This is a genomic window from Streptomyces sp. NPDC058864 (assembly GCF_042742985.1).
Lineage (GTDB): Bacteria > Actinomycetota > Actinomycetes > Streptomycetales > Streptomycetaceae > Actinacidiphila.
Window position 1 is genome coordinate 176,065 of the sequence record NZ_JBHYMQ010000005.1, and the last position, 56,145, is coordinate 232,209.

The following is a 56,145-nucleotide window of genomic DNA, read 5'->3' on the forward strand; positions in this document are numbered from 1 at the left end:
AGAGGGCTGAGGGCGGCGACCGGCATGCCCGCGGCGACGAGCTGCCCGGCGACGCCGGTGGAGTAGCGGGGGCGCCCGGCGTCGTCGAGGCTGGCGCAGCCCAGCACGTGGCAGCCGGCCCCGACGAGGGCGCGCACCTCGGCCAGGAGGCCGCCGAGCGGATACCCCTCCTCGAAGTCGCTGACGACCACGACGAGGGTGCGCGAGGGCACGGTCACCAGTTCACGGGCGTGCCGCAGCCCGGCGGCGATGTGGGTGCCGCCACCGACGCTCACCTCCAGGAGGAGGGAGAGCGGGTCCGCCACGTGGTCGGTGAGGTCGATGACCTCGGTGGAGAACGCCAGGAAGTGGGTGGAGAGGGTGGGCACCCCGGCCAGGACGGAGGCGGTGAGCGCGGCCCAGATCGTGGAGGCCTCCATGGACCCCGACACGTCGGTCACCAGGATCAGCCGCCAGTCGGCGGCGCGTCGGGCCCGGGCGCGGAACACCGGCCGCTCCGGGATCACCTGGACGGTCCCGTCGGGACCGCGGCGCGCGGTGGCCAGGTTGGCGCGCAGCGTACGGGCCAGGTCCAGGCCGCCGCCGGGGCGCCGGCTGGGCCGCGGGAGGACGGTGCCGTGCAGCGCGGGACGCAGCCGCGTGGCGAGCCGGCGGGTGAGGGCCTCGACCAGGCGCCGTACGAGCGGGCGCAGTGCGGCCAGCCGGGCCTCCGGCAGCCCGCCCGCGTGCCGCAGGACGGTGCGCAGAAGGTCGACGGAAGGGCGCACGCTGTCGGGGTCGAGTTCGGCGACCGCGTCCTTGCGGCCGGATGCGGCGGCGGCCGCCAGCACCTCCTCGCGGATGCCGGGACCGAACAGCGCTGCCAGTTCCTCGGACCATTCGCGCACCCCGGGGTAGGGCGCCTCGCGGCCACCGCGGTCGCCGCCGGCCGTGCCGTGCCCGCCGAGGTCGCCGCGGCTGCCCTCGCCCCGGCCGTTGCCGTACAGCTCGTCCAGTGCGGTGGCCAGGGCGGCGGCCGACGGCGGCAACCGGTCGCCGCGACGGCCCAGTACGAGGCGCCACCGGTCGGCGGGCGCGAGGGTGCGGGCCGCCACGGCGGGGGCCCCGCCCGGTCCACCGGAGACGGTGGCGGGCCGCCGCGTGCCCGGCGACGCCGCTTCGGCGGCCCGCTCGGGCGCGGTACCCGAGGCACTGCCGACGGACGTGGCCGGCCCCGCGTGCGTACCCTCGCCGCGAACGGCCGCAACGGCCGCATTGGAAGTGGTGGTCCCGTCCGGTACGCCCGGCGCCGCCGGGTCACCGGCCCCGGCCCGGAAAGCCGTCGCCGCCGGGCCGGTCGGGCCCGCAACACCGTTGGGCGTCGCGCCTGCGGTCCCGCCCTCGCGGGTGGCCGCGTCCGCGGCCGGGCCCGCGACTCCATCAACCACTGCACCCGCGCGTCCGCTCTCGCGGACGACCGCCTGGGCGGCCCGTGAGGGTGCCCCCACCGTGCGGGGCGAGCGCAGGCCGAGTCGGTCCAGGGCCGCGCGGGCGGCGAGGTCGGCGCGGGTCCAGGTGGCGAGCGCGACGGGGTCGACGCCCGCGGTGTCGGCGATGCCGTCGGCGTCCAGGCGTTCCTCGACGGCGGCCAGCAGACGGTCGCGGGCGGCCGGGCTGAGGGTGTCGAAACCGCCGCGCAGGGCCGGGAGCCGGGACAGGAATGCCTGGTCGGGCAGGTCGCGGACGCGGTCGAGCAGGGGTTCCAGCGCGGGGACGGCCGCCTCCAGCAGCGGGCCGGCCGCGGTCAGCAGTCCGGTCAGCCGGGCGGTGAGGGCCGCGCGGGAGTCGGGGTCGCCCGCCGCGTCGACCCAGGAGGCGACGCGGGCGCCGAGGGTCTCGGCCGCCTCGTGGCCGAGGAGGACGCGGACGGCGCCCGCCGCGCCGCGCATCAGCGGGGAGCCGTCCGCGGCGAGCCGCGCGAGGGCGTCGGTGAGCCGTACCCCGCCCAGGAGGTCGGCGCGGTGGGCGAGTTCGAGCAGCGCGTGCGCGTCGGCGGGGTCCTCGGATCCGGTGAGGCCGTCCACTTGGCGGACCGCCGCCGCGGTCAGCAGGCCGGCGACGGCGGTGGCGCGGGCGGCGCGGGCCCCGTCGGCGCCGAGCCCGGCGATGTGCCCGGCCCGGACGCGGTCCAGCAGGGCGAGTCCCGCGAGGAGTTCGGGAAGGGTGCCGGAGGCGGGGAGCACGTCGCCGGTCTCGGCGAGGCGTTCCCCGGCGAGTGCGGGCAGCCCGCACTCCGCGGCCCGGGCCAGTCCGGCGAGGGTCTGCGCCGCGGTGGGGCCGCCTTCGTCCGTCTCCTGGCGGCGGCGTTCGCGCAGCACGCCCTCTGCGGCCTGGGCGGCTGTGACGCCGCGGATCCCGGCGGCGGTGAGCATGGCCGCGGTGGCGGGTGTCCAGCGGACCTCCCAGCGGGTGGTGAGGCCCTCGGTGCCGGCCGCTGCCGTGACGTCCTTGGGCTCGGCGTACGGCACTGCGCACACCGTCAGTCTGCGCAGCAGGAGTTCGCGTCGGCGGTCGAGGTCGGAGCGGAGCGGATCCAGGCGCAGGTCCCGGGTCTCGGTCGGGGCGGCGGCGTCCGGGCCGGGGACGGGCAGGCCCAGCGCGGCCAGTTCCGCCTCGACGGCGGGGGCGAGTCCGCTGCGCGGCGCGCCGGGCGCGGGGCGGCCGCCGCGGGTGCCGACCAGCACGCGTTCCATGGCCCGCGCCACGGCCCGTCCGCGCCCGTACGGCTCCCCCTGGGTCAGCACCGTCTGCACCGCTTCGACGAGCTCTCCCCGGCCGGCCGCCGGCAGCCCTCGGAGCCGGGCGAGGTCACCGGCGAGCCGGCTGATCTCGCGCGCGTCGGCGGGGCCCGACGGGTGGCCTTGGGCGCGCAGTTCGGCGCAGATGCGGACGGCGGCGCGGGTGAGCACCTCGTCGAGGGCGGCGGGGTCGCCGGCCGCCTCCAGCACCAGGTGCTGCCACTCGGGGTCGCGGATGCCCGCCGGATAGCCGGAGCGCTCGTCCAGCAGCGGGTACGCGTAGGGGATCAGGGAGGTCGTCCAGGGCGCGCCGCCCTCAGGTGCGGGCGGTGTGTCCGGGCCTTCGCCGGGGGCGGTGCCCTCCGGCCACAGGCCGGCCGGGACCAGGGCCGGCGCGTGGAAGGCGCCGACGACGACCGCGGCGCGGCGGCCGTCCGCGGTGGCCTCGGCGATGCGGGCCCGCATCCAGCGCTCCCGGCGCAGGTCGAGCCCGGGGACGCCGGCGCCCCCGGCGGCGTCCTGGCGCAGCGCCCAGCCCGTCAGGAGGGCGGCGCGGCGCAGGGCTTCGGGCGGTGAGCCCGGGGCGGTGGCCTCGACGAGGCGGTCCCACAGGTCGTCTCCGGGGCGGCCGGTGACGCGGGCGCGCAGCGCGGCGTGGAGTCCGGGCCCGGAGTCCGCCGCCGTGGCCGTGGTGCGTCCGGTGTGCCAGGCACGGTCGGCGAGCGGCAGGTCGCAGGCGACGACGGGGACGCCGCTCCGTGCGGCCCAGCGGACGGCGGCGAGTTCGGGCGAGAAGTCGGCGAAGGGGTAGAAGGCGGGGCCGCCGCTCCCGTCGCCGGGTGCGGCGGCGAGGGCGACGGGGGCCCGGGTGTCCTCGTGGGCGAGCCAGGGCAGCCACTCCTGCATCTCGCCGGGGAGTTCGACGAGCAGCACGTCGGGCTCGGCCCCGTCGAGCAGGGCGGGCAGCGCGCCCGCCAGCGACGGGGCGTGGTGCCGTACGCCGACGAGGTAGGGCGCCGACGGGTCGGTGAGGACCTCGGCGGCCTCGTCCGGGGTGAGGGACACGGCTCAGCCTTCCAGGACGGCGCGCAGTTCCCACAGGGTGCGCCAGGTCGGGGAGCCGTGCTCGGCGCGGCGCCGTACGGGGCCGTCCCAGTAGCCGAGCAGGCGGGCGGCGTCGGCCGGGTCGTCCTTGCGCACGACGCCGAGGAGGTGGCCGGGCAGCAGTCCGAGCACGTCCCGGTCGCCGGGGAAGTACGCGGCGGCCAGGGCGAGCGCGCCGGCGACCGCGACGGCCTCCGCGGTGCTCATCACCGTGGAGGGACGCTCGACCTCCCAGCCCTCGGCGGAGCGGCCCTCGCGCAGGTCGCGGAAGGCGGTGACGAGGGCCTCCAGGACGGCGTCGTCGACCTGGTACGGGGCGCCGGCCCGTTCGACGGCGGCGCGGGACTGGCTGCGCACGAGCGCCGTCTCGGCGTCGAGGTCGCCGATCGGGCCGACGGTCTCGAAGTTGAAGCGCCTCTTGAGGGCGGCGGACATCTCGGAGACGCCCTTGTCGCGGAGGTTGGCGGTGGCGATCAGGTTGAAGCCGGGCGCGGCATGCGCCAGGGCGTCGTCGCCGCCCGCGAGTTCGGGGACGGCGATGCGCCGTTCGGAGAGCAGGGAGACCAGGGAGTCCTGCACTTCGGGCAGGCAGCGGGTCACCTCCTCGACACGGGCGATGGCGCCGCGGGTCATGGCGGTGAGCACGGGTGAGGGGACGAGTGCCTGCCGGCTCGGTCCCTGGGCGAGCAGCAGGGCGTAGTTCCAGCCGTACTTGAGCTGGTCCTCGGTGGTACCCGCGGTGCCCTGGACGACGAGCCCGCTGGTGCCGCAGATCGCTGCCGACAGCAGTTCGGAGAGCATCGACTTGGCGGTGCCGGGCTCGCCGACGAGGAGCAGGCCGCGTTCCCCGGCGAGGGTGACGACGCACCGCTCCACCAGGGCGCGGTCGCCGACGAACTTGCCCTCGACGACGAGACGGCGCGGCACGCCCTCGGGGACCTCGGCGTCGTCGGGCAGGCGCAGGGCCTGTCCGTCGCTGCCCATCACGAAGGTGACGACGGCGCGCGGGGTGAGCCGCCAGGCGGGCGGTCGCGGGCCGGCGTCGTGGGCGGCGAGGAAGGCGAGTTCGGTGGCGTACCGGTCCTCGGGCGGGGTGATCTGCCGCGCGGCGGGGGCGGGGGCGGTGGTGGTCATCGGCGGCGGCCCTTCCGGGTGGCACGGGTGGTGAGTTCTTCGAAGGCGGGGGAGTCGCCGCTGCGGACGCGTTCCCAGGCGCGGGCGAACAGCTCGGGCACGGGCAGCAGCGGCACGACCCGGGCGTGGCCGCGCACGGGGTAGAGGCCTTCCTTCCAGGTCTCCAAGGGGAGGGCGGGGGCCTTGAGGTCGCGCCAGCCGCAGGGCAGGAAGAGGGTGCGGCCGGCCCGGGGGCGCTTGGCCTCGACGACGAGGCCGGTGGCGGCCAGTTCGGCGCGGGCCTTCTTCATGCGGGTGGGCTTCCAGCCCGTCCAGCGGGCGCAGTTGCGGTCCGTGGGGTCGGGCAGGGCGAGCAGCTGGAGGTAGAGGGCGGCGGCGTCCTCGCCCAGGCCGTGTTCCTCGGCGACCTCGGTGACGAGGGCGGGCACGCAGACCGTGGGGTCCTGGGCGTGGCCGGCGGGTGCTGCGGCTTCGCCGCCCGCCGCGAGGGCGCGGGCGAGTTCGCCGCCGAGCACGGCACGCAGCGCCTGGACGCCGCCGCCGCTGTGGACGCCGACGAGCCCCTCGACGAGGCCGAGGACGGGGTCATCGGCCCCGGTCAGCCCGGCCGGGCGGACGAGCACCGTCTCGGTGTCGCTGTACCAGGGGCGGAGCACGAGCGCCTCTCCCACGTGGGTCAGGCCGTGGGCGCCGGCGCCGCCCGCGGCGGGCAGCCCGTACGCCTTGCGGATCTGGGCGGCGGTGGGGCCGCCCTTCTCCGTCCAGGCGATGTCGAGGTCGACCAGCAGACCCGGGTCGGCGATCCTCCGTCGCAGCGCCTCCAGACCCCCGGGGAGGGCGGCGCGCAGCGGATGCCCGTACGGCAGCCCGTAGGCGAGTCCGGCGAGCGCGGCGACGGAGCTGGTGATGTCGTGCCGTCCGGGGATGGCGGAGGGGTCGGCGGGGACGAGGTCGCCGTCCTTGTCGGGGCGCTGCACCGTGGTGCGGCTCAGCCAGGGCGTCAGCGCGGGGTTGAGCACGGCCTCGGCGGACGCGGGGGCCACCCCGGCGAGTTCGGCGGCGATGTCCTCGGGCAGGCGCACGAAGGAGCCGAGGCGTTGGCCCCAGAGGCGGCCCGCGGCGGCCGTGTCGGGGCCATGGGTCCACAGGTCGGCGGGCTCGTCGGGGAGCAGGGACCCGATGAGCGCGGCGCGGTCGTCGTGGGCGACCGACTCCAGCAAGCCGTCGCCGAAGTCCTTCTGGCGTGGCTTGAGTTCCATGAGGGCCAGCGCCTCGGCGGCCGGCTCCTCCGGGCGCCCGGCCAGGAGGAGGGTCGCCTGGACGGGGCCCAGGCCGCCGCGGGTGGCCGCGACGAGCGCGGCGGGGGCGTCGGCATGCCAGGGCGCGGGGCCCTTGTCGCGGATGAGGCGGGTGACGGCGGCGAGCCGCTCGGCCGGGAAGACCGGGGAGCGGTCCGTCTCGTCCTCCAGGGTGAAGTGGGCGACGGCGCCGAACGCCCCGGTGGGGTCGTGGTCGAGGGCGAGCCAGTGCACGCGGTCGCGATCGCTGTCGATGTTCTGGCAGCCGAGGATCACGACGGTGCGTCCGTCCTTGCGCAGGACCTGGCCGGCGCGCTGCTCCTTCCCGTGCTTCTCACCGAGCGCGATCTCGCGGAGGCCGCTCCCGGGCACCGCCAGCGGGCCCTCGGTGATCGCTTCGAAGAGCAGCAGGAGCGCCTCGCGTGCGGCCGTTGCGAGGGCGGGCGACGCGGCCCGGAAGGCGAGCGGCCGCAGTACGGACAGGACGGACGGCCACACCATGCCGATGCCGGGGACGGTGTGCGTGTCGCTGTGCCATCCGCCGCCCGCGGCACCCAGTGCGGCCGACTCCGGCAGCGGCTTGCCGTCGGCCTCCTTGCCGGACAGGACGTGGTTGACCGCCCGGATCTGCTGCAGCGCGCTCCACTGGGGGGTGCCGCTCCACCAGTGGCCGCGCTGAGCGGCGATGCCGTCCAGGGCGGAGCGCAGGGTGCCGTCGTCGCCGTGCAGGGGCTTGTGGTCGGCGAACATGTCCTCTGCGCGCCGCAGTGCCTGCCGCGGCTTGTCGGCGGACGGGTCGACGAAGGAGGCGACGGACCCGGCGTGCCGCAGCGTGCCCCTGACGAGGGCGGTGACGCCGATGAGCAGCCGCTCGTCGGTGAGGGCCGGCAGGGCGGCGGCGACGGCGGTCCGCGCGACGGCCTCCGCGGACGGGCCCGTGTACTTCTCGGTGCGGCTGACCTCGGCCTGGTGTTCCGCCAGGGCGTGGGCGGTGACGCGCATCAGCTCGGCGGCCTGCTCGTCGGTGAGGGCGCGCAGCACCGCCGAGGCGCCCTCGTCACGGGGGCGCAGGGCGTGCCAGTACGCGAGCGGCGGCACGTAGCGGGTGCCGGCGGCGAACTCGCCGCCCTGCTCGGTGAGCGCCACACCGCCCAGTTCGTCGTCGCAGGTGACGTCGCCCGCCGCGTACAGCGACACCGTCTGTCCGGCGAGGGTGGCCACGGGCTCGGCCCCGCCGGGCAGCCGCAGAGCACCCAGGGGAACGCGGTGGGTCCACTTCGGCTGTCCGGAGCGGAACGTCACGGTGCGGCCGTCGGGCGTGCCGGCGACGGCACGGGACTCGCCGCCCTCGCCCTCGACGCGGACCCACCGCCCCAGGACGGTGCCGTCGGTACCGAAGGGGCTCTGTTCGAGCCCGGGTTGCAGCGGCAGGACCTCGCAGTGCTCCTGCCGGAGCCGCGTGCCGTCGAGGATGCCGGAGCGGAGGAAGGCGGGCAGTGAGGCACGGCCGTGGGTGCCGGTGGCCGGGTCGTACTCCAACCACACGTCCTGACCGCCCTGCTTGCCCTGGCGCCAGAGCGCGGTGCCGTCGCCGAGGACGGGGCGGCCGGGCGGCAGCACGGTGTCACCGGCGTGCAGGGTGCGGCCGCCGGTGGCGCGTCCGCCGCCGGGCAGCGGGATCGACGGGGCGGCGACGTGGCCGTGCCACCAGTACGGGAGCTCTTCACCGCCGAGGGTGAACACCTCGGAGGGCCGTGCGGACCAGTAGCCGAGCTGCTTGTCGTCCTGCCGCCACATGACGAGCAGTTCGCCGTCGGCCCAGCGGTAGTGCGGGCGGCTCCAGCGGTCGAGTTCGACGGGGATGCGCAGGTCGTGGTCGAGCAGCACCTTGTCGGGCCCGACGACGACGACCTTGTCCCCGCGGCTGAGGATCAGTGCGGGCCAGGCCTCGGCGGCGGCCAGGTCGTGGCCCTTCTTCTTGGTGACCGCGGCGTCGAGCAGGCGCAGGCCCTCGTCGAGGGCGGGCCAGCCCAGTTCGTCGAGGATGCCCTCGCGGAGGGTGCGTCCGAGCAGCGGCGCGAGTTCGTGCCCGGCGACGCGGGCCACGGCCTGCGGGTTGACCTCGGCCGCGACGGAGCGGAAGGGACGCAGCCTGCGGATGGCGGTGCGGGCGGCGGGCAGGCCGGCGGCACGGGTGAACTGCCCGGCGGCCTCGTCCAGCCATGCGCGCAGGACCTCGCCGAGCACACGGTGCGCGGCCAGGGGCGCCAGCACGCCGGACAGTCCGTGGTCCTCGCCGAGGCTGCCGACGGCCTTGTACAGCAGGCGGCGCAGGCGCGGGTCGGCGCCGGTGGCGACGAGGTCGCGGCGGGCGGGGTCGGCGGTCTCCAGCCAGCGGCGCAGCGGCAGGTGGACGGTGACGTCCTCGGCGGGAACGGTCAGCGGCACTCTCTCGGCGGCGCACAGGTCGAGCAGGTCGAGTTCGGCGCCGTGGTGCCAGCGGCCCGTGAAGAGGTCGACGGGCCTGCCGTCGGCCCGCAGCCGGGGCGCCATGCGGGTGACGAGGTCGAGGGTGGCCGCGGAGCGTTCGGGGGCGCCGGAGCCGTGCTTGCGGTGGCTCGCCCAGCGGCTGAGCCAGTCCGCCGCGTCGACGGCCCGCGAAGCCTCCCCCGCCTCGCCGGTGAGCAGGGTGTCGGCGCCGGCCTCGACGAGCAGGGCGAGCCAGAACTCGTCGCCTTCGGCGTCGCGCCCGAGCCCGGCCGGCATGATCTCCAGGAGCCTTGCCCGGACGGCCGGTTCGCGCTCGGAGAGGACGACGAGGGTGGCGCGGTAGGCGGTCCAGAAGGAGGCCGGCGCGCGGACGACGGCGGGCGAGGCGACGAGGTCGGCGACGAGGGCGCACTCCTCGGTGACCCGGTTCAGGCCGGCCGCCTTGATCAGGCTCCTGGCGTCCTGCGGCAGGGAGGCGTACGGGGGCATCCCGGCGGCACAGCGTTCCACGGTCAGCTGACGGAACTGCCGCCAGGCCTCGGCCGGGTCCAGGCGCCGCGCCAGGTCCTTGACGTGCTCCTTGAGGGCCTTGACGGTGAGCGCGCCGGCGAAGGCGAACTCCAGGAAGACGGCGCGCTGCCGGTCCTCGTCGACGGCGAGGCCGTGGACGCGCTCGGCGGCGCGGGCCTTGCCGAAGAAGGCGGCGGCGTACGTGGTGTTCTCGTGCTGGAGGAAGACGCGGGCGGCCTGCTCGTGGAAGGTGGGCAGGAAGTGCGGTACGGCGCGGCCCAGGCGTTCGGCGAGCGCGTCGAAGCCGTCCTTGGCGGCGCCGGCACGGGACTTGGCCATCCGGGCGAGCCGTTCGACGTCCTTGACGAGGGCGAGCGCGTGGTGGCCGTTGGCCGGGTCGTTGACCAGGGCCCAGGCGGGGAACCCGAGGGTCTCCCGGCGGACCTGGCCGACCTCGGGGGCCTCGTCCTCACGGGTCAGGCCGAGGAAGTCCAGGGCGAGGTCCTCGGCCTCGCCGAGGGTGCCGGGCACGAGCCGGACGACGCGCCGGTCGTCCAGCACGGGGTGGGTGTAGGTGCGGACGGTGAGCGTGTCGGCGTCCTCGCGGGCCGTGGTGCCGGGCGGCAGGACGGCGCCGGCGTCGAGCAGCGCGGCCGTGGTGGTGGGGTCGTACGTGGTCATGCCGCCTGCTCCTCGTCCTCGATGTCGCGTCCCGCGTAGAGCGCGGCCGCCATGCGCATACCCTCCGACCAGGCCACGGGACCGACCTGCCCGAGCGTCAGGGCCTTCCCCGCGGTGTCGGTCCAGGACAGGGGCCCGGTCTCGGTCTCGCTCCAGCCGTCGTAGTCGCCGATCCAGATGCGTGCCTCGACGGCGCGGCCGTCCTCCAGCACGGGGCAGACGGAGTGCCCGCCGCGCACGCGGTAGCCGAGGGAGGTGGCGCGGCCGTGCAGGAAGCGCAGTTCCTTGAAGGTGCCGCCCGCGTACTCCTCGACGAGCGTGCCTTCGGGGTCGAGTCCGGCGGGTCGCTGCCACACCTCGCGGAAGAGCTGCTGCGCCTTCTGCTCCACCCCCAGTTCGACGGCGAACTCCCGCAGGTCCTCCAGGTCGTCGAGGAGGACGGGGTGCGGGATGCGGACCATGTCCGGGGCGATGCGCACGGTGTCGCCGTCGAGGTCGACCAGGCCGAGGCCGCGCCCGGTGTCGGCGTCCCGCAGAAAACCGGCGGCCTGTCCGTCCTCCCCGGTGACGACGAGGTCGCGCAGGGCCGCCCGCCAGGCGGGGTCGGGCCACACCCGGCCGATCACGGCGAGGGGCACGGGCAGCGAACGCACCATCCAGCGCTCGACGTCGGCCAGGCACTGGCGTTCGTGCCGTTCCAGCCACTCGGTGAGCTGCCGAAGCCCCGTGACCGCCGGGTCGTCCGCCAGCTTGGCGGGCACCGACTTCAGCCGGCGGCCCGCCGCGTTGCGGCACACGACCTTCCCTTCGTCGAGGGCGACTTCGTAGTCGCCCACCGAGACCCACCCCATGCGTGCCTCCCTGCAACGCCGTGATCAAGTGACCGGAACACTAGGCGAGGCCACTGACAACGCCCCCGTCACCCTGTTGACGACGCGACCGGCCGGAACCGGAACGCCCGGATGCGGGGGCCTGACGGGCCGCCGCCGGGGACGGGCCTACACTCCGCACCGTGAGGACCGTGACTGCTGCCGTCGTGAGGGACCTGGCGCCGACGGGCGTCCTGCGGGCGTCGATCAACCTGGGCAACCCGGTGCTGGCGCAGGGCACCGAACGGTCGCCCGGCGGTGTCACCGTCGACATCGCACGCGAGGTGGGCGCCCGGCTGGAAGTGCCGGTGGAGCTGGTGTGCTTCGACGCGGCGCGCAAGTCGTTCGAGGCCATGGCGTCGGGCCGGGCCGACATCTGCTTCCTGGCCGTCGAGCCCGCCCGCGAGGCGGAGGTGGCCTTCACCGCGCCGTACGTGCTCATCGAGGGCGTGTTCGCCGTGCCCCGCGACTCGGGCCTCAGCACGCCGGACGAGGTGGACCGCGCGGGTGTCAGGATCGGTGTGAAGCGCGGCTCCGCCTACGACCTCTACCTGTCGCGCACGCTGCGTCACGCGGCCGTCGTCCGCGGGGACGAGGGCGTGGACGTCTTCCGCGCGGAGGGCCTGGAGGTCGCGGCCGGGATCGGGCAGCCGATGGCCGAGTACGTCGCACGGCACCCCGGTCTCCGGCTCGTCGAGGGCGCGTTCATGCAGATCCGGCAGGCCGTGGGCACGACGGTGACCAGGCAGCCGGAGTCCGTCGCCTTCCTCCGGGAGGTCGTCGAGGAGCTGAAGGCGGACGGATTCGTCGCCCGGGCCCTGCACCGGGCCGGGCAGTCGCAGTCGCTCGCCGCCCCGCCCGCCTGACCGCCCCCTTCGCCGCCCCGCCCGCCTGACCGCCCCCTTCGGCGCCACCCGTCCCGTACGTCACCGAAAGCCCCGCGCGGCAGGGGAGTTGACGATTCACCACCCCTGCACGCGCTTGGCGATCTCCGGTTGCGGGGATCTCCATAAGAGCACACAAAAGGGGATGTGACGGGGGGATGTGCCATGGGGACGGTCTTCGCCGCGCCAACGGCCGCCGGGGACGGCGGCCCGTGGCCTCAGGGGTTCTGGGAGCAGTCCGGGGGCACCGCGGTGTGGGTGCTGGGAATCTTCGCGGTCGCCGTGTTCATCGGCCTGGTACGGCTGGGTTCGGGGCTCCTGCGGCGCCATCGCGGCAACCGGCTGCTGCCCGTGGTGGTGTGCGAGGACCGCGGTCTGCTCGGCGGCCACGGCAACGGCCACCGCGGCAACGGCGGCGGGCCGGGCGGCCCCGACCACGAGTCGGCGGCCACCGCCGAGCTGGCCGCGTACATCACGGAGCACATGGCCGCGGACGCGCTCGGCCCGAACGTCCTCACCCCCGGCAGCGGGACGACGATCGGGCCCGACCCGGCGCCCGAGACCGCCTCCTCCCCGCACGGCTGGGTGGACGTGATGAAGCGGCTCGCGTTCTTCCGTCCCCGGGCGTACCACGTGATGCTGCACCGCCTGTCGACGGGTGACCAGCCGGCCCGTTTCTCGGTGCGGATCCTGTACATGCCCAAGAACACGGTGGTGGCGGCGACGATCATGGAGGGCCGCGCGCCGGGGGCGGGCGCCACCGACCGGGACAGGCGGGACGCCGACCGGGAGCTGTACGAGCGCATCGCCTGCTACTGCACCGTCAAGATCCTCGCCGACCCCCGCTCGCAGGACCGCATCCCCCGCTGGGAGAGCTGGGGCGACGACCCCGACGCGTACCGTCTCTACCGCATGGGCACCAAGGCGCAGGAGGACGCGCTGGCCGCCAACAAGCGCCGGGACGTCGGCGCCGAACGGGCCGGGCACGAACGGGCCCTGAGGCACTTCGAGGAGGCGGCGGCGCTGGTGCCGGGGAACCTCACGGTCCGGCTGCACCAGGCGGGAGTCCTTGAGCTGATGGGCCAGTTCCCCGGGGTCGCCGACCCCGGGGACTACATCCGGCAGGCCGTCGAGATCTACACGTACTGCGTCCAGCTGTGGCCCGAGCACATCGAGACGGCCTACCGGCTCTCCATCGCCCGCGCCGAGGAGAGCCGCTACCCGGCGCAGCAGGCGGAGCGGGCGAGCCGCCGCGAGCCCGGTTCGCGGGAGCACCTGGAGCTGCTGCTCGGGCGTCTGTCACGGCGTGCCATCGTGCGGCGGTACGCCCGCACCCTGCTCCCCGGCCGCCGCAACCTCGGGGAGCGCCGTTACTGGCGGCAGTGGTGGGCCATGGAGCGGCCCCGTCCGTCCCTGCGCACCCGCCGCCGTTCCTTCCGCGGGGCGGTGCGGATCGCCAGCGCCGCCGAGGTGCTGCGCGCGAACGACTCGCCCCGTCCCGAGGAACTGCGCACGGCGTTCCGGAACGTGGCGAGGGAGGTCACCGGGGGCTGGGCGCGCTGGGGCCGGCTGTGGGGCGGCCCGGACTGGGGGCTGCGCCGGCTGCTCTACGCCGACCACCGCGCCGGCGCCGACCACGTGGGCGGCGCCACCCACAGCCAGGCGGGCATCGCCGGTTCCGCGCCCCGGCACCGCGGCTCCAACCGGGCCGCCGCCGGATACCTGGTCAACTACAACGCGGCGTGCTTCCTCAGTCTGGCGCTCGCCGCGCGGCCCCCGGCCGGGTCCGCCGCCTGGACGGACGACGAATGGCGCGAGGACTGCGCCCGGGCGGCCGTCGTCCAGCTCAACACCAGCCTGCGGGTGACCCGCAGCCAGTTCTCCGCGGCGTGGGCGGAGCGCGACACCGATCTGCGTCCGCTGTTCACCGGCCGTCTGGGCGGCGGCCCGGTGGCGGCCTGGGGCGAGATCGGGCGCAACTGGGCCCGGTTCACGGGCATCGACGTCACCGAGGAGGCGGCGGCTGCCCACCCGTGAGGCACCCGGTGCCGCGCGGAACGCGGGGCGGCGTCCTCCTCCGGCGCCGTCGGAGTCGTTAAGGTGGTGGCATGTTGGCTGTGTTGGTCAACGGACTGCCCGGCGCCGGGAAGACGACCCTCGCCCGGATGCTCGCCCGCGAACTGGAGCTCCCGCTGTTCAGCAAGGACTCCGTGAAGGAGACCCTGGCCGACGCGCTGGGCGCGCTGCGTCCGGCGGGCGGCGGCACGCGGGAGTGGAGCCGCTGCCTGGGGGCCGCGGCGGGCGAGACGTTGTGGACGCTGCTGGCGGACGCACCCGTCGGAGCGGTGCTGGAGAGCCCCTGGCTTGCGCACATGCGGCCGGTGGTGGCCGCGGGCCTGGCCCGGGCGGGCGCGTCCGAGGTGCACGAGGTGTGGTGCGCCGTGCCGCCGGACACCGCGCGCCGCAGGTTCCGGGACCGGGCGGCGGCGCGGCACCCGGTGCACACGGAGGGAGCGCGTTTCCCCGAGGAGGAGTGGCGGTTCTGGACCGAGATGGCCGAACCGCTGGGCCTGGGCAGTGTGCACCGGGTGGACACCACGCGCCCGGTGGACGTCGTGGCGCTCGCCCTGCGGATCGCGGGCGGCCCGTTCCCGGCCGAGTGACGTCCGGCGGGGTGCGCGCGAAGTGCTTGTCCGGCTCCCGCCCGGCCCCTAGCGTGAGGTCCCGTCGGCGCCGGCGGCGGCGCGGGAGGGGGACCCCGGGGGTGGAGCGGACGTCGGACGGCATCCGCGCGGCCGCTCGCGCGGGGTCGCGCCGGCCCGTGAACGGCCGCGGGAGAACGGCGGGCGGCACGTCGCCGCTCACCGCCGCCCCTCCACGACGTACGTCCGGGGAACGCCGCGGCGGCCGCGGCTCCGCGCGCGCCGGCGGCACACCGCAGGGAACGGCAGACCGGCATCGAGGGCCGACCGAGGAGTCGTATGAGCATGCCCGCGCACCCGTCCGGCTCCCCGGCCGCCGGGCCGCACCTCCCCTACTACGAGGACTTCTCCCCCGGCCACGGCGCCCTGCCGCCCCGGGCCTGGGTGCCGGCCTCCGACGCGGCCCGGACGAGCCTGAACGGCCTGTGGTGGTTCCGGCTCTCGCCGACCGCCACGGCCGAGGACACCGCCTTCGCCCGGCCGGACTTCGACGCCTCGCGCTGGGACATCCTCGCCGTGCCGGGCCACTGGGTGCTGGGGGGCCACGGCACGCCCGCCTACACCAACGTCCGCTACCCGTTCCCCGTCGACCCGCCGCGGGTACCGACGGAGAACCCGACCGGCGACCACCGGCACACCTTCGCGCTGCCGGACGACTGGCCCGCCGGCGGAGAGACGGTGCTGCGCTTCGAGGGCATCGACTCCTGTGCCCGGATCTGGCTCAACGGCCGTGAGGTGGGGGTCTTCAAGGGGAGCAGGCTGCCCGCCGAGTACCCGGTGGGGCACCTGCTGCGGCCGAGGGGGAACGTGCTCGCGGTCCGCGTCCACCAGTGGTCGTCCGCCAGCTACCTGGAGGACCAGGACATGTGGTGGCTGCCCGGCGTCTTCCGGGACGTCACGCTGCTGCACCGGCCCGCCGGTTGCGTCGCCGACTTCTTCGTGCACGCCGGCTGGGACCACACCAGCGGCGAGGGCACCCTGCGCGTGGACGCACCGTCCGGTGGCCGGGTCACCGTGCCCGAGCTGGGCATCGACATCGCCGTGGGCGAGCCGGTCACCGTGCCCGCCGAGCCGTGGAGCGCCGAGGTGCCGCGGCTGTACGAGGCCGTGCTCACCGGCGCGGGCGAACGCGTTCCGTTCCGCGTCGGCTTCCGCACGGTCGGCGTCGAGGACGGGGTGCTGAAGGTCAACGGCTCCCGGATCCTCTTCCGCGGGGTCAACCGCCACGAGTTCCACCCCGAGCACGGCCGCGCCCTGGGCCTCGGCACCATGCGCGAGGACCTGCTGCTGATGAAGCGTCACAACATCAACGCCGTGCGGACCAGCCACTACCCGCCCCACCCCGCCTTCCTGGACCTGTGCGACGAGCTCGGCCTGTGGGTCGTCGACGAGTGCGACCTGGAGACCCACGGCTTCGCCGAGGACGGCTGGGAGGGCAATCCCGTCGACGACGACCGCTGGACCCCCGCCCTGCTGGACCGCGCCGCACGCATGGTCGAGCGCGACAAGAACCACCCCAGCGTGCTCGTGTGGTCGCTGGGCAACGAGTGCGGCACCGGCCGCGGCCTGACCGCGATGGCCCGGTGGATCCGCGCGCGCGACCCGGACCGCCCCCTCCACTACGAGGGCGACCGCACCTGCGCCGACACGGACCTGTACTCCCGCATGTACGCCCGGCACGCCGAGGTCGAGCGGATCGGCAGACGCGAGGAGGAGCCCCTGGACGATCCCGCGCTCGACGCCAGGCGGCGCGCGATGCCCTTCCTGCTGTGCGAGTACGCGCACGCCATGGGCAACGGACCGGGCGGACTGGCCGAGTACCAGCGGCTGTTCGAGAGCCACGAGCGGTTGCAGGGCGGGTTCGTCTGGGAGTGGATCGACCACGGCATCGCGCGCCGCGCCCCCGACGGCGCGCGCTGGTTCGCCTACGGCGGCGACTTCGGCGAGGAACTGCACGACGGCAACTTCGTCTGCGACGGGCTGCTCTTCCCCGACCGGACGCCCTCGCCCGGCCTGGTCGAGTACAAGAAGGTGATCGAGCCGGTGCGGATCGAGGGCGACCCGGTCACGGGCACGGTCCGCGTCACCAACCGCCATGACGTCGCCGACCTTTCCCACCTGCGCTTCACCTGGTCGTACGAGGTCGACGGGGTGGCCGCGGCGCACGGCGGACTCGAGGTGCCGCCGCTCGCCGCGGGCGGCACGACGGAGCTGAAGCTGCCGGAGCCGGCCCCGGCCGAAGGCGCCGGGGAGGCGTTCTGGCAGGTGCGGGCGGTCCTGGCGCGGGACACCCCGTGGGCGCCTGCCGGTCACGAGGTGGCGTGGGGTCAGTGGCCCGACGCCGACCGCCCGGACGGGTCGCGGGCGGCCCTGCCGCCGGGCGCCCCGGCGGCACCGCGCCGCCCCCGGCACGCGGAGGGCGGCGTGGTGCTGCTGGGACCGGGCACCTTCGACGCGGCCACCGGCGAACTGCGGCTGCTCGACGGCTTCGCCCTCGCCGGCCCCCAACTGGACGTGTGGCGGGCCCCGACGGACAACGACATCGGCGCCCCCTGGCAGTCCGACCCGCGCTTCGGCCTGCTGTGGCGGGAGGCCGGCCTGCACCGGATGCGGCACCGGGTGGACGGCGTCGTCGCCGGGGACGACACGCTCACCGTCACCACCCGGGTCGCCCCCGCCGCCGGTACCCGCGGGCTGCGCACGGTCTACCGCTGGACCGCCGACGGCGACCGGCTGCACCTCGCGGTGGACGTCACCCCCGAGGGGCGGTGGACGCTGCCGCTCCCCCGGCTCGGCGTCCGCCTCGGTCTGTGCGGGACGCTGACCCGGGCCGAGTGGTTCGGCGGCGGCCCCGGCGAGGCCTACCCCGACACGCGGGCCGCGTCCCGCATCGGGCTCCACACGGCGACGGTCGACGCCCTGCAGACCCCGTACGTCCGGCCGCAGGAGAACGGCGCCCGCGCCGACGTGCGCCGGGTGCGGCTGCGCCGGGAGGACGGGACGGGGGTGGCCATCGAGGGGGCCCCGCCCTTCTGGTTCACGGCCCGGCGCTGGACGGCCGAGGAGCTGGACGCCGCCGCGCACACCGGTGACCTGGTGCCCGGGGAGACCCTGTGGGTCAACCTCGACCACGCCCTGCACGGCATCGGCAGCCAGTCCTGCGGGCCCGGGGTGCTGCCCCGCTACCGGCTGGAGGCCACCCCGGCCTCGTTCGGCTTCGCCTTCACCACCCTCGGGGAGGCCCGGTGACCGCGGTCCTGCCGGACGCCCGCACGGGTGCCGTACGCCCGCGCGGATGCCGGACTGTGCGTCGCCCCGACTTCCCGACCGGGCTGCCGCGACCGGCCCTCGCCGCAACGGCCCGGCTCATGCGCGCGGCGGGTGACGGCTGACGGCTGACGGCTGACGGCTGACGGCTGACGGACAGCGCAGGAGGGGCGGGCGCGGCGATGCGCCCGCCCCTCGCCGCTCAGGCCGGGGCGCTGTCCGGCTGCGGGGCGGCCGGCCGAGCGTCGTCGGTGAGGGCGGGCCAGGTGCGCGCGGCGGCCCCGTGCGCGATCGCCCGCCACCAGGGGTCGAGCGGCAGCCCGGCCGCGGGCTCGAAGGGTTCCCCGGGGCGCGGCACGGCGACGCGGGCGCCCACGGCGAGCGCCGCGGTGACGCTGCCCTCCGCGGGCTCCTCCCACGGGTGCGGGGCCAGGTTGAACGTGCCCCAGTGGATGGGGAGCATGACCGCGCCGCGCAGGTCCTGATGGGCGCGGACGCCCTCCTCGGGGGTCATGTGGATGTCCGGCCAGAAGTCGCTGTAGGCGCCGATCTGCACCATGGTGGCGTCGAACGGCCCGTACGCCTCGCCGATCTCCGCGAATCCGGGGAAGTAGCCGGTGTCGCCGCTGTGGTAGACGCGGTGCTCGGGCCCCTCGACGACCCAGGACGCCCACAGGGTGTGCTGGGTGTTGCGGATCGCCCGGCCGCAGAAGTGCCGCGCCGGGGTCGCGGTGAGGGTGAGGCCGGCGACCTGCGTCGACTCGTGCCAGTCCAGTTCCGTCACGCGGTCCGCGGGGACGCCCCAGCGCTCCAGGTGGGCGCCGACGCCCAGCGGCACGACGAAACGGGTGCCGGTGCCGGCCAGCGCCTTGATCGTGGGCATGTCGAGGTGGTCGTAGTGGTCGTGGGAGATGACGATCGCGTCGGCCTCGCCCAGTTCCTTCAGGGGCACCGGCGGCTCGTGGAGGCGCTTGGGGCCGACGAAGGAGAACGGGGAGCACCGCTCGCCCCAGACCGGGTCGAACAGGACCCGGCGCCCGTCGATCTCGGCCCAGACGGTGGAGTGGCCCATCCAGGTGAGCCGCAGGCCCGAGGCGGGCGGGGCGGCCAGGTCGGCGAGGGTCGTGGCGTGCAGCGGGATGTCCCCGGCCGGGGCCCTGCGGATCCGCTCCCCCTTGCGGAAGTACGTCCGGGCGAACCGCAGCATCGATCCGGAGGGCGCCGTACGAGCGCCGACGGGGTTGGTGAACACCCCGTCGGCGAAGTTCGGCGACCTCTGGATGCGCTCCATCCTCTCCCCGTAGGGGTTGTCGCCGAAGGCGGGGATGAGGCTGGAGAGCAGGGAACGCTTCGGACTGGAGCCGGACACGGCACCTCCCGTTGGTCGGCGGTCACGAACGTGCCGTGAGCCGTCCGGCCCCGGCAGAACCAGTATGTACAGCGACAACTCCTACACCGGTCATTCCGGTTCCGCGCCCCTTTGCGGGATCGGCCCGCGGTGGCCCGCCGGCTCCGCGCAGGACCGATGGCACGGCTGTGACCAGGCCGTTCGCCGGTGCGGGAGATCGTGTCCCGCACTTCCGATGGTCTCACCGTCGCGGACCGGGTGCCGCCCGCCCCACCGGGCGCGGGCGGCGGGACAGCGCCGGAGGGGCCTACGCGGGGCGGGGCTGGCCGTACGCGCGCTCGACGTGGAGCTTCAGTACGAGGCGCTTGTCCTCGACCATGGCACGGCGGTAGTCGTCCCAGTCGGGGTGCTCGCCCTGCACGGCCCGGTACAGGTCGATGAGCTCCTCGACGGTCGCGTCGTCGCGCTCGGCCGCGACGGGGGTGAGTTCCGCGGTGCCCTCCGCGACGGTCCAGGCCCAGCGGTCGGGCGTGGTGACGTGGTAGCTCGCCCGGGGGTCGCGGCGCAGGTTGCGGGTCTTGGCCCGGTCGTCGGTGAGGGAGACCCGCAGCACCCTCGTGTCCGGGTCGTAGTGGTGGTTGACGTTGGACATCTGCGGGCGGCCGTCGCGCTTGAGGGTGACGAGCACGCCGCCGTTGAAGTCGGCGAGCAGGCTGAGGAGGTCTTTGTCGCTCATGGCTGCCTCAACGACCGTCCGGGGGCGAGGATTCCACGACCGCCTCCGCCGGGGTCGGCCGCGCCCGGTGGGCCGGTCCGTCGGCCCAGGTGACGGTCGCCTCGTGGCCTCCTGACGGCGACACGCCGATCCGGGCCGCGGCGAGGGCGGACAGCGGTTCCGTGTCGGCGGCGCCGGTGCTGCGTTCGACGGACGGCCTCAGCCGTGCGGCGAACGCCTCCAGGGGCGGATCCGGCCTGGCGGGCAACCGGAAGTCACCGACGACCCGGCCCCACAGCCCGGTCCGCGGGGCGGGGTTGCGATTTGCGATTCCCGCCCCGGTACTGGGGCGGGGGCTCCCGGTCGGCCTCGGGAGGGCGACTCCATGCGACGCCCCCCTTCCTCCACCGGGGACGATGCCGGATCCTCTCAGTCCGCTGCCGACGTCCCGCGACCCAGGTACGTCAGGGGGCCGGGGTCCGGGACGGGGAGCTCGCGGAAGCCCATCCGGTCGTAGAAGGCGCGGGCCGCGGTGTTGGCGGTCACCATGCCGAGGTGGACGGCGCCGACGCCCTGGCCGGCCAGGGCGGAGAACAGACGCCCCATCAGTTCCCTTCCGTACCCGCGTCGCTGGTACCCGGGCAGCAGGTCGATGTGCAGGTGCGCGGGGTACCCGGCGAGTTCGGGCACGATCATGCGCTCGGGACGGTGCAGGAGTTCGGCCATCTCCTCGTCGGGGGTGACCGGGGGCCCGGACGGCTTCGGATGGCGGTGCTCGAGCCGGGGCAGCCACTCGGTGCGGAAGCGACGCACGAAGGCGGCGGTGTCCGCGGTGCCGACGATGTAGCCGACGGCGCGCGTGCCGTCGTCGACGACGAAGGCGAGTTCGGGCTCGAGGTGGGCGTAGGGCCCCGCGAAGTTGTCCGGCAGCAGGTCGTGGTCGGTGTAGAGGTGCCGCGCGTCACCGCCCTCGTGGCCGGTGCGCACGCAGATGTCGTAGACGGCGGCCCGGTCCTCCGGGCGGTACGGGCGGATCACGGCGCGTGGGGTCATGCGGGCATGATGCGCGCCATGGGAGCGCTCCCACAACCCCTGCGACGTACCGCGTTAGGCTGAATCACACGGGGGCCCACAGGCCGAGGGAGGTTGCCATGGCCCCGGCCACCGAGGCACTGGCCGTGTTGCGCGGCCCCTACCGGCTGCACGCCGAGATCACCCCGGGTCCCGGGGCGCCCGCGGTCCTGATGCACGGCTTCCCCGACAGCAGCCTCCTGTACGACCGCCTCCTCCCGCACCTCGCGGGCAGACTGCCGGTCGTGCGCTTCGACTTCCTCGGGTGGGGGCGCTCCGACAAGCCGTCCGGCCACGCCTACACCGTCGCGCAGCAGGTGGAGGACCTCGCCGCCGTCGCCGCAGCCCTCGCGGCGGGCCGCACGGACCGGCGCCTGGTCCTGGTGGCGCACGACGCCTCGGGACCGCCCGCGATCGACTGGGCGCTGGACCACCCCGACCGCGTGGCCCGGCTGGTGCTGCTCAACACCTACTACCACTGGACCCCCGCGCTGCGCCGTCCTCCGGCGATCGCCCTGTACTCCACCCCGCTGCTGCGTTCGGCGGCCCGCGCGGTCGCCAGGCGCCGGCCCGAACTGGACCGCAGGCTCTACACCTGGCAGGTGGGCGGCTTCATCCGCGACCCGGAACTGCGCGAGGCGTACGTGGAGCGGCTCTACGCCCAGTTCCCCGCGGCACGCCCGGCGTTCTGGGGGCTCAACGACGAGCTGCTGCACGCGGTGCTGGGCCGCCGCCGGCGCATCCCGGAGATGCGCGAGTTCCAGCCGCCGGTCCGGGTGGTCTTCGGCACCCGCGACCGCTGGCTCAACACCCGCGTCGCCCGGCAGTTCTCCGTGATCTTCCCGCACAGCGAACTGCGCCTGCTGATGCGCGCCGGGCACTACGTCCAGGTCGACGAACCCGAACGCGTCGCCGACGCCATCACCGCCCCTTAACAGGAGGGAACCGGCCGCGGACCGGGCGGCGCGCGCCGCCCGGTCCTGGGCCCGCCGGGGCGCTCACACGCCGGGGCACTCCTTCCACGCCAGGTGGTAGGTGGTCCTGATGCTGCCGTCCGTGGAGTCCATCGTCATGAAGCTCGTGGTCCGCGACGGGTCCGAACTGCCGGCGCTCACCCGCAGTTCGGTGTTGATGTTGAAGTTGCGCAGTTCACCGCAGGGCGCCCAGACCAGCGCGGCGACGTCGACGCTGTCCGTGGACTGCCAGTTGTCGTCGAGCGCGCCGCGGAAGGTGTGACTGATGGCGTTGGTCTCGGGCGAGCCCTGGAAGTAGTAACTGGCCTTCTGCACGCCGGAGGCACCGCGCTCCAGGTGCGCGAAGCCGCGGTAGTCGGCGGAGGCGATCGCGTAGGTGAAGCCCTGCGGCACGTGCACGTTCAGGTTGAGCTGGCAGTTCTTGCGGAAGTCGGTGGGCTTGGAGCCCACGCCCACCTGCGCGACGTAGGCGCTGTACGTGACGGTGAAGGCCTCGTTGTCCGGCGAGACGGCGACGGCGGCGGTACCGGCCGGACAGCCCGAACCGTTGACCGTCGCAACGTCGATGACGATCCGGTCCGGCGGGGGCGGGGTGGCGCCGTCCGGCTCCCAGGCCTGCGGTCCGAGCAGCGAGGCGGCGACCGCACCGCTCATCGCTATCGCACGTAACGTCATGGGGGGATTCCCTTCAGGTCGTTGAGGGATCTGCGACGCCGGGTCGTGCACCCCGTTCGGCGTCGCGTACACGAGACCATGCGTCACCGTTCGCGTACAGAATCCCCACAGGTTTCCCACAGGAATGGCCGACCCCTGCCGCCCCTGACGCGTAAGTGACGTATGGGATCCGGACAGTCACCCGACGTCACCGGGGCTCCGTCGTCCGAGCCGCGCCCGGGTGAGACGCAGCATGGGAAGGAGGGACCGCAGCCATACGCGGACGTCTACGGTGGACGGCATGGACGCACTCTCGGGCCTGCTCGACGGACCCCGTGCGCGGGGTGCCTTCCTGTTGCGCATGGCCATGGAACGGCCATGGTCGGTGCGCGTCGAGGACCGGGCGCCGCTGTGCGTGATGACGGTGGCGCGCGGCGGGGCGTGGATCGTGCCCGAGGACGGCGCACCGGTGCGGCTGCTGCCGGGGGACGTGGCCGTGGCGCGGGGCCCGGCGCCGTACGCGGTCGCCGACCTCCCCTCGACCCCGCCCCACGCGTGGATCCTCCCCGGCGAGGTGTGCCGCACCGCGGACGGCCACGACCTGGCCGACGCGATGGCGCTGGGGGTACGGACCTGGGGCAACCGGGCCGACGGCTGCGACGTCATGCTGGTCGGCACCTACCTGCTGGACGGCGCGGTCGGCCGGCGGCTGCTGGACGCCCTGCCCACGCTGCTGGTGCTCCCGGCGCGGGAGTGGGACAGCCCGCTGCCGGCGCTGCTGGCCGAGGAGATCGTCAGGGACGAGCCGGGTCAGGAGGCGGTGCTCGACCGGCTGCTGGACCTGCTGCTGATCTGCGTACTGCGGACGTGGTTCGCCCGGCGCGGCGAGGCGGCCCCCGCCTGGTACCGGGCCTTCGCCGATCCGGTGGTGGGCCGGGCGCTGCGGCTGCTGCAGAACAACCCGGCCCACCCGTGGACGGTGGCGGGGCTGGCCGCCGAGGCGGGTGTGTCACGGGCCGCGCTGGCCCGGCGCTTCGGCGAGCTGGTGGGCGAGCCGCCGATGGCGTACCTGACCGGCTGGCGGCTGGCGCTCGCCGCCGATCTGCTGCTGGAGCCGGACGCCACGCTCGGCGCCGTCGCGCGCCGGGTCGGCTACGGCAGCCCGTTCGCGCTGAGCGCCGCGTTCAAACGGGTGCGGGGGGTGAGCCCTCAGGAGCACCGGGTCGGTACGGTCCGGGCCGAGTGACACTGGAGAGAGGAGTCATGAACGGTTCGGTCCAGGTCGGACGCGTGTTCGGGGTTCCGCTCCGGATGCACTGGAGCGTCCCCGTCCTCGTCGTGCTGCTCGCCTACGGACTCGGCCGAGAGACGCTGCCCGCCTGGGTCCCGGGCCTGTCGGCCACCCTCTACACGGTCGCGGCGGCGGCGGGCGCGGTCCTGCTGATGGCGAGCCTGCTCGCGCACGAGGTCGCCCACGCGGCGACGGCACGGCGCGAGCACCTGTCGGTCGATGACGTCACCTTGTGGGCCATGGGCGGTATGACGCGCATGGGACGGCCCGGCTCCGCGGGCGCGGCCTTCCTGGTGGCGGTCAGCGGCCCGCTGGCCAGCCTGCTGATCGGCGGCGCCGCGCTGGGCGCGGGTGCCGGTGTGGACGCGGCGGCCCCGCGCTCGCTGCCGGGGGCGCTGCTGATCTGGCTGGGCTGGGCGAACCTGCTGCTCGGCGTCTTCAACCTGCTGCCCGCCGCGCCCCTGGACGGCGGCCGGGTGCTGCAGGCGCTGCTGTGGTGGCGGACCGGGGACCGCGACCGCGCCGACCGGGTCGCCGGGCGCGGCGGCCAGATCCTCGGCTTCCTCTTCGTCGTGGGCGGCTGGCTCGCCTTCGCCCGCGGCGTGGCCGGCGGACTGTGGCTGGCCCTGGTCGGGCTCTTCATGGCGCTCACGGCGGGTGCCGAGCGCCAGCGCGCGGTCGTCAACGCCGCCCTGCGCGGCGTGCGGCTCGCGGACGCCATGTCCGCGCCCGTCGTGACGGCCCCCGACTGGCTGCCGGTGGACCGCTTCATCGACGAGGTCGCGGTGGCGGCCCGCCATTCCACCCTGCCCCTGGTGGACTTCGACGGCCGGCTCAGCGGGGTGGTGCAGTTGCGGCGGCTCACCTCCGTCCCGGCCGGGCGCCGCGCCGACGTGCGGGTCCGCGACGTCGCCGTCCCTCTGTCGCTGACCACCACCGGCACGCCGGAGGAGTTCGTCAACGACGCCCTCGACCGCCTCCGCCCCGGCGCCGGCGGGGTGCGTGTCATCGTCGTCGAGGGCGGCCGGCCCGTCGGCATCGTCACCGGCAGCGACGTCTCCCGGCTCGTGCAGAACCGCCGTATGACGGGCGGACGGCCCCCCGTCTGACCCGCGCGACGGCTGCGCGCGCGGCACGGGCGGTCCAGGATGGAGCCATGTTGCTCGCGGAGCTCGCCCTGACGTCCCGGGAGGTGGCGGCCACGTCCGCCCGGTCGGGGAAGGTGGCGGCGCTGGCACGCCTGCTGCGCACCGCGGAGCCCGACGAGGCGCCCGTGGTGATCACCTACCTGGCGGGCCGGCTGCCCCAGCGGCGCACCGGGGTCGGCTGGAGCACCCTGCGGGAGCGGGTGGAGCCCGCGCCGGCGCCCCGGCTGACCGTGCGCGAGGTCCACGCGACGCTGGACCGGATCGCGGCGGTCACCGGCAAGGGTGCGGCGGCCGAACGCAAGCGGCTGGTGGCGCAGCTGATGGGGGCGGCGACTGAGGAGGAGCAGGCGTTCCTGCTGGGGCTGATCGGCGGCGAGCTGCGCCAGGGGGCACTCGACGCGCTGGCGGTCGAGGGCCTCGCCGTGGCGGCGGGCGCGCCCCCGGAGGAGGTGCGGCGCGCGGTGATGCTGGGCGGTTCGCTCGGCGCCGTGGCGCGGGCGCTGCTGGCCGGGGGCCCGGAGGCACTGGCGGCGTTCCGTCTGGAGGTGGGCCGGCCGGTGCAGCCGATGCTCGCGCAGACCGCGAAGGACGTGGACGACGCCCTGGACCGGCTCGGCCCGTGCGCGCTGGAGGAGAAGCTGGACGGCATCCGCGTCCAGGTCCACCGCAAGGGCGCGGACGTACGCGTGTACACCCGCACGCTGGACGAGATCACCGGCCGGCTGCCGGAAGTCGTCTCCGCGGCAAGGGAGTTGGCCGTGACGGAGGCCGTGCTCGACGGTGAGGTCATCTCCTTCGGCGAGGACGGCCGCCCCCGCGCCTTCCAGGAGACCTCCTCCCGGGTGGGTTCGCGCCTGGACGTCGCGGCAGCCCGGGAGTCGCTGCCCGTGGCGCCCGTCTTCTTCGACCTGCTGTCGGTCGACGGCCGCGACCTGCTGGAGATGTCCACGGCCGCGCGCCACGAGGAACTGGCCCGGGTCGCGCCGGCGCCGCGCCGGGTACGCCGGCTGGTGGCCGCCGAACCCGGCGACCCGGCCGTCCGGCAGGCGGCCCGCGACTTCGCGGAACAGGTGCTGGAACGCGGCCACGAGGGGATCGTGGCCAAGGCGCTGGACGCCCCGTACAGCGCCGGGCGGCGCGGTGCGGCCTGGCTCAAGGTGAAGCCGGTGCACACCCTCGACCTGGTGGTCCTCGCCGCCGAGTGGGGCCACGGCAGGCGCACCGGCAAGCTGTCCAACCTCCACCTCGGCGCCCGCCGCCCCGACGGCACCTTCGCGATGCTGGGCAAGACCTTCAAGGGCCTGACCGACGCGATGCTCGTCTGGCAGACCGAACGCCTGCGGGAGCTGGCCGTCAGCGACGACGGATGGGTGGTCCGGGTCCGCCCGGAACTCGTCGTGGAGATCGCCTTCGACGGCCTGCAGCGCTCCACCCGCTACCCCGCGGGCGTCACGCTCCGCTTCGCCCGCGTCCTGCGCTACCGCGAGGACAAGACGGCCGCCGAGGCGGACACCGTCGACGCGGTGCTGGCGCTGCGGCGCTGAGCGGCGGGGCTCACGCCGTCCCCCTCGGCCCGCACAGGGTGGCCACCGGGGCGAGCCGCTCGACCAGTTCGTCGAGGGCGGCGTCCACCTGCTCCCGCTGGGCGCGGCTCAGCCGGAGCAGCTGTGCCGACCCGCCGTCCGAGGTGAACGCGTCGAGGGTGGCCTGCTCGGGGCCCGGCTCCCGGTCGGCTTCCCGGGTGCCGTCGAGGTTCGCGCGGGCGGTGCCGAGGGTTTCGCCGCCGAAGTCGGTCCGTCCGGTCAGCTCGAACTGCACGGTGCTCTCCAGGATCTCGTGTGCCCGCGGCCCCGGTGGAGCCGGGCCGGGTCCATGCGGGCCTGCGACGTCGTCGCGCAGTCCCGTCACCGCGGCGACCAGGGCCTCCCCCGGGCTCGTACGGTGCGTGACCACCCCATGCTAGGCGGGGCGTCCGGGCCCGGACCTTTCCCAGAGGAATCGATGACCAAGTGTTCGGCCCCGGTTAACCCGCGCCACGCGCCGGACGGCCCGGAAGGGGCGGGCACACGTGCCGCACGGCCGCCCCGGGGTCTCCCGCGTCCCGCAGCCGGCGGCCGGCACCTGGCAGCCCGCATCACTGCCCGCCGGACCCTGCCGCCCCGGGCAGTTGCGCCGCGAACGCGGCGTAGGCGGTCTCGTCGAAGAGGACGAAGCGGACCTCCTCGACCCCCGTGTCGGTGTCCTGGACGGTGGCCACGGCGATGCGCGCGGCGTCCTCGACGGGCCAGCGGTAGACGCCGGTTGAGATCGCGGGGAAGGCGACCGTCTTCGCGCCGACCTCGTCGGCGACGCGCAGTGCCTCGCGGTGGCAGGAGGCGAGCAGTTCGGAGCGGTCCTCGGCGGCGCTGTGCACCGGGCCGACGGTGTGGATCACCCAGCGGGCGGGGAGCCGGCCGGCGGTGGTGGCGACGGCCTGCCCGGTGGGCAGGCCGCGCCCGTACCGCGAGGCGCGCAGCGCACGGCATTCCTCGAGGATCTCCGGACCGCCGCGGCGGTGGATGGCGCCGTCGACGCCGCCGCCCCCGAGCAACGAGGAGTTGGCGGCGTTGACGACGGCGTCGACGGACTGCTGCGTGATGTCGCCCCTGACCAGGGTGATGCGTGCCATACGGGCGATCCTGCCACTGCCGGCGCCCGGTCGCCCGGGGGTTTCCGCGGCGGTCACCAGTCGCAGGGCACCCGCAGGTCGAGCAGCGAGTCGCAGAATTCGGCGGGGGGTTGCGGCCAGCCCTCGCGGTACCAGTGCGCGATGCGCCAGCCCAGCCGCTTGGGCCACAGCGGCAGGTGCCGCAGGTCCTGGACGGGGACCCAGACGGGGGCGGCCGCCTCCTCGAGGTCGAGGGAGGCGCGCGGGCCGATCTCGCCGTGCGCCTCGACGAGGAAGTAGTGCCCGGGGTGCGAGCCGCGGTGGACCCGGTTCACCCGGGCGATCTCCTGCCCGAGGGTGCCGCTCAGCCCGGTCTCCTCCGCGAGCTCGCGCAGGACGGCCGTCTCGGGGGTCTCCCCCGGCTCGACCCCGCCCCCGGGGATCTCGTAGTACTCCCCGCGCCGGTGGCGGTTGCGTATCAGCAGCATGCGCCCGTCGCGGATGATCACCGCGCCGGCCCGCGTCCGCCGGGGCGGCCGGCCCAGCGGGTCCTCCAGCACCAGGCGGCCCCGCCACCAGGGCGGTCCGTCCCAGGAGCGCAGGATGGCCTCCCACGCCGTCCAGGGCGCGAGCGGCAGGTGCAGGGCCTCGGCCCGGCTGAGCAGCCGGGCGTCCGCGGGACCGGGCGGCGCCGGTACGGCGGCCCGGTAGTACAGATGGGTGCCGCCGGTCGCGCGCACCTCCAGGCAGGGCCGGGGGTCGGTGCGGACGTCGACACCGAGGATCTCGCGGGCGGCCTCACGGGCGGTCCCCGCGGGGTCGCCGCGTGACGGGACGGGGGCCCGGGGCAGGCTCAGGTCGCTGTGTACGGCGAGGTGTTGGTCGTGGAAGAGGATCACTCCCGCATGCAGTGAGGACATCCCGCCGACGCTAGCAGCGCCCGCCGTGCGGGCCCGGCGATTATTCCGGGACATTGCACGGCGGCCCGCGGTACGCGCCGCGGCCGTCTGGTGGTCGGCCCCGGCGCGTCGCACCCTGGAGGGGAGGAGGCGAGCTGACATGACACGTCCGGTCGGTATTGACCTCGGCACCACCAACTCGGTGGTCTGCGCTCTGGAGGGCGGTGAGCCCACCGTCATCACCAACACGGAGGGTGCGCGGACCACACCTTCGGTGGTGGCCTTCAGCAAGGGCGGCGAGGTCCTCGTCGGCGAGATCGCCAAGCGCCAGGCCGTGACCAACGTGGAGCGGACCGCCCGCTCGGTCAAGCGGCACATGGGCGACCCCGACTGGCGGTTCCCCGAGTCCGGCACCATCGACGGCAAGCGCTACACGGCCCAGGAGATCTCGGCCCGGGTACTGCAGAAACTGAAGCGGGACGCGGAGGCGTACCTGGGCGAGGACGTGACGGACGCGGTGATCACGGTGCCCGCGTACTTCGACGACGTCCAGCGCACCGCGACCAAGGAGGCCGGGGAGATCGCCGGCCTGAACGTGCTGCGGATCATCAACGAGCCCACCGCCGCCGCCCTGGCGTACGGCCTGGACAAGGAGAACGACCAGACGATCCTCGTCTTCGACCTGGGCGGCGGCACCTTCGACGTGTCCCTGCTGGACATCGGAGAGGGCGTGGTCGAGGTCAAGGCCACCAACGGCGACACGGAGCTGGGCGGCGACGACTGGGACCAGCGGATCGTCGACCACCTCGTGGAGCGCTTCAAGAACGCCTACGGGCTGGACCTGGCCAAGGACAAGATGGCGCTGCAGCGGCTGCGCGAGGCCGCCGAGCGGGCGAAGATCGAGCTGTCCTCGTCCACCGAGACGACGATCAACCTGCCCTACATCACGGCGTCCGCCGAGGGCCCGCTCCACCTGGACGAGAAGCTCACCCGCGCCCAGTTCCAGCAGCTGACCGCGGACCTGCTGGAGCGCTGCAAGGGGCCCTTCCACCAGGCGGTGAAGGACGCGCGGATCAACGTCGCCGACGTCGACCACGTGATCCTGGTGGGCGGCTCGACCCGGATGCCGGCGGTGACGGAGCTGGTCAAGTCGCTGACCGGCAAGGAGCCGCACAAGGGCGTCAACCCGGACGAGGTCGTGGCGATCGGCGCCAGCCTCCAGGCGGGCGTGCTCAAGGGCGAGGTCAAGGACGTCCTGCTGCTGGACGTCACCCCGCTGTCCCTCGGCATCGAGACCAAGGGCGGCATCATGACCAAGCTGATCGAGCGCAACACGACCATCCCCACGCGGCGCTCGGAGATCTTCACCACGGCGGAGGACAACCAGCCGTCGGTGCAGATCCAGGTCTTCCAGGGCGAACGTGAGATCGCGGCGTACAACAAGAAGCTCGGGGTGTTCGAGCTGACCGGGCTGCCCCCGGCGCCGCGTGGCATCCCGCAGATCGAGGTCTCCTTCGACATCGACGCCAACGGCATCATGCACGTCACCGCGAAGGACCTCGGCACCGGCAAGGAACAGAAGATGACCGTGACCGGCGGCTCCGGGCTGCCGAAGAGCGACATCGACCGGATGATGCGCGAGGCCGAGCAGTACGCGGAGGAGGACCACAAGCGCCGCGAGGAGGCCGAGACCCGCAACAACGCGGAGAGCCTGGTCTACTCCACCGAGAAGCTGCTGCGGGACAACCCCGACAAGGTCCCGGGTGACCTGAAGTCGGAGGTCGAGTCGGCGGTGGCGGAGCTGAAGGAGCAACTGAAGGGCGACGACTCGGCCGGCATCCGCCGGGCGACCGAGCATCTGACCGCCTCGGCGCAGAAGATCGGCACCGCGATGTACGCACAGGCCCAGGCGGAACGGTCCGCGTCGGGCGAGGGCGGGGCGCCGCACACGGCACCGCCGGAGGGCGACGAGGACGTGGTGGACGCCGAGATCGTCGACGACGACAAGCGGGAGGGAGGCACGGCGTGAACCGCGCCGGTCCGCCTCCGGACGGCGGGCTGAGGGCCCGGCTCGTCGAACGCACGGCGGACCTGCAGCGTCTCAAGGCCGAGTACGACAACTACCGCAAGCGGGTGCACCGGGACCGGCTGGCGGTGCGGGAGGCCGCCGTCGCGAACGTGCTGCAGGGGCTGCTGCCGGTGCTGGACGCCGTGGACCGGGCGCGGGAGCTCGGCGAGGTGACCGGTGGCTTCCGCGCCGTGGTCGAGGTGCTGGAGACGAGGCTGGCGGAGCTGGGGCTGCGGTCCTTCGGCGAGCCGGGCGAGCCCTTCGACCCGGCGCGTCACGAGGCCGTCGGCTCCTCGTGCGGCTCCGGCGCGGACCGCCTGGTCTGCGGTGAGGTCGTACGGTCCGGCTACCGGGTCGGGGCGCACCTGTTGCGGCCCGCGGAGGTGGTGGTCGGCGGACCTGCGGGGGTACCGGCCCGGGTGCACCCTGGAGGCATGGAGACAACCCACAAGGTCGACGTGGCGCCGCTCGGGTCCGACCACCGTTACCGCCGGGTGCACATCCGCGGGGTGGGGTGGGAGGAGCTGGAGCGGGAGGAGTTCGAGCTGCGGGTGCGCCGCGCCTTCCCGGACATCGACGTGGCGGACCCGGATCAGGTGCACTGGGCCGACCACCCCGGCGAGTGGCCTGACTGGCAGCCGGGCGAGGCCTGAGCGCGCGGGTCCGGCTCCGGCTCAGCGGGCGCCGGCGTCCAGCAGCGCGGCGATCCGCTCGACGGCGAAGGCGTAGCCCTGGACGCCGCAGCCCGCGATCACGGCGTCGGCCCGCGCCGAGACGTAGCTGTGGTGCCGGAAGGCCTCGCGCCGGTGGATGTTGGAGATGTGCACCTCGACGACGGGCAGGCCGTCGCAGGCGTTCAGGGCGTCCAGGATCGCCACCGAGGTGTGGGAGTAGGCGCCGGGGTTGATCACGACGCCCGCGTGGTGTTCGCGGGCCTCGTGGATCCAGTCGATCAGCTGTCCCTCGTGGTTGCTCTGCCGGCAGTCGGCGGTCCCGCCGTGCCGCTCCGCCGTCGCGGAGCACAGGGCCTCGACGTCGGCGAGGGTCTCGGAGCCGTAGATCTCGGGCTGCCGCCGGCCGAGCAGGTTGAGGTTGGGACCGTTGAGGACCATGATCGGCGCGCTCGCGAGGGTGCGGGTCATGGCCCCAAGGTCTACCACGTGATCACCCGAAGGTGACGGCGGCGTCCATCTCCCAGACCAGCACCTCGGCACCCTCGGCGCCGGCCGTGAGCCGCTGGCCCTCGGCCCCGGTGACGCGTACGGCGTCGCCCTTGGCGAGGAGACCCGCGCCCTCGAGGGCGACCTCGCCCTTGGCGACGTACAGGTGCACGAAGGGGGCGGTGGGCAGGGCGAGGGTCGCTTGCGGGGTCATGCGGGCGGCCTGCAGGGCGGCGTGCTTCTGCGCGATGGAGATGGCGCGCTCGTCGCGGTCGCGGTCCATCCCGGAGGCGACGGTGACCCAGCCGCCGCGGGCGAGTTCGTCGTTGATGTCGAGCTGCTCGTAGCCCGGCTTGATGCCCTGCTCGTCGGGGAAGACCCACATCTGCACGAAGTGCACGGGCTCCTTGTGCTCGGGCGCGCCGGTCAGCTTCCAGCTGTCGTTCTTCTCGCTGTGGAGGATGCCGGTGCCCGCGCTCATCCGCTGGGCGAGGCCCGGGTAGATCACGCCGTTGTGGCCCTCGGAGTCCTGGTGGACCAGCCCGCCGTCGAGCACCCAGGTGACGATCTCCATGTCCCGGTGCGGGTGGGTGTCGAAGCCGGTACCGGGGGCGACGACGTCGTCGTTGGAGACCAGCAGCAGCCCGAAGTGGGTGTTCTTGGGGTCGTAGTGGTGGCTGAAGGAGAAGCAGTGGTGCGAGTCGAGCCAGCCGGCGCGGGTGTGGAACCGCTGGCCGGCGCGGCGGACATCCAGCTGGGGGGCCATCGGGGATCTCCTTCTGCGGGGTGTGGTGCCTGTCTGCCAACCTAACATGTTGAATCTCGAACTATATTCCCTGGATGCCGTAGCTCCGCAGCTTGCGGTAGACCGTGGCCCGCGCGATGCCCAGCGCCTTCGCCGCACGCGCCTTGTTGCCCCCGTGGGTGCGCAGCGCCTCGATGATCGCGTCCCGCTCGGCCCGCTCCAGGCTGCCGAGAAGCCGGCCGCCGGCCCCGCCGCGCACGGCGTCCGGCAGCTCCTCCGGACGCACCGGACCGCTGAGCCGTCGCTCCTCCGCGAGGGTCCGCACGACCGTCGCCAGCTCGGCGACGTTGCCCGGCCAGGTGTGCCGCTCCAGGGTGCGCCGGGCCTCGACGGTCCAGGTCAGCGGCGGGTGGCCGGGCGCCGGCCGGGGGCAGAGGGCGGCCAGCAGCACCGGGAGGTCCTCGGGGCGCTCACGCAGCGGCGGTACGGACACCGAGCGCGCCGCCAGCCGGCCCAGCAGACGGTCCAGGCACGCGCCCGTACGGTCCCCGGGGGTGTGGGTGGCGGTCAGCCGCAGGAAGGGGCGCTGTTCGAGGAGCGCCACCAGCGCCGCGGCGGCGCCCGCGTCCAGCGCCTCGACGTGGCGGACGAGCACCCGGCCCGGCGCGGGGCGCACGGCCGTCCGCCGCACCCAGTCACGGGCCGCGGCACCGGTGACCTGTGCCGCGTCGAGCTCCACGTCGCCGCCCCGGACGGCCCGGGCCAGCGTCGTCTTGCCCGTGCCGGGCTCCCCGGACACCAGCAGGGGCCCCTGCTCGCTCCCGAGCCGTACCGCGCGGGCCACCGCCGCGCGCCAGGACAGGGACGCACCCACCAGCCCCGGCAGCCTCGGCTCCGGCACGGCCGGCAGCGCGCCGGCCCCGTCCGCCGGGGCGGACAGCACGGCGACGGCGCCGATGACCTCGCCGGAGTCCAGGACGGGGTTGAGCCGGGCGCGCCAGCCGCCGTCCGGCAGGGGCAGCTCGTAGCCCTCGGTCCGGCCGTCGCGCACCATGCCGCCGGCCCGCCGCTCCAGCAGTGCCAGCGCCTCGTCGGACAGTCGTCGCGCGGCCTCGACGCTCACGATCCGCGTCCTGCCGTCTGCCGCGACGACCGCCCGGCCGTTCGGCCGCTCGCGCAGATAGGCGCCGAGCAGCAGCTCTTCGGGGGATGTATCGGATTGAGACACGCCGGCGGTCTCCCTCTGATCCACGATCGGTTCGTTGCCATTTCAATTATCCGTCAAGGAGCCGCGTTGATGGAGACCGTCGAAACCGATGTGCTCATCGTGGGCAGTGGACCGGCCGGGGCGAGCGCCGCACTCGCACTGAGCACGTACGGGGTGCCGAACATCGTGGTCACGCGCTACGGCAGGCTGGCCGACACCCCGCGGGCGCACATCACCAACCAGCGCACCATGGAGGTGCTGCGGGACCTCGGCGTCGAGCAGGAGGTCGTCGCCAGGGCGACCCCCCAGCAGCTCATGGGGAACACCGTCTTCTGCACCAGCCTCGCGGGCGAGGAGCTGGGGCGGTTGCGTTCCTGGGGCAACGACCCGCTGGTCCAGGCCGAGCACGACCTCGCCAGCCCCAGCCGCATGTGCGACATGCCGCAGCACCGCATGGAACCGGTGCTGGTCGAGGCGGCCGTCGCACGCGGCACGCAACTGCGCTACGGCACCGTCTACAAGTCCTTCGAGCAGGACGACGACGGCGTGACCGTCCTCGTCGAGGACCGGCTGCGCGGCGACGAGTACACGATCCGCGCCAAGTACCTGATCGGCGCCGACGGCGGACGCAGCCAGGTCGCCGAGGACGCCGGACTGCCGATGGCCGGGGCGATGGGCGTGGCGGGCAGCGTCAACATCGTCTTCGACGCCGACCTCAGCCGCTACGTCGCCCACCGCCCCAGCACCCTGTACTGGGTGCTCACCCCCGGCGCGACGGTCGGCGGCATCGGCGCGGGCCTGGTCCGCAACGTCCGGCCCTGGAACGAGTGGCTCATCGTGTGGGGCTACGACGTCAAGGGGGAGCCCCCGGACCTCACCGAGGAGTACGCGCTGTCGGTGGTCCGCAAGCTCGTCGGCGACGACGAGATCCCGGTCACGATCCGCTCCACCTCGGCCTGGACGGTCAACGAGATGTACGCGGAGACCTACTCCAACGGCCGGGTCTTCTGCGCGGGCGACGCCACCCACCGGCACCCGCCGTCCAACGGGCTGGGTTCCAACACCTCCATCCAGGACTCCTACAACCTGGCCTGGAAGCTGAAGCTGGTCCTCGACGGCACCGCCGCGCCCTCCCTGCTGGACACCTACACCGCCGAGCGGGCTCCGGTCGGCAGGCAGATCGTCACCCGCGCCAACAAGTCGATCGGCGAGACCGCCCCGGTCTTCGAGGCCCTGGACCTGCTCGCCCCGCAGAGCCCCGAGCAGCTGCTCGCCAACATGGAGTCCCGCAAGGACGCGACCCCGGCCGGCGAGAAGCGGCGCGCCCGGCTGCGCGAGGCGATCGACTTCAAGCGCTACGAGTTCAACGCGCACGGCGTGGAGCTCAACCAGCGCTACGCCTCGGCCGCGGTCGTCCCGGACGGCACCGCCGACCCGGGCTTCGACCGCGACCCCGAGCTGTACCACCAGCCGAGCAGCCGCCCCGGCGCCAAGCTGCCGCACGCCTGGCTCACGGCGGGCACCCGCACGCTGTCCACCCTCGACCTCGGCGGCGGGGGCCGGTTCACGCTGCTGACCGGCATCGGCGGCGAGGCGTGGGTGGCGGCGGCCCGGGCGGCCGGCGCCGAGCTCGGGCTGGACATCGCGACCGCGGTGGTCGGCCCCGGGCGCGAGTACGAGGACCCGTACGGCGACTGGGCGCGGCTGCGCGGCATCGGCGACACGGGCGCGCTGCTCGTGCGGCCGGACCTGTACATCGCGTTCCGGCGCGCCGAAGGGGCCGCCGACGACGCCGAGGCGCAAGCCGTGCTCGGCGCTGCGCTGCGGCGCATCCTGGGACGGGACTGACGAGGAGAGACCATGGACTTCACCGAACAGAGCGCGACCCCTGCCGTCGTCGAGAGCTTCGCGGGAACGCCCGACCCGCGGCTGCGGGAGATCCTCGGCAGCATGACCCGGCACCTCCACGACTTCGTCCGGGACGTCGAGCCCACGATGGAGGAGTGGGAGGCGGCGATCGGCTTCCTCACCCGCACCGGCCAGGCGTGCACCGACACCCGGCAGGAGTTCATCCTGCTGTCCGACGTGCTCGGCGTGTCGATGCTGGTCGAGACGATCAACCAGCGGAAGTCGGCCGGGGAGGGGGCCACCGACTCCACCGTGCTGGGCCCGTTCCACATGGTCGACTCCCCCGCGCGGGAGTTCGGCGACGCCATCGACATGATCGGCTCGGGCGAGCCCTCCGTCGTCACCGGGCGCGTGGTCTCCGTGGACGGCACGCCGCTGCCGGGCGCGGCGGTGGACGTCTGGCAGGCCGACGAACACGGCTTCTACGACGTCCAGCAGCCGGGCGAGCAGCCCACGGGCAACGGACGCGGGCTGTTCGAGACCGACGAGGAGGGCCGCTTCCGGTTCCGCACCGTCGTGCCCGCGCACTACCCGATCCCGACCGACGGCCCGGTCGGCGAACTGCTGAACACCACGGCGCGCCATCCCTACCGGCCCGCGCACATCCACTTCATCGCCGCCGCCGCGGGCCATCAGCCCGTCACCACCCACGTGTTCGTCCAGGACAGTCCCTACCTGGAGTCGGACGCGGTCTTCGCGGTGAAGAAGAGCCTGGTCCAGGAGTTCACCGAGGTGGACGACCCGGAGCGGGCGGCCGCGTACGGCGTGGCCAACCCCTTCCGGCTGGCGAACTTCGACATCGTGCTGCAGCGCTCATGAGCCTGGAGTTCGTCCACGAGGCGCTGCCGATGAGGGTCGTCTTCCGCGCCGGGGCCGCCGGCACGGCCGTGGCCGAGGAGACCGAACGCCTCGGGCTGCGCCGCGTGCTGGTGCTCAGCGGCCGGCACGGCGAGGACACCGCGCGATCCGTCGCCGCGTCCCTCGGTGCGGCCTGCGCGGGCGTCCACCCGGGCGCGGTGATGCACGTGCCGGTGAAGGTGGCCGACGAGGCCGTCGCCGTGGCCCGGGACCTGGCGGCCGACGGGTTGGTCGCGGTCGGCGGCGGCTCGGCGGTCGGCCTGGGCAAGGCGGTCGCGCTGCGCACCGGGCTGCCGCTGCTGGCCGTGCCGACGACCTACTCCGGCTCCGAGATGACCCCGGTGTGGGGCCTCACGGAGGACGGCGTCAAACGCACCGGCCGCGACCGCCGCGTCCTGCCGCGCAGCGTCGTCTACGACCCGGAGCTCACCCTGTCGATGCCGCCGGCGCTGTCCGGCACCAGCGGCGTCAACGCCCTCGCCCACGCGGTCGAGGCGCTGTACGCCCCCGACGCCACCCCGATCGTGTCGCTGATGGCCGAGGAGGGCGTGCGCGCCCTGGCGGAGGCGCTGCCCCGGGTCGTCGCCGATCCGGGCGGCCTCGACGCGCGCGGCCGGGCCCTGTACGGGGCCTGGCTGTGCGGGGCGTGCCTCGGGGCCACCACGATGGGGCTCCACCACAAGCTGGCCCATGTGCTCGGCGGCGCCTTCGACCTGCCGCACTCCGCGACCCACACGGTGCTGCTGCCGTACGTCCTCGCCTTCAACGCCCCGGCCGCGCCGGGCGCGACGGCCGCGCTGCGCCGGGCGCTGGCCACCGAGGACCCGGCGCGCGCACTGTGGGAGCTCGGCGGGCGGCTCGGCGCGCCGCGTTCACTGGCCGAGGTCGGCCTGAGGGCCGACGGCATCGAACGCGTCGTGGAACTGGTCGGCGCGGCCTCGTACGCCAACCCGCGCCCGGCGGACGCGGACGAACTGCGCACGCTGCTGACGGCGGCGTACGAGGGCGCACCGCCGACGGGCTGACCGGTCCCGCCGGTGCGGGACGGCCGGGCGCGGGACGGGGCCCTCCGGGCCGGGCCGCCCGGCCCCCGCACCGGCGCTGCCTGGACGCCCGACCGGAATCCCGCGAACGGCAGTCCAAATTCCGGCTCGAATGCATTTCCGGTGCACGTGCGAACACCGTTGCGCCTTTCGGTCGCACGACCGAGCGCATTCCCCCTCGGCAACCCCGGAATTCCGGGCGGGGCCCGTCCGCCACCGGCGCACGGGAGTCCCTCAGCTCCGGCGCCGCGTCTCCCGGTCCGCCGCCGCGGGCGGGCCGCCGCCGTAGTCCAGCCGCTCCGCCGTCCTGACCAGCCGGTCCAGCGCGGCACCGTCCCGGGGCCCGCCGTGCAGGGCGCGGCGGGCCCGCGCCGCAACGCCGCACAGGTGTACGGAAAACAGGCGTTTCGCGTTCCAAAACGCCATCCCCCGCCACCCCTTCCGCCGGTTAGAAATATCTACCAAGGTTGAGCGTATGAGAAATGCGGCACCGAAACAGGCAATGGAGTGGCTGGCCGCCGCCGCGGCGGATCCGCGGGCGTGCAAGCGGGAATGGGAACACGGCGAGAGCGGGACGGTCCTGCTGCCCGCCGGACGTTTCTGGGACGTGCTGAGCGTGCCCGAGGACCTCGGCGTGCTGGCGCTCGACGCGCTGCTGCGCCTCCCCCGCACGGAGCCCGGCCCCACCCTCGCCGACACGGCCTCCCGCCGGGTCGGCTTCTTCCTCCCGCCCGACCCCGTCAGCAGATGGGTGGGCACCGGAATCCGTTACGCCGGCCGGGGCGCCTGGATCGCGGTCCCGCCCCCGTACCGGGCCGCGGGGGCCCTGCGGTGGCTGGTACCCCCCGACGGAACGGGCACCCTGCACACGGCTACATCGGTCGAACTGGCCCTGTTCCAGGCGGCAGTGACGGCAGAGTGCCGCCGCTGAACCCGGTCGGGCGCGGTACGTCCGCCCCCGCGGGTCCGGGGACGGCGCGCCCGCGGGCCCGCCAGTCGGCCAGGAGTTCCGTGTAGATCGGCGGGTCCATCCAGTAGGCGCCGGTGAGTTCGGCGAAGGTCCGGTGGTGCTCCGGATGGCCCTGGAGAAGGCATCCACGGGTCGAGGATGTGCTGCTGTCCATGTCCCCTTGCAACGCGGCCCGTGCGCCGGTGGTACGTCCGGGGCGGACAGCGCCACTGGATCGAGTGAGCGCGCCCCCCTCGTTAGGGTCCTTCCGCTCACCATCTCATCGGTTCGTCGTCTCATCCGCACGCTCGGGCGACGGCCCGGGCAGCCCGAGCGCACGGGCGAGCAGCGGCCAGGCGGCGTCGAACTCCCGCCGCCAGTACGCCCATTCGTGCCGGCCACCTTCGTAGTAGTGCGTCGTCGCCGGGATGCCGCGGAGTTCCAGCGCGGTGGCGAAGACATGCGTGGCCGGCCACAGGGTGCCCTCCAGCACCTCCGGCTGCAGTTCGGTGCCGCCCGCGGCCGGGGCGGCACCGCTTCCGCAGGACACGTACAGCGCCGTGCCGCGCAAACCCCCGGCGCGCGCCGTGGGGTTGAAGGACCGCCAGGTGTCCCACCGGGCGACGGGATCGCCCCAGAGCGACCCGGGGCACAGGCTCTCGCGGAGCAGGAGGGCGTCGAGGACGGCGGGCACCCCGGCGAAGGTGGTGTCCAGGACGCCGCTGAAGGAGGCGGCGGCGCGGAACGCCCCGGGGTGGCGGGCGGCGTGGGCCATCGCGCCGTGGCCGCCGGTCGAGACGCCCGCCACCGCCCGTACGCCGGAGGCCCGGTAGTCGCGGCGCAGCAGCCCGTCGAGTTCGCGCAGCTGGAAGGTCTCGTAGTCCGAGCCGTCCAGCCAGCGGCTGGACAGGCCCGCGGGGCCGCAGTCCGGCATGGCGAGGATGAGCCCGCCGCCCCCGGTCAGCTCCTCGACACCCGCCTGCCGGGTCCAGGCGGTGTGGTCCTCGTGCGGACCGTGCAGCAGGTACAGCACCGGCCAGGTGCGCCCGGGCGCACGGGCGAAGTCCGCGGGCAGGACGATACGCACCCCCGCCGGACGGCCGAGCGCGGCCGAAACCACCGTCAGGTCCCAGGTACGTGGGCCGACGCGGGTCGCGGCGGCCACCTCGGCGGCGATCCGGTCGCCCGGACGCGCGGTGGTGGGGGTCATGGGGGTGGCTCCTCACGGGACAGGGGTGGGACAGGGGCGCGCACGGACCGGCCGCACCCCCTTTACCCGGGGTAACGGACGCGGGCCGGGAGCGGTTCAACGGCGACCGGGGTCTGGCGCATGGTTCAGGGGCACGGTGTCGCGGCGGGCGGGGCGAAGTCGGGTGACCGACCGGTGGGTTCGGTACCGTCCCACCCCGGAGCCGGAACGGACGAGGAGCACACGCACATGACCTGGTTGCTGTACGGAGCCACGGGCTACACCGGCCGCCTCGTCGCCCGGGAGGCCGTGGCCCGCGGGGAGCGCCCGCTGCTCGCGGGCCGGTCGGCCGCCGCGCTGGCCCCGCTCGCGGCCGGACTCGGCCTGGAGCACCGGGTGGTCGGCCTCGGCGACCCGGCGGCGCTGCGCGCGGCACTCGCGGACGTGGACGCGGTGGCGCACTGCGCAGGGCCCTTCTCCGCGACGGCTCTGCCGATGGCCGAGGCGTGCCTGGGCACCGGCACGCACTACCTCGACATCACCGGCGAGATCGACGTGCTCGAGACGCTGCACTCGATGGACGCCCGGGCCCGCGCCGCGGGTGTGGTCCTGCTGCCCGGGGCGGGGTTCGACGTCGTCCCGACCGACTGCCTCGCCGCGACCGTCGCCGCCGCTCTGCCCACGGCCACCCACCTCGACATCGCCTTCGTGGCCGGCGGGGGCGCGAGCCCGGGCACGGCGCGCTCCGCGCTCGAGGCGCTCGACAAGGGCGCCGGCGGCCGCGCCCGCGTCGACGGGGTGATCCGGGACGTCCCGCTCGGGCACCCCCGGGTGACGGCCTTCTTCCGTACCGGCCCGCGCCGCGTCTCCGGCATCGCCTGGGGCGACGTCAGCACGGCCTACCACTCCACCGGCATCCCGAACGTCTCGACGTACACCTGGCTGCCGGGCGCCCCGCTCGTGGCGCGCGTACTGGGCATCGGCCCGGTACGACGGCTGGCCCGCGCGGGCGTCAACCGCTTCCTGACCGGGCCGGGCGAGCGCGCGCTGACGCACACCCGCTCCCAGGTCTGGGCCCGCGCCCGCGACCCCCGCGGCGGCGAGGCCCAGGCGGCGTTGTCGGCCCCCAACGGCTATGCGCTGACGGTCGATTCGGTACTGCGTATCGTGACCCGCCTCCCGGATCTGCCGCCCGGGACCCGGACACCGTCCTCGGCCCTCGGCGCCGACTTCGTGCTGGAACTGGACGGAGTACGCCGCAACGGACCCCACGTCAGCTGATCCCTCCGCGGCGGGCGCACCGCCCGGACCCGCGGTTCGCGGCGAGGTCCTGACGCGGCTCGGCCGTACGCCGCCCGTACGACGCCCGTGCGGTGCACGCCGCTTCAGAGCACCACGCCGTGACCCTGCCGCCGAAGCCGCCCGCCGGTCCGCAACCGGACCTCCGCGCCGGCCGGGTCGCCCCGCTACGACGGGCGCGCCGCCGGGGGGCGCGCGGCCGCGGCCGCGGCGGCGGCCACCGCCCAGCCCTCCAGGCTCGTGACGAAGTGCGGGGCGCAGTCGGGCCAGTGCAGCGCGCCGCGGGCGGCGGCGTGGCCGCGGGCGCCCATCGCATGGCGCAGTCGGGGGTCGTCGCGCAGGCGGCGGACGGCGTCCGCGGCCGCCGCGGGGTCCTCGAACGGGACGAGGAGGCCGCAGTCGTGCCCGCGGACCAGCTCCGCGGCGAGGGGGTTGGGGGTGCTCACGACGGGGATGCCGTAGGCCATGTACTCGACGACCTTGGTGGGCCGCGAGTGGCGGTAGTTCGCCTCGTCGCGCAGCAGCGACACCCCCGCGAGGGCACCGCGCAGCCGGCCCAGGGCCGCGTCGTTGGGCAGGAATCCGTGCCAGCGCAGCACGCCGTCGCGGTCGGCCGCCGTCAGCAGACCGCGGACGTCGCCGTCGGCGGCGCCGATGAGCTCCACGCGGACGTCCGGGGCCAGCAGCCGTGCCAGGGCGACCAGTTCCTCCGCGCCGCGGGCCCGGGAGAGCTGCCCGAGGTAGACCACGCGGTCGTCGCCCGGCGCCGGCGGGGGCTCCGAGGGGACGGTGACCAGGTTCGGCACCACGGGGTGCGCCCGGCGGAACCGGCGCTGGTAGGCGTCCTCGGCCAGCAGCAGGTGCAGATGCCGCTCGGCGGCGAGTTCGGCCGCGCGCACGACGAGGCGCAGCGGCGGGCGCAGCGGCCGCGGCACCCAGGCCTTCATGGTGAGGGCGGCGGCGGTGTCCTCGTGGACGTCCCAGACGACGGCGGGCCGCCGGACACCGGCGCGGTGCCAGTGCCGCAGGGTGCGCGGCAGGGCGAGCAGGAGTTCGGGGTCGTGGAGCAGGACGGCGTCGACGGCGGGCCCGCGCCGTACCAACAGCCGCCGGGCCGCGCGGACGGCGGCGCGCCGGTCGCGTCCGGTGGCCCGGGGCAGGTCGACGCCCTCGACCCCGGGGCGGGGCGGGGTCGCCCGCGCGGTGAACGGCGCGGCATAGGTGACGGTGTGGCCGTGGGCGATGAGGGCGGCTATCTGCCGGTGCAGGATGCGCGCGTCCTCGGGGTGGTGCACGACGGTGACGACCAGTACGTGCATCACAGCACCTCGACGTCCGGCCGGAAGATCCGTCCGCGCGTGTCGAACAGCAGGCGGGCCCGGTCCGCCACCACCTGCAGGTCGTACGCGCTGTGGTCCTGCAGGAGGACCGTCAGGTCGTGCTCGTGCAGGGCGGCGGCCAGGTCGCCGGCCCTGGGGACGGTTTCGCCGTCCACCTCCCAGTCGGCCACGAAGGGGTCGTGGAAGGAGATCCCGGTGCCGAGCCTGCGCAGCAGCCGGGCCACGGGGACGGCTGGGCTCTCGCGCCGGTCGGCGATGTCGGGCTTGTAGGTGACGCCGAGCAGCAGCACCCGCGATCCTTGCAGCGCCTTCCCGGCCGTGTTGAGCAGGTCCTGCGCCCTGCGCACCACGTACTCCGGCATCCGGTGGTTGATCTCCCGGGCGAGTTCGACGAAGCGGAACTCGTAGCCGAGCGTGCGGACCTTGTACGACAGGTAGTTGGGGTCGATCGGGATGCAGTGGCCGCCCACGCCGGCGCCGGGCCGGAAGGCCTCGAAGCCGAAGGGCTTGGTCGCGGCGCAGTCGATGGCGTTCCAGATGTCCACGCCCAGTTCGCGGCAGAGGACGGCCAGTTCGTTGACGAGCGCGATGTTGACGTGGCGGTAGGTGTTCTCGAGCAGCTTGGCCATCTCGGCCTCGCGGGTGCCCTTGGCCCGGACGACGGTGTCGACGAGCTTGCCGTAGAAGGCCACGGCGCGTGCCGCGCACCCGGGCGTGTGCCCGCCGACGATCTTCGGGGTGTCGCGGAAGCCGTGGGTGCGGTTGCCCGGGTCGATCCGCTCGGGTGAGAAGGCGAGGGCGAAGTCCGGCCCGGCGCGCAGTCCCGAGCCCTCCTCGAGGATGGGCCGGACGACCTCGTCGGTCGTGCCGGGGTAGGTCGTGGACTCCAGGACGACCAGGACGCCGGGGCGCAGCCGCGCGGCGACCGCCCCGGCCGCGCCGGTGACCGCGGTCAGGTCGGGTCCGCCGTCCTCGGACAGCGGCGTGGGGACGCAGATGACGACGGTCTGCGCCTCCCCCAGGCACTCCTGGCCGGTGGTGGCGGTGAAGCCGGCGGCCAGCATGCGCCGCAGGTCGTCGTCGGTGACGTCGTCCACGTGCGAGCGGCCGGAGTTGAGGGCGTCGACCACCGAGGGGTCCAGGTCGTGCCCGACGACGCTGAGTCCGACCGCCGCCGCCTCCCTGGCGAGGGGCAGTCCGACGTATCCGAGGCCTACGACTGCGAGCTGCACCGTCATGCCGCACCATCCAGAGCGCTATACGGCCCCCAGACCGCGGTAGGCGTCGCGCGTCCGCCCCGCGATGTGCGCCCACGTACGGTCGCGGGCCACTCGTGCGCGGGCGGCGGCGCCCATCATCCGCCGTTGATTTGGACTATAGAGCAATACTTCGAGCGTATCTGCCCAGGCATTTACGTCTCCTGATGGAATTAGCCTCCCGTTCACCTGGTCTTCGACCAGCTCACCCATCGCCGTGACATCACTTGCCGCGATGGGAAGACCGCTCGCCATCGCCTCCACCGGCTTGAGAGGGGTCACGAGATGGCACACCCGCTCCCCCGTCCGGGGCACCGCGAAGACGTCCAGCACGGCGTGGTGGGCCCGCACCTCTGCGTGCGGCACACGGCCCGTGAACAGGGCGGCGTCCCCCAGGCCGAGCCCGGCCGCCTGCCGCTCCAGTGCGGGCCGCAGCGGGCCGTCCCCCACGATCAGCAGGCGCAGCGGCACCCCCCGGCGGCGCAGTTCGGCCCCGGCGCGCAGCAGGGTGCCGACGCCCTCGTGGGGCGTGAGCGTGGAGACGGTGCCCACGACCACCTCACCGGGGCGGATGCCGAGGCGGGTCCGCAGCTCACCGGGGTCGGGCAGGGGCTGGAGGAAGACCTCGTCCACGGCGTTGGGCACGACCCGCACCCGGTCCTCGGGGACCCCGCGGGAAACGATCTCCTCCTTCATGGCCTCGCCGAGGGTGAGCACCAGGTCGGCGGCCTTCATGCAGTGCGTCTCCAGGGCCCGCCGCTCGCGGTACGACGCGCTGTCACGGGCTCGCCCGGGCCCCTGCGTCAGCCAGGTCTCCTCCAGGAAGCCGCGCACCTCGTAGACGACGGGCAGGCCGAACGATTCGCGCAGCGCGAGCGCCACTCGGCCGTTCGGGTGATCCGTGGCCGCGTGCAGGACCGCGGGGCGCAGCCGTTCGACGAGCCGGGCGGCGAGCTCGGCGTTGCGGGCGAGGGCGGCCGCCGGCGTCCCGGGCATCCGCACGGGCAGCAGGCGGTGGTACGGCACCCCGTCCACGACCTGCGCCGGCCGTCCGTCCCAGACCCCCTGGGCCACGGGGAAGCCCATCCGGGTGACGACCTGCGGGTCCAGGCCCGCCTGCCGCTGGGCGCGCGCGATGGCGTGCGTCCTGACGGTGTAACCGGCGTTCCGGTACGGCAGGGAGTTGGTGACCAGGTGCAGCACCCGCCCCGGCACCGCCGCCCCCGGCACGCCGGCGGGGGCGGGGACGCCGCGCGGCCCGTACGCGGAGGCACCGCCGCGCCCCCGGTGCGGATCGCGCTCGGGCAGCCGGGCCAGCACCCACCGGGCGGGCCGCCGCGCCGGTCCCGGGGCGACCCGCAGGGCCAGGGACGCCGCGCGCACCGGGTCGTCCCGCAGATGACGTACCGCCACGGAGGCGGCGAGAATCAAGGCACGAAGAGTACGACGACGCACATTCCCACCCTAAGCACGGCAAGTGAACGGGAGGCACCGTGCTCGGCTCGGTAGTCCACGTGGTCGGTGCCCGGCCCAACTTCGTCAAGGCCGCCCCGGTCGTCGCCGCACTGCGCGAGGCGGGGCAGCCGCAGTCCGTGGTGCACACCGGACAGCACTACGACGAACGCATGTCGCACGTCTTCTTCCGGGAGCTCGGCCTGCCCGAGCCGGACGTCGACCTCGGCGTCGGTTCCGGCAGCCACGCCCGGCAGACCGCCGCACTGCTGACCGCGCTGGAGGACGAGCTGTCCGCCCGCGCCCCCGCCCTGGTGACGGTGTACGGGGACGTCAACTCCACGCTGGCCGCCGCCCTGGTCTCCGCCAAGCTGGGGCTGCCCGTGGCGCACGTCGAGGCGGGCCTGCGCAGCTTCGACATGACGATGCCGGAGGAGGTCAACCGGCGGCTGACCGACCAGCTCGCCGACCTGCTCTTCGTCACCAGTCCGGAGGCGGTGGGCCATCTGGCCGACGAGGGCGTGGACACCGCCCGGGTGCACTTCGTCGGCAACCCGATGATCGACACCCTCCTGGCCCACCTCCCGCGGTTCGACCCGGAGGCCGCGCGCGCCGCCCACGGGCTGTCGGGGCGCTACGGCGTCGTGACGCTGCACCGTCCGGTCAACGTCGACGACCCGGCCGCCGCGGCCGCCGCCGTGGCGGCGCTGCGCGAGGCGGCGCGGCACCTGGAACTGGCGGTCCCGCTGCACCCGCGCGGCCGGGTCGCGCTGGAGGCGGCGGGGCTCGGCGACACGCCCGGCATCCGGATCCTGGAGCCGCTCGGCTACCTGGAGTTCATGGGACTGCTGCGGGGCGCCGCCGCGGTGGTCACCGACTCGGGCGGGGTGCAGGAGGAGACCACCGTCCTGGGCGTGCCCTGCCTGACGCTGCGCCCGAACACCGAACGGCCGGTGACGGTCACCCACGGCACCAACCGCCTGGTGACCCCCGACGGGCTGGCCCCAGCCCTGCTCAAGGCGCTGGACGGCGAAGCGCCCGCCCCCGAGGGACCTCCGCTGTGGGACGGCCGCTCGGGGCCCCGCATCGCCCGGATCGTCACCGAGTGGCTGGACCACCATGTCTGAGCCGCGCCCGTCCGGCCCGCTCGCCTACTGGGACGCCCGCCACCGCGGGCACGACGACCTGGCGTCCGGCGGCCACATCGGCCTCGACCGGCCGGGGAACGAGATCTTCTACGCGCTGCGGATCGCGGAGGTGCTGCGCATCACCGGCGACTGCGAACGCGCCACCGATCCGCTGCTCGTGCTCGACGCGGGCTGCGGCAAGGGCCACTTCGCGCGGGCCCTGGCCCGGTGCGGCCATCTCGTCGACGCGATCGACGCCAGCCCCTCGGCGGTGGAGCACTGCCGCGCGCTCGGCGGCGGCCCCCGCTACGCGGTGGCGGAGCTGTCGGCGTGGCGGAGCCCGTGGCTGTACGACGTGGTGCTCGCCGTGGACGTGCTCTTCCACGTGCTCGACGACGCCGCCTGGCGGGCCGCGCTGGTCAACCTCGCCTGTCTCGTCCGGCTGACCGGCCGGCTGGTCGTCACCGACGAGGACGCGCCCGGGCGCGTGGCCCGCGGCGACTACATCCTGCACCGCCCCGCGGCCGAGTACCGCGCCGCCGTCGAGCCGCTCGGACTGCGGTACGGCGGCTTCACGCCGTACGGTTTCCGGGAGAACAGGGTCGGTTTCCACGTCTTCACGAGGACCTCCTGATGCGCCTTCTCGATCTGCTCCACCCGCACCTGGACGGGGTGACCGAGGTCGTCGACGCCACCGGCGGCGGCATCCCGCTCGGCCCGTACCTGCACCTGCCGGAGGGCGTCCGGCTGCGCTCCTGCGCGCCCGGTGACGAGGAACCGGTGGGTGAGGGACGGCTCGTCCTGCTGTCGTACGGCCCCGACCCGCACCGGCACGGTGACGAGGAGGCCTGCCTCGCGGCGCTGCGGCGCATGCGGCCCGGCGGCAGAGGGCTGATCGTGTTCGGCCATCGCGGCGCCGAACTGCCCTACCACCGGCTGCTCGACGCCCTGGTGGCGCAGCGCTGCCAGGTGCTGCGGGCAGCCAGCCTGGACTACCTGCACCTGCACGGCGGCGCGGTCTTCACCTGCGCCAAGGCACTGCTGCCGCTCCTGGACCCGGCCGGGCGGACCGTGCCCGGCGAGGACGGCACCGCGCTGCGGCTGGCCGGCGAGTACGTGCTGGCGGAGTTCGTGTCGCGCGCCGAGCGGGCTCGGATGCTGGAGCTGGAACGGCGGCACGAGGAGGACCGCCGCGCGCTGGAACAACTGCGGGACGGCACGGACGGTGAGCGGACCGCGGCCCTGACCCACGAGCGCGACCGGCTCGCGGCCGAACTGCGGCGCGCCCGGGAGCGGATCGAGGTGCTGGAGGCCCGGGTCGCCATGCTGCAGGGCTCGACCTCGATGCGGGTGGGCCAGGCACTGGTCTCGGCCGCCCGGTCGCCCCTGCGCGGTTCGACGCGGCTGCCGCGCGAGCTGTACGGGATGTGGCGCGGCCGCGGCAAGGGCGGCCGGCCGTCGGCGGCCCGGCCGGGCGGGCCGGCCGCCGCCGCGGCACCGGGTGCGGCCGAGGCCGCGGCCGACGGGCACCTGCACCTGGCCCACCGGGCGTTCACGGCGGGCCCCCGCGACCGACTGGTCGTCGCCGGCGTGCTGGACGCCGCGACCGCGGCCGACTTCGCCCACGACGCCGTCGTCAACCGCGTGCTGCCGCACGACGCGCGGCAGGTCGCCGAACGCACCGATCCGGACGTGCTGGTCGTACAGCTCAGCGCCTGCCTCTCCGGCCCGTGGGCGCACACCGGCACCGGCACGGCGCCCGACCTGGACCGGCGGCTGGCCGAACTCCTCGCCGCCGCCCACGCGCTCGGCCGCACCGCCGTGCTGTGGCGGGACGCCCCTGCCTCCGCCGCCCCCGGCCTGGCGCCGTTTCCCTGGGACGCCGTGCTCGACGGGGACACCGGGGTGCAGCCGGCCCGGCTGGACCCGGCCACGGTGGACCGCGCCGGTCTCCGGGAGATCTTCACCTCCCGCGCCACGCGGGTCCGGCTGTCGGAGCTCGCCAGGATCGCCGGGGCGGCGGACCCGCTGGACGCCCGGCGGGTGGCCGTACTGGCCGACCCGCGCGGCGACGCCGAGATCTCGCGCCTGGTCGCGCAGGTCATGGCGCAGCGGTACCGCCCCGCCGAGGTGCTGGTGCCCGAGCCCGGAACGGCCTACGCGGAGCTCGCCGCGGGCGGGGTCACCGTACGGGCGGCGGCGGACGGGCCGGACGCGCCCTGGATCGCGGACTGGTCGGACCTCGCGGAGGAACGGTCGGCGGTCCACCTGCTGGACCTGATGTGCGCCCAGGAGTGCTCCGGGGCCGACGCGGTGGGTTTCAGCGCGGACACCGCGGGCTTCGTGCCGCACGTCAACGGCTTCCGCCCGGCGCTGGTGCGCAGGACGCTGTGGCCGTCCCCCGGAGCGGGGCGGCTGTTCACGATCCGCCCGGAGGAGGTCCGATGACGGGCACGCGCACGGTCAGGGCGATGGTCTACGGGGACGTGGACCTCAACCTCATCGACGGTTCCGCGGTGTGGGCCCAGTCCACGGTGCAGGCGCTGGCCCGGGCCGGCTGCCGGACCCGGCTGGTGCTGAAGGCGCCGGTGCGCACCGGGCGGCTGGTCGATCCGCTGGCGGAGCTGCCGGGGGTGTCCGTCGTACCGACCGGGCACGTCCTCTCGCCCGTCCAGGCCGCGCGGGTGCTGCGCGAACGAGACGAGCAGGAGCCGTGCGACCTGCTGGTGCTGCGCGGACGCCGGCTGGTGGCGCAGGTCGTCGCCGACGGTGCCTTCGACGGGCGGATCTGGGCGTACCTCACCGACATCCCGCAGTCGGCGGCGCACATGACGGAGGAGGCCGTCGGCGAGCTGACCCGGATCGCCGAGGCGTCCCGCCATCTGCTGTGCCAGACGGAGGAGTTGCGCTGCTTCATCGAGGCCTGGGTGCCGGCCGCGTGCGGCAGGTGCGTGCTGTACCCGCCGAGCGTGCCCGTCCCGGACTTCGCGGTGCCGGAGCACGACGCGGCGAGGGGCCCCGTGCGCATGGTGTACACGGGGAAGTTCGCGCCGCGCTGGAACACCCTGGAGATGACGGAGCTGCCGGGCGCGCTGGCCGCCCGGGGGATCAGGGCCGAGCTGCACACCGTCGGCGACAAGATCCACGACGACCCGCGGCACCCCGGCTTCCACGCGGCCATGGAACACGCGCTGCGCACCGCGACCGGCGTGGTGCACCACGGCGGCACGCCGCGCCAGGAGGCCATGCGGATCGCCGCGGGCTGCGACCTGGGGCTCGGCTGGCGCCACCCGGAGCTGGACGCGAGCCTGGAACTGTCGACGAAGGTGCTGGAGTTCGGGACGCTGGGGCTGCCCGTCGTGCTCAACCGCACCCCCGCGCACGAGGCGTTGCTCGGTGCCGACTACCCGCTGTTCGTCCCGGGCCGGGGCACCCTCGACGACGCGGCGGAGGCGGTCGCCACCGCCGCCGGCTCCCCCGAGGCCTACCGCACGGCCGCCCGGCGCTGCCGCGAGGCCGCCGCGCACTTCTCCCTTGACCGGGCCGCCGAACGGCTGCGGGGCCTGGTCGAACGGGCCCTGCCCGCCGCACCGGCCGGGCTCGCCGGGCGCGGCCGGCCGTTGCGGGTCGTCGTCGCCGGGCACGACCTGAAGTTCTTCACCCGGCTTCTGGACCACCTCCAGGCCCTGCCCGGGGTCGAGGTGCGGGTCGACGCGTGGGAGGCGCTGGCCCGGCACGACGCGGCGGCCGGCAAGGAGCTCGCCGCCTGGGCCGACGTCGTGGTCGTCGAGTGGTGCGGGCCCGCGGCCGTCTGGTACAGCCGTCACAAGCGGCGCGGCTCCCGCCTGGTGGTGCGGCTGCACCGCTTCGAGCTGTACGCCGGTTACCCCGCGCAGGTCGACATCGACGCCGTCGACCGCGTCGTGTGCGTCAGCCCGCACTACAACCGGCTCACGCGGGAACGCACCGGCTGGCCGCAGGAGAAGCTCGTCACCATCCCCAACTGGGTCGACGACCGGCAGCTGGACCGCCCCAAGGTCCCCGACGCCCGCTACCGCCTCGGCATGATCGGCATCGCTCCATCACGCAAGCGGCTCGACCTGGGTCTGGACGTGCTCGAGGCCCTGCGGGCCCGGGACCCGCGGTGGCGGCTGTCGGTGAAGTCCAAGATGCCCTGGGACTACTGGTGGATCTGGAACAAGCCCGAGGAGCGGGCCCACTACGACGCCGTGCTGCGGCGGGTGCAGTCGGGCCCCCTGGAGGACGCCGTGGTCTTCGACGACTTCGGACCCGACGTGGCCGGCTGGCTGCGGCGCATCGGCTTCGTGCTCTCCACCAGCGACGACGAGAGCTTCCACCTCGCCCCGGCCGAGGGCATGGCCTCCGGGGCGGTGCCCGCCCTGCTGCCCTGGCCGGGTGCCGACGCGATCTACGAGCGCCGCTGGATCCACGACTCCCCCTCGGCCATGGCGGACGCGATCGCCACGCTGGCGGCCGACGGCTGGGAGGAGGCGGGCGAGCAGGCCCGCGGCTGGCTGCGCGAGTCCTTCGGTCTGGACTCGGTCCGCGCGGCGTGGACGGAGCTGGTCACCGGCTCGGCGCCGTGACGCCCATGGGCGCGACCGCCGGGGCGGAGATGGCGGTGGTGGCGGCGGTGGCGGCCTGCCCGCGGGCGGCCACCGCGCGGCTGTAGCGCGTCGTGAAGACGACGGGAAGGGCGAAGCCGCAGATCTTGACGGCGATGATCCCGGCGAGCGCGTGCGGGGCGGCCGAGAGCAGGACGGCAAGCAGCGCGGCGTTGACGGTGAAGGAGGCCGCCCACACCGCGGTGATGATCACGTTGGTGCGGAGGAAGACCGGGTTGTCCCAGACCGCGGACGGGACCATGGACCTGGCGATGCCGAGGGTGAACGGCTTGCGGACGGCCAGCGAGCCCCAGGCCGTGAGGGCGAGCCAGCCGAGCGAGAGCGCCGTGTTGTAGGGCTCGAGCGGTGAGTGCGGGGCGGCGAAGGCCAGTGCCGCGAGCAGGGCGAAGAAGGCCCCGGAGCTGAGTTCGACCACGAACCGGTCCGCCGGGCGGCCGGCGCGGCGCTCCCTCGCGACCAGCCCGGCCGAGAGCACGAGGCCGGCGAGCGCCCCGTAGCGCCAGTCGGCCTCGGTGGCGACGACCGCGAAGGCGATCCACGGAAGGAAACTGCGCAGGTACCCCATGGCGAACCCCGTTCTTCTCGACCTTCCAGTTCTGACATGTCAAAGTTAAAAGCTCCACTCGCGACATGTCAATATTGGAATGTTAGGATGCCGGGCATGAGCCTTCGCCATGCCGTCCTGGGACTCCTCGCCGATCACCCGGCGAGCGGATACGACCTGCTCAGGACGTTCCAGACCTCCCTCGCCAACGTCTGGCCCGCCACCCAGAGCCAGCTCTACACGGAGCTGAACCGGCTCGCCGAGGCCGGGCTGGTGACCGTCGCCGCCGAGGGGCCGCGCGGACGCAAGGAGTACGCCCTCACCGAGGCGGGACGCGCGGAGCTGCTCCACTGGCTCACCGAGGTCGAGCCGCAGCGCAACCGCCGCAGCGACGCGCTGCTGAGGGTCTTCTTCCTCGACCAGGTCGACCCCGCCCAGGCCCGCGCCTATGTGGAGCGGGAGGGGAAGGTGGCCGCCGAGCACCACGAGGGCCTGCTCGAGCTCGAGCGCTCCGTCGACTGGGACGCCGGCGGCGACCTCGCATTCTACGGCCGGCTGACCCTGGAATGGGGGCTGCGCTTCACCAGGATGCAGCAGGAGTGGGCCGCCTGGGCGGCCGAGCACATCCGCGATCGCGCGCCGGGGGACACCGCCCGGCCGTAGCATGGCGCCGGGGTGGTGACTGGAGGTGCACATGACCACAGAAGAGTCGCCGTACGACGTGCTCGTCGTCGGCGGATCCGGGGTGGACACCGTGGTGCGGGTGGACAACCTGCCCGTACCCCTCGCGGACTCCCTGGGGGTGGAGCCGGTCCGGGAGTGGCCCGGCCAGACCGGCGGCAACGTGGCACTGGGCTGCCGCGCCCTCGGCATGAGCGTGAAGTTCCTCGACTTCGTCGGCGAGGACTGGATCGGCTCCATGCTCAGGGAGCGTCTGGCCAAGGGCGACGTCGACTTCGAGGCACTGATCTCCCCCGCCGGGACCCGGCGGGCCGTCAACCTCGTGGACTCCGCGGGCCGCCGGATGTCCTTCTACGACGGGCGCGACCCGGCGGACCTGCGGATGCCGCGCGAGTTCTACCTGCCGCACCTGCGCCGGGCCCGCCACGTGCACCTGTCGATCTCGCACTTCACCCGCTTCCTCTACGACGACATCGAGGAACTCGGCCTGCCCGTCTCGACCGACCTGCACGACTGGGACGGACTGGCCGAGCACCAGCGGGAGTTCGCCCGCCGATCCGACCTGGTCTTCCTCAGCGCCGCGGCGGCGGGCGAGCGCATCGCCGACGTCATGCGCGGGATCCTGCGCGACGGCCGCGCCCAGGCCGTGATCGCCACCGCGGGGGCGGGCGGCGCCTATCTGCTGGCGCGCGACGGGGGCAGCACGCCCCGGCACATCCCGGCTGTCACCCCGCCCGGCCCGGTGGTGGACTCCAACGGGGCGGGCGACGCCTTCCTCTGCGGCTTTCTGCACGGGCGCACGCGCGGACTGGACTTCGAGTCCTGCGCCCGCCTCGGCGCGACGGCGGGCGCGTACACCTGCACGGCGGGCGGCAACCTGGCCCTCATCGACGCCGCGACGCTCGATTCCGCTCAGGTCTCGCGCTCCGGCTCGTAGTCGGCCTCCTCCAGTCCGAAGGTCCAGGCGACGCCCTCGCGGGCCGTCCGGGTCCGCGGCGGCACCCGCAGCCAGTAGGTGCGGTGGGTGCCGTCCGGCTCCGGTGTGGAGTTGAGGACCTCGACCATCACCAGCGGCTCGTCCCCCTCCAGTTCGATCCGCCACAGCACCCCGGCCGCGTCCCGCTGCACGGGCTCCGCCCCGGACTCCTCCAGGTAGCGCTCGTAGCCGTAGTGCTCCAGCATCACCCGGCGCAGCTCGGCGTTCTCCTCCTCGCGTATGCGGCGCGGGGTCAGACCGGCGAGCCCGTCGAGGAACTCGGCGGGGACCGGCATGCCGCGCCAGGCGTGCAGTGCGAAACCGTCCGCGAAGGCCAGCGCGGGGCCGTCGCCTCGGTCCAGCCTGCCCGCCTCGTCCCGGTGCAGTTCCAGGGGGCGTTCGGCGACGACCGCCGTCCGCTCGTACGGCCACCACCAGCCGGCGTTGCGGGCGACCACGGCGACACCGGCCAGCTCCCGGGTGCCCTCCCGGCCGTCGAAGGCGGCCAGCCATGCCGCGTCGTGCTGTCCGAGCACGGCGTCGAGCAGCGCGAGCCGCACGGCCTGCGCGCCCCCGGGCACACCGGGCGCGGCGTCGACCACGGCGGTCCGTATCCGCTCGGTGAGCAGCACCGTCGTGTCCCACAACTGCGCGCCCGTGACGGCCCAGTGGTCCGCCCAGCCGGCCGGCCCGAGCCGGTCGGCGACCCGCTCCCGTGCCGCGGCCCACGGCAGCGTCCGCACGGCGTCGCGGACGCTGCCGCCCGCCGTGCCGTCCGCCGTCAGGCGCACGGCCAAGGCCACGGCCTCCAGCGGTGAGGCCGCCCACACGATCCGTTCGGGCTCGGGCAGCCCGGCCAGCCGGTAGGCCAGGCGCACCCCGTCCTCCGCCGCCGCCCGGTCCGCGGGTCCGGTCCTCGCGACGACCTCTCGCCACAGCGCCGTCGTGTCCGTCGCGGTTTCCGTGTCCGCCGCACCCGTGTCCGCCGCGGCCGTGCTCGCCACCGTCGTCATCGCTCCGCTCCCCCGTCCTCGTCAGTCCGCCACGACGCGCACCGCGCCGGGCACGTACTCGCGCTGCCGCACCACGCGGTACCAGCCCTTGGGCAGCGGTATCGCGGCGTGCTCCTCGTGCACCACCCGCCCGCCGTCCGGGAGATGGAGATACGCCGCCCCGAACGGCCCGGCCTCGCGCACCAGGCTCCCCGGCCCGACCACCGCGTGGGCGTGCCCGGTCACCTCGCCGAGGGCCAGCACGAGCCTGCCCCGCGGGTCCCTCGGCTGCCGCGGCAGCCGGTCCGTGCCCGGCGGCACGGCCGCCTCCGCGACGGGCACGATCAGGACGTCCCCCTGCCGGTACATGCGTGTCTCCCTCCGCCGTCGGCACCCGCCGACCCGATGTCCACGACGCTACGCGGGGGGTGTGACAACGCCCCCCCGCCGGACTGTGCACAACCCGCGGCAGCCGTTGTCCGAGCGGCTTGGTAGAACTCTTCGCGAGCGGGCACACCCGCCTCTCGCCAGTGGCGGCACCGCCTCCATGGCAGCACCACCTCCAAGGCACCGCGTCCGTCCACCTCGGGAGACCACCGATGTCCTACGTCGAACATCTGCAGGAACTGAACGGCCTGCCGGCCTTCGACTTCCCCGCCCCCGGCGCGCGGCAGGAACTGCCAGCCACCGGCGCGGTGGCGTGGCGACTGGCCGTCAACCCCTGGGAGGACGACGCGAAGGAGACCTTCGCGCAGCTGTGGGACCGCTTCCTGGAGACGGTGGAGCCCGCCGGGGTGCGGGCCGTGGTCGTGGGGCAGTGGGGCGAGCCGTACGACAACGACTCCGGTGCCATCGTGCGGCTGCTGGTGGACGCCCGGGAACGGCTGACCGCGCTGGAGGCCGTGTTCATCGGCGACCTGGAGATGGAGGAGGCCGAGATCTCCTGGATCGAGCAGTCCGACGTGACGCCGGTGCTCGAGGCCTACCCGCAGCTGGAGGTACTGGGCGCCCGCGGCGGCACGGGGCTGCGTTTCCCCGCCGTCCGCCACCAGCGGCTGCGCACGCTCCGCTTCGAGGCGGGCGGCCTGCCCGGCGAGGTCGTCCGCGGTGTCGCCGCGAGCGAACTCCCCGCGCTGGAGCACCTGGAGCTGTGGCTCGGCGTGGAGGAGTACGGGGGCGACGCCGGCGTCGCCGACCTCGCGCCGGTCCTCGCCGGCGGGCGCTTCCCCGCGCTGCGCCACCTCGGCCTGCGCAACAGCGAGATCCAGGACGAGATCGCCGCCGCCGTCGCCGCGGCCCCCGTCGTGGCCCAGCTCTCCTCGCTCGACCTGTCCCTGGGCGTGCTCACCGACGAGGGCGTGACCGCCCTGCTCGCCGGCCAGCCGCTGACCCATCTGAACTGGCTCGACCTCCACCACAACTTCGTCACCGAGCCCGTCGCCGAGCGCGTGCGGGCCGCCCTCGAGCCCTCGGGCGTCGAGGTCGACCTCTCGGACCCCGGTGACGAGGACGAGTGGGACGGCGAGGTCCACCGCTACACCGCCGTCGCCGAGTGAGGACGTCATGACCGTGACACACCATCTGAAGACCTTCCACGGGCTGCCCGTGCACACGCTGCCCGAGGCCGGCGGCGCCGAGCTGCCCGGACCCGACGCCGTGGCCTGGCGGCTGGACTGCTTCGAGGCCGGCGAGATCGCCTTCTCCCGGGTGTGGGCCCACTTCACGTCGGCGGTCGACACCACGCGGGTGCGGGCGCTCGTCCTCGGGCCCTGGTGGGACGACGAGTACACCGAACTGCGTCCCGCGCTCGACCTGATACTGGCGGACGCGGAGCGCTTCCCCGCGCTGCGCGCCCTGTTCCTCGCCGACGTGACCGGCGAGGAGTGCGAGGTCTCCTGGCTGCAGCTGACCGACGTCACACCCGTCCTCGAGCGCTTCCCGCTGCTGGAGGAGTTCGGTGTCCGCGGCGGCGACTCGCAGGGCCTCGGCGAGGAACCGCTGTCGCTGCGCCCCGTCCGCCACGAGGCGCTGCGCGTGCTGCGCTTCGAGTCCGGCGGGCTGCCCGGGGCTGTGGTGCGGGCGGTCGGCGCCTGCGAGCTGCCCGCGCTGGAGCACCTGGAGCTGTGGCTCGGCGTGGAGCAGTACGGGGGCGACGCCACCGTCGCCGACCTCGCGCCGGTCCTCGCCGGCGGCCGCTTCCCGGCACTGCGTCACCTCGGCCTGCAGGACAGCGCGTTGCAGG

At 74.9% G+C, this 56,145-nt stretch carries 46 protein-coding genes (1 of these 46 only partly in view); 23 read left to right on the forward strand and 23 right to left on the reverse strand.

The features are described 5' to 3' along the window. The 4 genes from ACFW3D_RS06440 to ACFW3D_RS06455 form a co-directional block, all read right to left on the reverse strand. The coding region (locus ACFW3D_RS06440) for a DUF5682 family protein (RefSeq protein WP_500502024.1) at positions 1-3,842 on the reverse strand (3,842 nt) is incomplete at its 3' end. A gap of 3 nt (positions 3,843-3,845) precedes the next feature. Further along, positions 3,846-5,015, reverse strand: a complete 1,170-nt coding sequence (locus ACFW3D_RS06445) for an ATP-binding protein (protein ID WP_500502027.1) — start codon at positions 5,013-5,015, stop codon at positions 3,846-3,848. Next, positions 5,012-9,994: a hypothetical protein gene (locus ACFW3D_RS06450; RefSeq protein WP_500502029.1), complete on the reverse strand. Its 4,983-nt coding sequence runs from the start codon at positions 9,992-9,994 to the stop codon at positions 5,012-5,014. The genes ACFW3D_RS06445 and ACFW3D_RS06450 overlap by 4 nt, the downstream gene beginning before the upstream one ends. Continuing rightward, positions 9,991-10,845 carry a DUF4132 domain-containing protein gene (locus ACFW3D_RS06455; protein ID WP_500502031.1) on the reverse strand — a complete coding sequence of 285 codons (855 nt, stop codon included), beginning with the start codon at positions 10,843-10,845 and terminating at the stop codon, positions 9,991-9,993. The genes ACFW3D_RS06450 and ACFW3D_RS06455 overlap by 4 nt, the downstream gene beginning before the upstream one ends. Before the next feature lie 161 nt (positions 10,846-11,006). Here ACFW3D_RS06455 and ACFW3D_RS06460 point away from each other — a divergent pair, with 161 nt between their 5' ends. The 4 genes from ACFW3D_RS06460 to ACFW3D_RS06475 all read left to right on the forward strand — a co-directional run bounded on the left by ACFW3D_RS06460 (position 11,007) and on the right by ACFW3D_RS06475 (position 17,698). Beyond that, positions 11,007-11,729 carry a transporter substrate-binding domain-containing protein gene (locus ACFW3D_RS06460; RefSeq protein WP_500502034.1) on the forward strand — a complete coding sequence of 241 codons (723 nt, stop codon included), beginning with the start codon at positions 11,007-11,009 and terminating at the stop codon, positions 11,727-11,729. A gap of 183 nt (positions 11,730-11,912) precedes the next feature. Continuing rightward, on the forward strand, positions 11,913-13,784 hold the full coding sequence (locus ACFW3D_RS06465; RefSeq protein WP_500502036.1) for a tetratricopeptide repeat protein: 1,872 nt from the start codon (positions 11,913-11,915) through the stop codon (positions 13,782-13,784). Positions 13,785-13,855: 71 nt separating this feature from the next. Then, complete coding sequence (locus ACFW3D_RS06470) at positions 13,856-14,410, forward strand: P-loop nucleotide/nucleoside kinase family protein (RefSeq protein WP_500502039.1); 555 nt, start codon at positions 13,856-13,858, stop codon at positions 14,408-14,410. Between the two features lie 318 nt (positions 14,411-14,728). Then, positions 14,729-17,698, forward strand: a complete 2,970-nt coding sequence (locus tag ACFW3D_RS06475) for a glycoside hydrolase family 2 TIM barrel-domain containing protein (protein ID WP_500502041.1) — start codon at positions 14,729-14,731, stop codon at positions 17,696-17,698. Positions 17,699-17,918: 220 nt separating this feature from the next. Here the strand turns inward: ACFW3D_RS06475 and ACFW3D_RS06480 are convergent, their stop codons facing one another. The 4 genes from ACFW3D_RS06480 to ACFW3D_RS06495 form a co-directional block, all read right to left on the reverse strand. Beyond that, the gene (locus ACFW3D_RS06480) at positions 17,919-19,085 is read right to left on the reverse strand and encodes an MBL fold metallo-hydrolase (protein WP_500502044.1); all 1,167 of its coding nucleotides are present in this window, start codon (positions 19,083-19,085) and stop codon (positions 17,919-17,921) included. A 286-nt stretch (positions 19,086-19,371) separates the two neighbouring features. After that, on the reverse strand, positions 19,372-19,800 hold the full coding sequence (locus ACFW3D_RS06485; protein WP_500502046.1) for a PPOX class F420-dependent oxidoreductase: 429 nt from the start codon (positions 19,798-19,800) through the stop codon (positions 19,372-19,374). A 7-nt stretch (positions 19,801-19,807) separates the two neighbouring features. Beyond that, a complete protein-coding gene (locus tag ACFW3D_RS06490) occupies positions 19,808-20,047 on the reverse strand; it encodes a hypothetical protein (RefSeq protein WP_500502048.1) in 240 nt (79 codons plus the stop codon). A 161-nt stretch (positions 20,048-20,208) separates the two neighbouring features. Beyond that, positions 20,209-20,832, reverse strand: a complete 624-nt coding sequence (locus ACFW3D_RS06495; protein ID WP_500502050.1) for a GNAT family N-acetyltransferase — start codon at positions 20,830-20,832, stop codon at positions 20,209-20,211. A 98-nt stretch (positions 20,833-20,930) separates the two neighbouring features. On the opposite strand from ACFW3D_RS06495, the gene ACFW3D_RS06500 reads away from it, so the two are divergent. Then, a complete protein-coding gene (locus ACFW3D_RS06500) occupies positions 20,931-21,785 on the forward strand; it encodes an alpha/beta fold hydrolase (RefSeq protein ID WP_500502052.1) in 855 nt (284 codons plus the stop codon). Positions 21,786-21,848: 63 nt separating this feature from the next. On the opposite strand, the gene ACFW3D_RS06505 is transcribed toward ACFW3D_RS06500, so the two are convergent. Next, a complete protein-coding gene (locus tag ACFW3D_RS06505) occupies positions 21,849-22,499 on the reverse strand; it encodes a DUF4360 domain-containing protein (protein ID WP_500502054.1) in 651 nt (216 codons plus the stop codon). A gap of 280 nt (positions 22,500-22,779) precedes the next feature. Here ACFW3D_RS06505 and ACFW3D_RS06510 point away from each other — a divergent pair, with 280 nt between their 5' ends. From ACFW3D_RS06510 to ACFW3D_RS06520, 3 genes are read left to right on the forward strand one after another with little or no spacing between them, the layout of a single operon-like run. Next, the gene (locus tag ACFW3D_RS06510) at positions 22,780-23,724 is read left to right on the forward strand and encodes an AraC family transcriptional regulator (RefSeq protein ID WP_500502055.1); all 945 of its coding nucleotides are present in this window, start codon (positions 22,780-22,782) and stop codon (positions 23,722-23,724) included. Between the two features lie 17 nt (positions 23,725-23,741). Further along, positions 23,742-24,878: a site-2 protease family protein gene (locus ACFW3D_RS06515; protein WP_500502057.1), complete on the forward strand. Its 1,137-nt coding sequence runs from the start codon at positions 23,742-23,744 to the stop codon at positions 24,876-24,878. Between the two features lie 47 nt (positions 24,879-24,925). Continuing rightward, positions 24,926-26,461 (forward strand): ATP-dependent DNA ligase, encoded by a 1,536-nt coding sequence (locus ACFW3D_RS06520; protein ID WP_500502058.1) that lies wholly within the window; start codon positions 24,926-24,928, stop codon positions 26,459-26,461. Between the two features lie 10 nt (positions 26,462-26,471). Here the strand turns inward: ACFW3D_RS06520 and ACFW3D_RS06525 are convergent, their stop codons facing one another. The 3 genes from ACFW3D_RS06525 to ACFW3D_RS06535 form a co-directional block, all read right to left on the reverse strand. After that, positions 26,472-26,870, reverse strand: a complete 399-nt coding sequence (locus ACFW3D_RS06525; RefSeq protein WP_500502060.1) for a hypothetical protein — start codon at positions 26,868-26,870, stop codon at positions 26,472-26,474. Positions 26,871-27,051: 181 nt separating this feature from the next. Beyond that, positions 27,052-27,585, reverse strand: a complete 534-nt coding sequence (locus ACFW3D_RS06530; RefSeq protein ID WP_500502062.1) for an O-acetyl-ADP-ribose deacetylase — start codon at positions 27,583-27,585, stop codon at positions 27,052-27,054. Positions 27,586-27,638: 53 nt separating this feature from the next. Then, on the reverse strand, positions 27,639-28,484 hold the full coding sequence (locus tag ACFW3D_RS06535; protein WP_500502064.1) for an NUDIX domain-containing protein: 846 nt from the start codon (positions 28,482-28,484) through the stop codon (positions 27,639-27,641). Between the two features lie 139 nt (positions 28,485-28,623). Here ACFW3D_RS06535 and dnaK point away from each other — a divergent pair, with 139 nt between their 5' ends. Both dnaK and grpE read left to right on the forward strand, forming a co-directional pair. Then, positions 28,624-30,492, forward strand: a complete 1,869-nt coding sequence (gene dnaK / locus ACFW3D_RS06540; protein WP_500502065.1) for a molecular chaperone DnaK — start codon at positions 28,624-28,626, stop codon at positions 30,490-30,492. Continuing rightward, positions 30,489-31,184: a nucleotide exchange factor GrpE gene (gene grpE / locus ACFW3D_RS06545; RefSeq protein ID WP_500502067.1), complete on the forward strand. Its 696-nt coding sequence runs from the start codon at positions 30,489-30,491 to the stop codon at positions 31,182-31,184. Before dnaK ends, grpE begins: the two co-directional genes overlap by 4 nt. A 21-nt stretch (positions 31,185-31,205) precedes the next feature. Here the strand turns inward: grpE and aroQ are convergent, their stop codons facing one another. The 3 genes from aroQ to ACFW3D_RS06560 form a co-directional block, all read right to left on the reverse strand. Beyond that, on the reverse strand, positions 31,206-31,673 hold the full coding sequence (gene aroQ / locus ACFW3D_RS06550; protein ID WP_500502071.1) for a type II 3-dehydroquinate dehydratase: 468 nt from the start codon (positions 31,671-31,673) through the stop codon (positions 31,206-31,208). Positions 31,674-31,695: 22 nt separating this feature from the next. Beyond that, positions 31,696-32,457 (reverse strand): pirin family protein, encoded by a 762-nt coding sequence (locus ACFW3D_RS06555; protein WP_500502073.1) that lies wholly within the window; start codon positions 32,455-32,457, stop codon positions 31,696-31,698. 61 nt (positions 32,458-32,518) lie between these two features. Beyond that, complete coding sequence (locus ACFW3D_RS06560) at positions 32,519-33,664, reverse strand: helix-turn-helix domain-containing protein (RefSeq protein WP_500502075.1); 1,146 nt, start codon at positions 33,662-33,664, stop codon at positions 32,519-32,521. A 69-nt stretch (positions 33,665-33,733) separates the two neighbouring features. Here ACFW3D_RS06560 and ACFW3D_RS06565 point away from each other — a divergent pair, with 69 nt between their 5' ends. Genes ACFW3D_RS06565 through ACFW3D_RS06575 form a run of 3 tightly spaced genes read left to right on the forward strand, consistent with a single transcriptional unit; the run spans position 33,734 to position 37,434 of the window. Further along, on the forward strand, positions 33,734-35,491 hold the full coding sequence (locus ACFW3D_RS06565; RefSeq protein ID WP_500502076.1) for an FAD-dependent oxidoreductase: 1,758 nt from the start codon (positions 33,734-33,736) through the stop codon (positions 35,489-35,491). A 12-nt stretch (positions 35,492-35,503) separates the two neighbouring features. Beyond that, on the forward strand, positions 35,504-36,370 hold the full coding sequence (locus ACFW3D_RS06570) for a dioxygenase family protein (protein WP_500502078.1): 867 nt from the start codon (positions 35,504-35,506) through the stop codon (positions 36,368-36,370). Beyond that, the gene (locus ACFW3D_RS06575; protein WP_500502081.1) at positions 36,367-37,434 is read left to right on the forward strand and encodes a maleylacetate reductase; all 1,068 of its coding nucleotides are present in this window, start codon (positions 36,367-36,369) and stop codon (positions 37,432-37,434) included. Before ACFW3D_RS06570 ends, ACFW3D_RS06575 begins: the two co-directional genes overlap by 4 nt. Positions 37,435-37,686: 252 nt before the next feature. On the opposite strand, the gene ACFW3D_RS06580 is transcribed toward ACFW3D_RS06575, so the two are convergent. Further along, the gene (locus tag ACFW3D_RS06580) at positions 37,687-37,878 is read right to left on the reverse strand and encodes a hypothetical protein (protein WP_500502083.1); all 192 of its coding nucleotides are present in this window, start codon (positions 37,876-37,878) and stop codon (positions 37,687-37,689) included. 49 nt (positions 37,879-37,927) lie between these two features. Here ACFW3D_RS06580 and ACFW3D_RS06585 point away from each other — a divergent pair, with 49 nt between their 5' ends. Further along, the gene (locus ACFW3D_RS06585; protein ID WP_500502085.1) at positions 37,928-38,383 is read left to right on the forward strand and encodes a hypothetical protein; all 456 of its coding nucleotides are present in this window, start codon (positions 37,928-37,930) and stop codon (positions 38,381-38,383) included. 298 nt (positions 38,384-38,681) lie between these two features. Here the strand turns inward: ACFW3D_RS06585 and ACFW3D_RS06590 are convergent, their stop codons facing one another. After that, complete coding sequence (locus ACFW3D_RS06590; protein ID WP_500502088.1) at positions 38,682-39,611, reverse strand: alpha/beta hydrolase; 930 nt, start codon at positions 39,609-39,611, stop codon at positions 38,682-38,684. Between the two features lie 228 nt (positions 39,612-39,839). Here ACFW3D_RS06590 and ACFW3D_RS06595 point away from each other — a divergent pair, with 228 nt between their 5' ends. Next, positions 39,840-40,871, forward strand: a complete 1,032-nt coding sequence (locus ACFW3D_RS06595) for a saccharopine dehydrogenase family protein (protein WP_500502092.1) — start codon at positions 39,840-39,842, stop codon at positions 40,869-40,871. A 185-nt stretch (positions 40,872-41,056) separates the two neighbouring features. Here the strand turns inward: ACFW3D_RS06595 and ACFW3D_RS06600 are convergent, their stop codons facing one another. Genes ACFW3D_RS06600 through ACFW3D_RS06610 form a run of 3 tightly spaced genes read right to left on the reverse strand, consistent with a single transcriptional unit; the run spans position 41,057 to position 44,916 of the window. Beyond that, complete coding sequence (locus ACFW3D_RS06600; protein WP_500502095.1) at positions 41,057-42,208, reverse strand: glycosyltransferase; 1,152 nt, start codon at positions 42,206-42,208, stop codon at positions 41,057-41,059. Then, positions 42,208-43,467, reverse strand: coding sequence for a nucleotide sugar dehydrogenase (locus ACFW3D_RS06605; protein ID WP_500502097.1), 1,260 nt, complete (start codon positions 43,465-43,467; stop codon positions 42,208-42,210). The genes ACFW3D_RS06600 and ACFW3D_RS06605 overlap by 1 nt, the downstream gene beginning before the upstream one ends. An 18-nt stretch (positions 43,468-43,485) precedes the next feature. After that, entirely contained in the window at positions 43,486-44,916 is a 1,431-nt protein-coding gene (locus ACFW3D_RS06610) for a glycosyltransferase (protein WP_500502099.1), read from the reverse strand. 62 nt (positions 44,917-44,978) lie between these two features. Between ACFW3D_RS06610 and wecB the strand changes: the two genes are divergently transcribed. The 4 genes from wecB to ACFW3D_RS06630 are packed head-to-tail and all read left to right on the forward strand — an operon-like array spanning position 44,979 to position 50,671. After that, the gene (gene wecB, locus ACFW3D_RS06615; RefSeq protein WP_500502102.1) at positions 44,979-46,064 is read left to right on the forward strand and encodes a non-hydrolyzing UDP-N-acetylglucosamine 2-epimerase; all 1,086 of its coding nucleotides are present in this window, start codon (positions 44,979-44,981) and stop codon (positions 46,062-46,064) included. Further along, positions 46,057-46,698, forward strand: a complete 642-nt coding sequence (locus ACFW3D_RS06620) for a class I SAM-dependent methyltransferase (RefSeq protein ID WP_500502104.1) — start codon at positions 46,057-46,059, stop codon at positions 46,696-46,698. Before wecB ends, ACFW3D_RS06620 begins: the two co-directional genes overlap by 8 nt. Beyond that, positions 46,698-48,512: a hypothetical protein gene (locus ACFW3D_RS06625; protein ID WP_500502106.1), complete on the forward strand. Its 1,815-nt coding sequence runs from the start codon at positions 46,698-46,700 to the stop codon at positions 48,510-48,512. Before ACFW3D_RS06620 ends, ACFW3D_RS06625 begins: the two co-directional genes overlap by 1 nt. Then, positions 48,509-50,671: a glycosyltransferase gene (locus ACFW3D_RS06630; protein ID WP_500502108.1), complete on the forward strand. Its 2,163-nt coding sequence runs from the start codon at positions 48,509-48,511 to the stop codon at positions 50,669-50,671. Before ACFW3D_RS06625 ends, ACFW3D_RS06630 begins: the two co-directional genes overlap by 4 nt. Here ACFW3D_RS06630 and ACFW3D_RS06635 read toward each other — a convergent pair. Next, a complete protein-coding gene (locus ACFW3D_RS06635; RefSeq protein ID WP_500502110.1) occupies positions 50,652-51,275 on the reverse strand; it encodes a hypothetical protein in 624 nt (207 codons plus the stop codon). The genes ACFW3D_RS06630 and ACFW3D_RS06635 overlap by 20 nt on opposite strands. Before the next feature lie 96 nt (positions 51,276-51,371). Here ACFW3D_RS06635 and ACFW3D_RS06640 point away from each other — a divergent pair, with 96 nt between their 5' ends. Both ACFW3D_RS06640 and ACFW3D_RS06645 read left to right on the forward strand, forming a co-directional pair. Further along, positions 51,372-51,917, forward strand: a complete 546-nt coding sequence (locus tag ACFW3D_RS06640) for a PadR family transcriptional regulator (protein WP_500502113.1) — start codon at positions 51,372-51,374, stop codon at positions 51,915-51,917. A gap of 31 nt (positions 51,918-51,948) precedes the next feature. After that, positions 51,949-52,872: a carbohydrate kinase family protein gene (locus tag ACFW3D_RS06645; RefSeq protein WP_500502116.1), complete on the forward strand. Its 924-nt coding sequence runs from the start codon at positions 51,949-51,951 to the stop codon at positions 52,870-52,872. Here the strand turns inward: ACFW3D_RS06645 and ACFW3D_RS06650 are convergent. Continuing rightward, the gene (locus tag ACFW3D_RS06650) at positions 52,848-53,924 is read right to left on the reverse strand and encodes a DUF6745 domain-containing protein (protein WP_500502118.1); all 1,077 of its coding nucleotides are present in this window, start codon (positions 53,922-53,924) and stop codon (positions 52,848-52,850) included. The genes ACFW3D_RS06645 and ACFW3D_RS06650 overlap by 25 nt on opposite strands. A 21-nt stretch (positions 53,925-53,945) precedes the next feature. Next, on the reverse strand, positions 53,946-54,272 hold the full coding sequence (locus ACFW3D_RS06655) for a DUF8820 family protein (RefSeq protein WP_500502120.1): 327 nt from the start codon (positions 54,270-54,272) through the stop codon (positions 53,946-53,948). A gap of 230 nt (positions 54,273-54,502) precedes the next feature. On the opposite strand from ACFW3D_RS06655, the gene ACFW3D_RS06660 reads away from it, so the two are divergent. Further along, positions 54,503-55,459, forward strand: coding sequence for an STM4015 family protein (locus tag ACFW3D_RS06660; protein WP_500502122.1), 957 nt, complete (start codon positions 54,503-54,505; stop codon positions 55,457-55,459). Between the two features lie 7 nt (positions 55,460-55,466). Next, positions 55,467-56,145, forward strand: the 5' portion of a protein-coding gene (locus tag ACFW3D_RS06665; RefSeq protein ID WP_500502124.1) for an STM4015 family protein. The gene runs 287 nt beyond the window's last position; the window shows 679 of its 966 coding nt (coding positions 1-679); its start codon is at positions 55,467-55,469; the stop codon falls past the right edge of the window.

What these genes read in the sequence shown, in the direction of transcription:
- ACFW3D_RS06445 (WP_500502027.1), bottom strand. Translation starts at nt 5,015, where the DNA reads ATGACCACCACCGCCCCCGCCCCCGCCGCGCGGCAGATCACCCCGCCC.
- ACFW3D_RS06450 (WP_500502029.1), bottom strand. Translation starts at nt 9,994, where the DNA reads ATGACCACGTACGACCCCACCACCACGGCCGCGCTGCTCGACGCCGGC.
- ACFW3D_RS06455 (WP_500502031.1), bottom strand. Translation starts at nt 10,845, where the DNA reads ATGGGGTGGGTCTCGGTGGGCGACTACGAAGTCGCCCTCGACGAAGGG.
- ACFW3D_RS06465 (WP_500502036.1), top strand. Translation starts at nt 11,913, where the DNA reads ATGGGGACGGTCTTCGCCGCGCCAACGGCCGCCGGGGACGGCGGCCCG.
- ACFW3D_RS06470 (WP_500502039.1), top strand. Translation starts at nt 13,856, where the DNA reads ATGTTGGCTGTGTTGGTCAACGGACTGCCCGGCGCCGGGAAGACGACC.
- ACFW3D_RS06475 (WP_500502041.1), top strand. Translation starts at nt 14,729, where the DNA reads ATGAGCATGCCCGCGCACCCGTCCGGCTCCCCGGCCGCCGGGCCGCAC.
- ACFW3D_RS06485 (WP_500502046.1), bottom strand. Translation starts at nt 19,800, where the DNA reads ATGAGCGACAAAGACCTCCTCAGCCTGCTCGCCGACTTCAACGGCGGC.
- ACFW3D_RS06495 (WP_500502050.1), bottom strand. Translation starts at nt 20,832, where the DNA reads ATGACCCCACGCGCCGTGATCCGCCCGTACCGCCCGGAGGACCGGGCC.
- ACFW3D_RS06500 (WP_500502052.1), top strand. Translation starts at nt 20,931, where the DNA reads ATGGCCCCGGCCACCGAGGCACTGGCCGTGTTGCGCGGCCCCTACCGG.
- ACFW3D_RS06505 (WP_500502054.1), bottom strand. Translation starts at nt 22,499, where the DNA reads ATGACGTTACGTGCGATAGCGATGAGCGGTGCGGTCGCCGCCTCGCTG.
- ACFW3D_RS06510 (WP_500502055.1), top strand. Translation starts at nt 22,780, where the DNA reads ATGGACGCACTCTCGGGCCTGCTCGACGGACCCCGTGCGCGGGGTGCC.
- ACFW3D_RS06515 (WP_500502057.1), top strand. Translation starts at nt 23,742, where the DNA reads ATGAACGGTTCGGTCCAGGTCGGACGCGTGTTCGGGGTTCCGCTCCGG.
- ACFW3D_RS06520 (WP_500502058.1), top strand. Translation starts at nt 24,926, where the DNA reads ATGTTGCTCGCGGAGCTCGCCCTGACGTCCCGGGAGGTGGCGGCCACG.
- ACFW3D_RS06530 (WP_500502062.1), bottom strand. Translation starts at nt 27,585, where the DNA reads ATGGCACGCATCACCCTGGTCAGGGGCGACATCACGCAGCAGTCCGTC.
- ACFW3D_RS06535 (WP_500502064.1), bottom strand. Translation starts at nt 28,484, where the DNA reads ATGTCCTCACTGCATGCGGGAGTGATCCTCTTCCACGACCAACACCTC.
- dnaK (WP_500502065.1), top strand. Translation starts at nt 28,624, where the DNA reads ATGACACGTCCGGTCGGTATTGACCTCGGCACCACCAACTCGGTGGTC.
- aroQ (WP_500502071.1), bottom strand. Translation starts at nt 31,673, where the DNA reads ATGACCCGCACCCTCGCGAGCGCGCCGATCATGGTCCTCAACGGTCCC.
- ACFW3D_RS06555 (WP_500502073.1), bottom strand. Translation starts at nt 32,457, where the DNA reads ATGGCCCCCCAGCTGGATGTCCGCCGCGCCGGCCAGCGGTTCCACACC.
- ACFW3D_RS06565 (WP_500502076.1), top strand. Translation starts at nt 33,734, where the DNA reads ATGGAGACCGTCGAAACCGATGTGCTCATCGTGGGCAGTGGACCGGCC.
- ACFW3D_RS06570 (WP_500502078.1), top strand. Translation starts at nt 35,504, where the DNA reads ATGGACTTCACCGAACAGAGCGCGACCCCTGCCGTCGTCGAGAGCTTC.
- ACFW3D_RS06575 (WP_500502081.1), top strand. Translation starts at nt 36,367, where the DNA reads ATGAGCCTGGAGTTCGTCCACGAGGCGCTGCCGATGAGGGTCGTCTTC.
- ACFW3D_RS06580 (WP_500502083.1), bottom strand. Translation starts at nt 37,878, where the DNA reads ATGGCGTTTTGGAACGCGAAACGCCTGTTTTCCGTACACCTGTGCGGC.
- ACFW3D_RS06585 (WP_500502085.1), top strand. Translation starts at nt 37,928, where the DNA reads ATGAGAAATGCGGCACCGAAACAGGCAATGGAGTGGCTGGCCGCCGCC.
- ACFW3D_RS06590 (WP_500502088.1), bottom strand. Translation starts at nt 39,611, where the DNA reads ATGACCCCCACCACCGCGCGTCCGGGCGACCGGATCGCCGCCGAGGTG.
- ACFW3D_RS06595 (WP_500502092.1), top strand. Translation starts at nt 39,840, where the DNA reads ATGACCTGGTTGCTGTACGGAGCCACGGGCTACACCGGCCGCCTCGTC.
- ACFW3D_RS06600 (WP_500502095.1), bottom strand. Translation starts at nt 42,208, where the DNA reads ATGCACGTACTGGTCGTCACCGTCGTGCACCACCCCGAGGACGCGCGC.
- ACFW3D_RS06605 (WP_500502097.1), bottom strand. Translation starts at nt 43,467, where the DNA reads ATGACGGTGCAGCTCGCAGTCGTAGGCCTCGGATACGTCGGACTGCCC.
- ACFW3D_RS06620 (WP_500502104.1), top strand. Translation starts at nt 46,057, where the DNA reads ATGTCTGAGCCGCGCCCGTCCGGCCCGCTCGCCTACTGGGACGCCCGC.
- ACFW3D_RS06625 (WP_500502106.1), top strand. Translation starts at nt 46,698, where the DNA reads ATGCGCCTTCTCGATCTGCTCCACCCGCACCTGGACGGGGTGACCGAG.
- ACFW3D_RS06630 (WP_500502108.1), top strand. Translation starts at nt 48,509, where the DNA reads ATGACGGGCACGCGCACGGTCAGGGCGATGGTCTACGGGGACGTGGAC.
- ACFW3D_RS06635 (WP_500502110.1), bottom strand. Translation starts at nt 51,275, where the DNA reads ATGGGGTACCTGCGCAGTTTCCTTCCGTGGATCGCCTTCGCGGTCGTC.
- ACFW3D_RS06640 (WP_500502113.1), top strand. Translation starts at nt 51,372, where the DNA reads ATGAGCCTTCGCCATGCCGTCCTGGGACTCCTCGCCGATCACCCGGCG.
- ACFW3D_RS06645 (WP_500502116.1), top strand. Translation starts at nt 51,949, where the DNA reads ATGACCACAGAAGAGTCGCCGTACGACGTGCTCGTCGTCGGCGGATCC.
- ACFW3D_RS06650 (WP_500502118.1), bottom strand. Translation starts at nt 53,924, where the DNA reads ATGACGACGGTGGCGAGCACGGCCGCGGCGGACACGGGTGCGGCGGAC.
- ACFW3D_RS06655 (WP_500502120.1), bottom strand. Translation starts at nt 54,272, where the DNA reads ATGTACCGGCAGGGGGACGTCCTGATCGTGCCCGTCGCGGAGGCGGCC.
- ACFW3D_RS06660 (WP_500502122.1), top strand. Translation starts at nt 54,503, where the DNA reads ATGTCCTACGTCGAACATCTGCAGGAACTGAACGGCCTGCCGGCCTTC.